Consider the following 57671-nt stretch of genomic DNA (forward strand, 5'->3'; position numbering starts at 1 on the left):
CCCTCCAAGTAATAGTGTAACATCCATGTATGTACATGGTCTTTTTACACTGTCTACTTAAAGGGGATAATATCAACAATCGGTCTTTTTTCTTATATTAATAAAAATTAGAAATAAATAGCATTGTATTTCATACCACAATGCAAATATTATAAGATGGATATACACTGATTATAGATTGAAAATAAGTTTGTTATCAGTTTTTTTAGAAATCTTACAAGCGTGTAAGATAAATGAAAGATGAATCAATATGTGCTATAAGACAATTCATTTACACTTTATAGTGAGCAGTGGAAATGAAGGGAGAATATAAATGGAAATTTTACATGCAAAAAGTATTAGTAAAGTATATAAAGGGAAAATACCTTTTAAAGCATTGGTAGATATTGATTTATCAATTCAAGAAGGTGAATTTGTAGGAATTATGGGACCATCAGGTAGCGGGAAAACAACATTATTAAATATGGTATCTACTATCGATTCTCCATCATCAGGAGAAATGTTAATAAATGGTACAAATCCTTTCCAGTTATCATCAGACAGTTTAGCTTTATTTCGTAGGAAACAATTAGGATTTGTTTTTCAATCATTTAATTTACTTAGCACACTTACAGTAAAGGAAAATATCGTATTGCCGATGACATTAGATGGTGTATCTGTACAAGAAATGAACAAACGAGTGGAAGAAATTGCAGAGAAATTAAATATTGCAGATATATTGAGTAAAAGAACGTTTGAAATATCAGGGGGGCAAGCTCAAAGAACTGCAATCGCTCGTGCAATCGTTCATAAACCACAATTATTACTTGCCGATGAACCAACTGGGAATTTAGACTCTAAATCTTCAAATGATGTAATGGAGATGCTAGATACTCTTAATAAAGAAGAAAAAGCCACGATGATGTTAGTTACACATGATCCTTATGCAGCGAGTTTTTGCAGCAGAGTTATATTTATTAAAGATGGTCAATTATATAACGAAATTTATTGTGGTGAAAGTAGGCAAGCCTTTTATCAAAAGATTATGGATGTCCTTTCTTTGTTAGGAGGAAAAAGGCATGACTTTTCGTCAGTTCGCATTTAATAATATTTTTCGTAATAAGCGTACATACGCTGCCCATTTTTTAAGTTGTGCATTTTCTATTATGATTTTCTTTACGTATGCCCTATTATTATTTCATCCTGATTTACAAGGGGAGTTAAAATCGACAAGTGCAACAATAAGTGCATTTGGTACGTTAGGATTTACCGTTTCGCAAGGATTAATTTTTGTATTTTCATTTTTCTTCATTCTATATTCAGTCAGTTCATTTTTAAAAACGCGTAAGAAAGAATTTGGCATATTAATGATGCAAGGTATGTCAATGCGACAGCTTAAGAAATTATTATTAATTGAAAATATGTTAATTGGATTTGGTTCAATTTGTATAGGGATTCTCATTGGACTCGTATTCTCTAAGCTAGTGTTATTGATAAGCGCAAGTGTATTAATGATTAACAATGGCCTACCTTTTTATATACCAGTGCAGGCGGTATTATTAACAGTCATCACGTTTCTTTTCTTATTTTTAATTGTTTCGCTTGTTACTTTTAAAATGGTAAAAGTAACAGAACTTGTAGAACTCATTCAAGCAGAAGAAAAACCAAAACCTGAACCGAAATCTTCAATTTTATTATCGCTACTTTCTTTAATTAGTATAGGATGTGGGTATTTATCAGTATTTCATTTTATTTCAAATCATAGTTTTATTACGCTCGGAACGGGTGTACTTTTAGTAATTATAGGAACGTACTTTTTATATACGCAATGTAGCGTTTATATATTGTATCTGGCAAAAAGAAGTGAATCTTTCTTTTTAAAGAGAACGAATATATTAACATTCTCAGAATTGATTTATCGTATGAAAGATAATGCAACCATGTTTTTTATAGTATCTATTATTTCAGCAGTTGCATTTACAGCAATTGGTACGACAGCTGCTCTCGGTAATAGGGATTTAGTAAGAATGACAAATCCGTATACATTTCTGTATGTAAGTTTTGAAACAGACAAAGAGGTAGATAAAAATCTCTCTACTATAAAAAAACATCTTGATGATGCTAATATTCCTTATCGAATGGCTTCGTCTTCAAATAAATATACAGAAAGTAACGTATATGTAATAAAGTTAAGTGAATATAACGAACTTGCGAGAGCACTCGGGTATCAACAAGAAACGATTGAAAAAGAAGATGAAATTTTACTAATTCCTGGAATGGTATCCCAAAAACAAGAATTTAGAAATGGTGACTATAAAAAGAATATTGAAGTCATTCAAGGAGATTGGACAAAGACATTTCGTGTGAAAAAAGCTGTAGAAAATTTAGTTTTACCGCATGATACTAGAAGTATTTATATTGCTGTTCAAGATCATGTGTATGATGGAATTCCTGTTTCTCCTGACCAAGATGATATAGGTGATCAAAATCGTACTTACGGATTTGTTGTAGATGATTGGATGAAAACGAAAGAGATTTCAAACCAATTAAATAGTATATTTGAAAAAGATGTTAGCAAAGATAATTTCTACTTTCAAGCTTTAACATTAGATTTGTTAAGTGTTTTAGTCGGAATCGTCTTCTTCACATTCGCTGCTAGTTTTATCTATTTTCGATTATATACTGATTTGGATCGCGATCAACAGCAATATAAAATGATTTCGAAAATGGGATTAAGTAAACGAGAGTTAAAAAAAGTTGTAACGAGACAATTATTATTAATGTTCTTCTTACCGATTGTCGTTGCAGTAATTCATACTGTAGTCGCTTATACGGCATTACAACAATTAGTCGATTTTTCTATTTTAAATAGCTCTATCGTTATTTTAATTTCATTTATATGTATACAAGTTTTATATTTCTTTATAACTCGTTGGCGGTACCTACAAAAGCTGTATAAAACTATGGAACAATAGAGGATATCAACTATTAAGATTACAGGAAATCATGTGAAAAACAAATTGAATTATGAAAGGAACCGTGATGAAAAGAACACTAACTATCTTCATGTTAACTATAATAATTTTAATAAGCTTAAGCGCATGTTCTAAAAATGAAGACTTATTCCCAGCTAACGGTGTACTAATAATTGGAGATGAGAATAATGCTTCACCAATTATTAATCGTTATAAGGAAAATACGAAAGAAAATGAAGTTTATTCAGTGAAAACAGGTGAATTTGGAAAAGGGAAGGTACTAATATTAAATGAATCTACTGCGCAAGCGATGATTAAAGAAAAGATTTTTTGTAAACGGGATAATGTATCCAGTTCTATGCCTATAGACACATTACCGAATTTTCCAAAAGAAGGCTCATTATTATTTACACATGAAGACGAAAAGACTATACAAAGTATTGAAATAGAAGGAAGAGAGATTCCTGTTAAATATGATAGTAATGCTTGGATTGGTAACACTCGTAATTATGGGTTTCAATGGTATGTGATTGTAGCGAAAAATAGTGTATATAAAGAAATAAAAGCAAATGAAACGAAAATGCAACTTCTTCATCTGAAAAAATCTTTAGGTGACGAAAAACCTAAAATGTCGACAGATAATACATTGATTAATGAAAATGTAAAAGTAAGAAAGCTAATTAAAGGTTTAGAAGGAGAAGTATCTTTTCAGTTTGTAACGATTGGAGAAAAATCTTAAAAAAGAGTTCGAGGTTGATAGAAACTTTATCGATCTTGAACTCTTTTTATGTATAGATCATTTAGAGAACATAAACTACATTACTTCATTTAATCGAGTCTCGTTCGTTTCTTCAATCGAATTTGGATTTTGAGCCGAACTATTTTGAGCTTCTTTTTCTTTACGGACTTTTTGTAGCATTTCAAGGATGATCCATAATGGAACACCTTTATCTTTCAACATCTTCCATAAATCTAATTCGTTAAATTTATGCTTAGGCTGTTTCATTTCTTTTTCAGATGAACAAATATCGAACTTGATAGGATCATTCGCTTTCTTACCTTCAAGTTTAGTAGAAGAGATAGTATTATGCTCAAGATTAGATGGAGTTATTTTAGTAGGTTGAGATAATGTATGAATGTTTGATCCGATTTGCATGCTTTTTCCTTCTTTTCAAGCAGCGGAGTTAGTTTTCTTATGATCTTTTAATCCGTTGAACATGAGGAAACTATAGCTAATATTGTAAAAAATAAATATTAACTTGAATTAATATTTATCAACATTTATATATGTTTTCTATATATACAACGTATATAAAATACTTTACATTATGTTTAAGTTAAAAACTGATTGTGTCAATCTTTTTCACAGAAAAATGAAAGTGTTTAATTAGGGGGAGAAAGTATGGGGAAGTTATTTTTAAAAGTATGTTTTTTCACATTAGTAACTGTTTGTTCATTCGCAGCGAAAACAACTTACGCTGAAGAGAGACAACAAAATAATTATCCTATCATTTTAGTGAATGGATTTGCTGGATGGGGTAGGGAAGAAATGTTAGAGGTAAAATATTGGGGTGGTGTTCATGATATACAGGAAGATTTAAAAAGAAATGGTTACACAGTACATACTGCTGCTGTTGGCCCTGTTTCTAGTAATTGGGACCGTGCATGTGAATTATACGCGCAAATTAACGGTGGAACAGTAGATTATGGTGCGGCACACGCTGAGAAACATGGACATAATCGTTTTGGTAGAACATATAGTGGTTTTGCAACGAATTGGAGTGAAACAAATAAAGTTCATTTAGTTGGGCATAGTATGGGAGGACAAACGACGAGAACATTAGTACAGCTATTAAAAGAAGGAAGTTATGAAGAAAAAAATTATGTGAAAAATCATCCGAACACAAAGATATCACCACTATTTGAAGGTGGTAAATCGTATGTTCATAGTGTTACAACTTTAGCAACTCCTCACAACGGGACAACACTTGCGGATGGTAGTCTATTGCTTCCGTTTGTTAAAGATTTACTCATTACAGCTGCGAGTTTAGGAGGAAACAATAATTTATCGTTATATGATTTTAAATTGGATCAATGGGGTATGAAAAAAAATGCTGGAGAGTCCTTCTTCCAATATACTGATCGGATATTAAATAGTGCAATTTGGAAAAATACAAAAGATATTAGTCAATGGGATTTAAGTACTGATGGAGCAAAGGAGTTAAATAGTTGGGTAAAGACACAATCGGATGTATATTACTTATCGTATAGTGGACATGCATCACAAGCAGCACCTATAACGGGTTTACAACTACCTCATATTACAATGAACAAAGTGTTAATGGGGAATGCAGTTTTCTTAGGTTCCTATGCAAGATTTGAAGAAAATCGCCCATTAATTGATACATCTTGGTGGCAAAATGACGGTGTAGTAAATACAAATTCTATGATTGCGCCTTCGTCTAATATTGCTGTATATAATAATGAGTTTTTACAGGCTGGAAAATGGAATCATATTGAAACGAAAGTAAATTGGGATCATCTCGATATGGTAGGATTAAGTGTTTCAGACACGTTAGGTTTTTCTAATATTCAAGAGTTTTATAGAACAATTGCAGAAAAGTTATCACGGCTACCGCAATAGTTAATAATAAAGCGCTCTCGATGGAATTCGGGGGCGCTTTATATTATATTGAAAGAGGGATATGGAAGAAAAATATGGGGGGATATTATGAAAATACAAGTTGTTTTATCAGGATACGGGACTGTAGGAAGAGAGTTTATAAAATTAGTAAACGAAAAATATTTATATATATACGAAACATATGGAATCCATTTAGTTGTAAGTGGCGTATTAGGTAGAAATATTGCAATACATAATGAGGAAGGTTTGTCTATTCATCATTTACTAATGTATGGTGGCGGTACTGCTGCGATTGAAAAATATATAGAACATCATCCAGGCGAACGTGCAACAAGTGGGATAAGTGGTACTGTATTGGTAGAATCAACTGTTACAAATCTTAAAGATGGAAATCCAGGAAAACAATATATAAAACAAGCGATGGAGAAACATATGGATATTGTAGCAATTTCGAAAGGTGCACTTGTTACTCACTGGAGAGAAATGAAGGAAGCAGCAAAAGAAGCGAATGTACGAATTCGATATAGTGGCGCAACTGCCGCAGCACTACCGACATTAGATATTGGACAATTTAGTTTAGCTGGCTGCAATATTGAAAAAATAGAAGGAATATTAAACGGGACAACTAATTATATACTTACAAAAATGTATGAAGAAGATGTTACTTTTGAAGAAGCACTGAAAGAAGCGCAAAATAAAGGAATTGCTGAGACGAACCCAATACTAGATGTAAGTGGTTCAGATAGTGCGTGTAAATTGTTACTTTTGGCAAACAGCTTGATGGGTGTTGAGAATACGCTTACAGATATACATATAAAAGGAATCGAAAATGTTACAAAACAACAAATTCGAAATGCTAAGGAGCAAAACAAATATATTAAATTAATAGCTTCAGCATATAAGGATAAGGATGGTAAAGTGAATCTTAATGTAGAACCGCTTGAAATAGAAAAAGACCATTCACTAGCAAAAGTAAATGGAACTGAAAAAGGAATAACATTCTTTACAGATACAATGGGACAAGTTACTACAATTGGTGGAGCTTCTAATCCACGCGGAGCCGCAGCAGCTGCTTTAAAAGATGTAATTAACTTATATCGTAGAGATTTATAGCAGTAAAACTTATACCTTCAAAATTCGAATGGAGCAAAAAAGTTAGGTGGGATCCTTATTGCCCATATATATCCGATTGATGCGGGCTAATAATCGGTGGGGGATGAACAAAATCCCCACTGATTAAAGTTTCACTTTATTAGACCGTACCGCTATTAATAAAAAATACATATGTAGTGGACCTTTTGAAAATGAAATAAATATGCAAAAATGATTGCAGGGGGTAAGGATTTGTTTAAAGATTTTAAAGTTGTGAAAGATCGTCCTGTTTATATTCAACTGAAAGATTATTTAAAAAAGATGATTATGAAAGGACATTTGTTAGGGAACCAAAAGATCCCATCAACAAGGGAACTGAGTGAATTACTATCTGTGAGCAGAAATACAGTACTCGCTGCTTATGCGGATTTAGAGCAAGAAGGACTCATTTATGCAGTTAAAGGAAAAGGAAATTTTGTTGCGAAGGTTGATATTTCTAACACTTCGTCTGTTGAAATAGATTGGAAAAATAAACTCAATACAGTTACCGCATTAGCGGATGAATTAGATTTAATGAAACATGGTGTTCGCTGGGAAAAAGGAATGATTGTTTTTAATAGTATAGCACCGGATGAAAAGCTATTTGATGTTGAAAATTTCAAAAGAGCTTTTCTTACTCGCATGTCCATTGAAGGGGATATCGTACTGAACTACGGATATGCAAAAGGTTATAGACCGTTAATGAATTATTTACTCCATTACATGGAAATGAAAGGTGTAGATATTTCGAACAAAGATATTTTAATTACAAATGGATTTACAGAAGGATTAGATATTGTATTATCTTCTTTATCGAAAAAATCAGGGCGTGTTATTTGTGAAAACCCAACTCACCATGCTGCATTGAAACTTTTTCGTTTACATGGACTTGAAGTTCATGGGATTAATATGAATGATGATGGTATTGATACGAATGAAGTAGAAAAAAGTTTGCGTGAAAAGGATTTTGATTTCGCGTATTTAATCCCTTCTTATCATAATCCAACTGGTATTGTTACGAGTTCGGAGAAAAGAACGGAATTGATGAGATTATTTTCAAAATATAAGATTCCTATTATAGAGGATGGATTTAATGAGGAATTACGTTATTCAGGTTCACATTTAGCGCCATTATTAACTTTTGCTGGGGCTGGTAATAATGTGATTTATATTAGTAGCTTTTCAAAGGTACTTTTCCCTGGTTTACGTGTAGGTTGGATCATCGCAGATAAAGAACTCATTCATTATTTAGAAAGTGTAAAAAGAGCAAGAACCATTCACACATCAACGTTAGATCAAGCTGTTTTGTTTCAATATTTACATGAAGGATATTTTGAAAAATATTTAAAAAAAGCAAGATCTGTTTATAAGAAAAAATATGAGTTAACTGTTGGGGCGTGTAATCAGTACATTCCGTTTAAAAGAATGACTGGAGATGGTGGACTTCATTTATTTATAGAGTTGGAAGAAAAAATTCAAGCCCGCGCACTTTTACAAAAGTGTTATGAGAAAGGAGTTACGTTTTCTCCTGGAGATGTTTTTTACTCTGATGGAGGAGGAGAGAACACATTACGCTTAGGCTTTTCACGATTGAAGGAAAAAGAAATAGTTAGTGGGATTCAAATAATTGGTGAAACTTTAAAAAATGAAACTTGGAGTTGAGAAAATGAGAATTGGCGTTATTATGGGAGGAGTATCCTCTGAAAAACAAGTATCAATTATGACTGGGAATGAAATGATTGCACATTTAGATAAAAATAAGTATGAAATCGTTCCAATTACGTTAAATGAAAAAATGGATTTAATTGAAAAAGCGAAAGACATTGATTTTGCATTGCTAGCATTACACGGAAAATACGGAGAAGATGGTACAGTTCAAGGAACACTTGAGAGTTTAGGTATTCCATATAGCGGTAGCAATATGTTATCTAGCGGTATATGTATGGACAAAAATATTTCGAAAAAGATTTTGCGTTATGAAGGAGTAGAAACACCAGATTGGATTGAACTTACAAAAATGGAGGATCTAAAGCTTGATGATTTAGATAAGTTAGGATTTCCGTTAGTGGTAAAACCAAACTCTGGCGGCTCGAGTGTTGGCGTAAAGATCGTCAATGATAAAAATGAATTAATCTCAATGCTGGAAACTGTATTCGAATGGGATTCTGAAGTAGTAATTGAGAAGTATATAAAAGGTGACGAGATTACATGTTCAATTTTTGATGGTAAACAGTTACCTATCGTTTCAATTCGACATGCAGCTGAGTTTTTTGACTACAATGCAAAATACGATGATGTTAGTACAATTGAAGAAGTTATAGAACTTCCAGCTGAAGTACAGGAACGTGTAAATAAAGCGTCATTGGCATGTTATAAAGCATTAAAATGTAGTGTTTATGCAAGGGTTGATATGATGGTGAAGGATGGAATTCCATATGTAATGGAGGTTAATACATTACCAGGAATGACACAATCAAGTTTACTACCAAAAAGTGCAGATGCGGCTGGAATTAATTATAGTAAACTATTAGATATGATAATTGAAACTTCATTAAAAGTAAGGAAAGAAGAAGGTTTTTAAGATATTTGTACAATTAAAACTTTTGATAGTTCTACGAAGTATGCTATGATAATTGCAATACGACAACCAAATATTTATCCACTAGGGGGGCCTTTATAGGCTGAGATCAAATGGGAATTTGAGACTCTTAGTACCTGATCTGGTTAATACCAGCGTAGGGAAGTGGGAAGACAATCATAATTAACGAATAAATAAACATTGTCTATTTCACTTTCTTTACGCCTGTAAAGAAAGTTTTTTTATTTTACAGCTATAATAATTGTGGGTAAACACGTATGGTTTATAAATTATTGGAGGGATATAAATGACTTTTTCACAATCATTACGTAAAGAAGTAGATTCAATTTGGGAAGCTAGTTTTAATCATCCTTTTGTAAAAAAACTTGGCGAAGGAACGTTAGATTTAGCTAGTTTTCGCTATTATGTGCTTCAAGATTCATATTATTTAAGTCATTTTGCTAGAGTACAAACTTTAGGAGCGGCAAAGGCACTGGAATTAGAAACGACAGCTCGTATGGCACACCATGCTCAAAATACATACGAGGCAGAATTATCATTACATGAGAATTTTGCTAAGAAATTAGGGATTACAAAAGAAGAAAAAGATAATTTTATCCCTGCGCCAACTGCATATGCATATACATCTCATATGTATCGTGCAGCTTATGAAGGGCATTTAGGAGATATTATTGCAGCTATTTTACCTTGCTACTGGTTATATTATGAAATTGGTGAGCGTTTAAAAGAGTGTCAGCCAGAAGAACCAATTTATAACGAATGGATTTCTGCTTATGGATCTGATTGGTTCCGTACATTAGTTGAAGAGCAAATTACACGGTTAGATACTATCGCTGAACAAGTGACAGAGTCTGACCGCAAGCGTATGAAACAGCATTTCATTATTAGTAGTCAATATGAATATTCATTTTGGGAAATGGCTTATACTTTAGAAAAGTGGCCAGTGGATACAGATGTAAAAGATGTAATAAGATAAAGAAAAGAGGTATTGCTAATACGTATGTATGGACAATACTTTTTTTAGGTTTTTGTAAATCATAAATACAACACAAGCGCTTGGTATGGCGCTCAAGGCAGGCTTGTAGGTGGATGGTATGAAACTGACAAAAGAAGAACGCAAAGAGCTCACATACCAAATTGGCGATATTATCGAACAGAAATGTAGACGTTGTTATTATAACCGTACATCTAACGAATGTTTCAGTATCAATGAATGTAAGGAGTGCCCGACTGGTGAAGAATTACGCCAGTTGGGTAGATACCTTGATACGCAGCCGAGAAATCGTGGTGGAAAACGAAAAGATATACCCATTGGGCTTACTCCGGAGCGTGTACGCGAATTGAATTAACAAGGCATCCCAGATAAAGATATTAGCATTATGTATAATCGTAGCCCCTCTTATGTAGAGAAAATGAAACAACAATGGAAGCAAGCTGGTGTTTGGAAAGGACTAACTATTTATAGTTTAAACAAGCATTAATTAATTATACAAACAAAAAAAGAGCACTTTGTATAGGTGACATGATAGGGCGTGCGTAATGATCGAGATAATTACTTCCCGCATATTTATATGTTTTAAATAAAGGCCCTTTTCGTATAGATTGTTGTTTTTTTGCGATGAAAATAAGACCTTAGATTAAATCCAGGTCTTAAGTATTTATGAAAGCTTTCTTCGTATGGCGATATTAATCTTCAACACGATTTCCAAGTCCAAACAATCACCTAAATAAATGCACAAGGTAGAATCCGAAAATCAGCTTTATAAATATTTACTAAAATTCTATTTTTTGTGCACATTACCATTTAGAATATTCTTGCATTTTCTAATATTTCGTTTGATTTGCTGATTTTCAAAAAAATAAACCTCTGTACCTGCCCAAATAAAAACCCAACACACAATGCTTAATACTCCTGCAACATAGGCATGAGTGCTTGAAAGTTTCAAGAATATTAACCCAACAATAATACCAAGCACAAACAAAACAATAGCCTTTTTGACATTTCTCGAATATGTATATTCCTCTTCGTTCAAGAGGTTAGAAAAAGTGTTAAATGTGGCAGTCTTCAATGACTTTTCGTCAAAATCATTCTGACTTAAAAAAAATATTTCTACTTCTTTTCTTTTGCCACTGTGCAGTTTTGACAAAATAAAATCTTCAAGGTCAGAGCTTAGGTGAACATCATCTGAGCTATAATATCTTGAAAACGGAGTATCAGTTTCATCTAAATAGATATTTATACTTAATTCATCTTTCATGTTAACCCTCCTTTAAATCCAATTTACTAGTTGAAAGTCAACCTTTTATCAGTATGGTCAAGATAGCAACAATTCTTACGAAAACAGCGTAAATAAAAAAATAGAACAGAATCCTTATTTAAACATAAAAGAGCGCTTTCCAATGCGTTCTCTGACCAAAATTTATATTGAAAAAGAATACCACATGTTATCGTATGTATGCTTCTTAGGGGTTTGTGGATTTAATAAAAAATCTTTATTTGAGAAGGAAGAGAACTAAATGGAAAAATTGATCTATGATTTTGAGTTAATGATACAAGAGGGTGATTCTGGTGTTCCCAGTGGGTCCGACGGATAGAAGGGATATATCATCAATAAATACATCTGAACTTCCAAATTCGGGGAACTTAGCGATAACTATTGATGCTGTATTAGCTGTAGCCGGCACTGGAGAAGCAGTCTCATAAACTTCTAACCAATCTTTTTCGTTGTTATCGGGGATACGATTGAAAAGTATAAAAGTAACTCAGCCGTCTTCCAAAAAAGTATTTTCATTATAATATTGAACATTGATAGCTATCAAAGGGCTAGGAAATGGTCCGGTTTTAGTAAGGGACACAAAAAGTTCGAACGTTTCATTTTGGGATACTGGAACTGCTTGAGCAATAATAGCGTTAGTTAAACCTCCAGATAATTTAGCGCTGTAAACACTAGAATGGCTATTCAATAAAATCCACTCTAGTAAATAAAAACGCTATTTTAGTAGAAAGGAGGGTGAAGATGGAAGATAACATAAAGCTTTTGGCTGATGAAGGAATGTTAGGGATGGAGTACAAGGAAAGAAAAATTCGTGTATATAACACGGAAGGTAATGTGATGGAATTACTTTCAACAAAAGAACAGGTTCAAGAGGCTATCGATTATTTAAAAGAATGCCAAAAAGAAATGAAGTAATGTCCTAAAGAGTAATCAGATCGAACGGAGGGGAACCGTACCGTATGAATCAACCTTCTAGGCATGTAATAGAGGTAATGTTAAAAAGGGGAATTGTAATACATGGGTTTATATTGTATAATTTGAATGTAACGTATTAATGGTGTGAGAGGTGTGATGTATGTGCTACGTTTAATAAAATACAGATAATAAGTAAATATTACTTTCATTAGTGTTTCATTTTAATTGTATTATCCAAATTGATAAATGTAATTTAAGGAATTTGTTTAAATTGATTAGATTAAGTAATTGTTTTTCTAGTTTTTGATGATCAAGATAAATGAAGAAAGGAAGTACTCATTTCATGGAAAAATTACGGTTATTAACATTTGAAAATATAGTGGAACCCCTTTTAAACGAAAGTGTATCATTCATATATTTTCCTATTGAATGGCTGGATATTGTAGAGATACATTATAAGACGTTTTTATTAACAAGTAAGTTGAAACGCTTGAATGAAAGATTGTATGATATGTTTTCTGATATATTGTTTATTCAGCATAATCCGTATGTATTAAATGAAAATACACCATGGATTATATCAAAAGAACCGATTAGGCAAGAACAGCTTGATTATATTTTCCAAAGTTGGTATAAGGTTATTCATGATTGGAAACCAAATCAATTACTAGAACCACCCAAATATGAATGGCATAACGAATTAATTTCTAATTTGCCAGTATTACATGATAATGAAACGTATTCTAAGTGGAACCCCGCTTTAATTTCGCATGTTTTTTGTGAACAACCTGTAAAAATGAACGATAAAATTGAAGAAGAAATCTATTTTTCCCCACTACGTTCACAAAATATTTGTGAGTCCATGTCAGAACCAATTAAAGATGAAAAAACACAAGATTTTTTCGCTTATGTATATCGGTTTGAATGCATAACTCGCGCAGGAGGGAATATCCCATTATTAAATGTTTCAGTAGGAATTCGAAGGTTCTATCAAGAATATAACCATCCAGAATATAACCATCCAGATATCCCTTTACTTTTGAGACGAAAACGGGGCATGATATTAATTTCTACCTCAGAGTTTACATTGAATAATAAAAAATTGCGGTTTGTAAAGCTAAAAGTACAGCAAGCGACAAACGGTATAAAATGGATTAAGTTATTTAGAAATTTAAAAGATGATTTTCATATAGGTGGAGAAGTTGAATTAGATCATATTCTTCAATATCCAAAAGACTATATTATGGGGACAAATAAAACAGTGTTACTTCCATATAATGAGAGAATATATAAAGTTCAAGGTACTAAAATAAAATCTGGTATAAAAGTAAAGGATAGAGAGTATTTATTTAAAGAATTTCAGCGGAAATTCTCTTATTTTACATTACTTCCAAAATGCAAAAAGGTAGTAACAAATAATGAAAATGAATTATTTCCTTTAATTGCACCAAAAGGGTTAGAGACTTTAACGTTAGAAGTTTGGTCCGACAATATATTAATGGAAATAGAACAAGCATTAATTGAAAGTGAAATTGTTTTAGCTAAGATTGGTGAGGCATCTTATGTATTAAATGCAGATTCTCCAGTATTGCTAAAGGTAGTGAGATTTAATATAGAAAAAGTGTTGCAAAATCCATATAAAATGCAATATTGCCAGAAATATAAAACAAATCTTGTAGATGATGTAATGAAAGCTGTATATGCCACTGCAGGTGAGCGAAATGATGCAACGTTAGCGTTAATCGCAATGGAAAATTGTGATGGGCGAGAGAAAATTGACCCAAAACAAATCGTCCGAGAAGGATTTGCACGAACAAAACGTATTTCAGCCTTTATTAATTTATTTATAGGCCAAAGTGTATCTCGTGAAACAATTGTGAATAGTATTCTAAGCTTACTAGAACAAAAAGGATTTTTGAAGCGTAGTTGGAATAAGATACATTTACCTTGTACATATGTTAATTTATCAATTGAAAGAATCTCGAAATTTGATTTCCTACCTATTTTTTCGAAAATACAAGGCAGAGAAATTTCATATATATTATATGGGAATACAGAGTGGCAAACGATTGACTGCGTATTATTAAATATAAATGAACATAATGCATTTTTGCCACAACCATCAAAAAGAAATGATATGGGGGCTCTTTTTAAACAATTTGTTTCCGAAACATTAATGGGAATTTTACAACATGCGAAAGAGCGAACTGAACAAGTTTATTTCATTGTAGATGCGGATTTGAGAAAATATTGGATAAAAGAGTTACAAAATGAAAAAATTGATATAGATATTTTACCTGAGATTGTTCCGGCTATGCAAAAGATTCCAAATATAAATGTCATAAGAATAAATTCAGCTTTTGATGTGCCAAGCTACGATGTGATAGAACATGATAATGTTACGGATGGCACAGGTTTATATGCAGATCAAAAAGGTATGTATTACAGCACTGGTGAATACACATTAAATTGTAGTGAAATATTGCAGCGATATATCCTTGAAATTCTACCATTAGGTGTAAAATCTGTAGAAAGGGATTATATCGTTAAAATGATACATTACATGTGCTGTAATTCCAGTATGCTCTTGGAAAAAAATCTCCATATGACGTATTCCATGCATATGGTTAAAGTGATAAAAAGTTACATCACAGATATAGATGCAAGAGAGTTTAAAGAGTTTGAAGATGAATTAGATGTAGATATAATAAAAATGGAAAAGAAAGATTCAGTGATTCTACTTTAAATAAAGTAAACAAATCCTGCTCGTTATAGCGATCAGGATTTGTCATTTTTCTATGTAAATAATGCTATCCTTTGTCATGTATCTTTTCTTTTACGTATTTACTTTATTCACATACAGGATTAAGATGTTTTTTAGAAATACAAAATCTACATCATTTGGAAAAGTGATTTTTATTTAGTGAAAAGAAATTTGAAAGGAATGGGGAATTGTGAAGAAATTAGATGTGCTATTAATGTTACTAAGCGGCCTCTTTCCAATTGCAGGAATTATAAAGCAAATCCCTCTAGAACAATCTTTATATATTGGAGGACTATTATTTTTTACTAGTTTCGGTAGTTATTTTGCGAAAAAAGTATATTCACGTATATGTAGCTGGATAGCGTATGCACCATTTATAACATTACTGTTAGTCATATGGAACCAGGATATATCAACAAGTTCAATAATTACGAACGCAAAAATTGCCGCTTGTGTCGCGTTAATTCCGTGTTTATTCCGTTTTCGTACATATGGACTTACTTTGGGCTTATTCTCGTTATGGGCTGCTTTACTATGGGATATAAAAGAAGTACAGTCGTTAGTCATACTTGAGCGTATGATGAATTTAATGACAAGCCATTATTTATATATTCTTCTTTTAGTTGGAGGACTTATATTAGGTGGATTACTTGCGATGTTATTACACCGTAAAGAGAAAGACACTAATAAAGAAAATACTAATTTATTTAAACAAAAAAAGAAACGTAAAAGGCTATCATTTAATATTCGCCTTCCAAGATTACCGAAACTTAAAATGAAATTATTTAAGTTTCGCGGAAAAGCATCTAAACATAAAGCACCAGAAAGAGTCCATGAGCATAATTACGAAGAACCAGTTGCGAAATATGAAATGACAGAGCAAATAGATCAATACAATGAAGGCACTGTTCAAGGGCAAACAAGGATGGAACGCCGCAGAAGTAGGTATAATGCATAATGAAATTTAGTAACCTCTTAATGATTTATCTTAAAATCGATTAATCATTAAGGGTTTTTTTATGTAATTATATATAGGTTGCTAATGAGGGATTTAAAGCATTTTTTTAAGATAGGGACTTCAATAAAATAATGGGAGAAAAAATACTTGTTATTATATATCTGCTTGTATATTATTCTTAGTTAGCTTTTTACATGTTTATTGGGACTTCGGAGGTAAGTGGAGGACAAGTAGTGTTATTCCAACTAAATCTGGAAAAAAAGCATTTTTGCCTCGTGGAGGAATGACATTATTCATTGTGTTACTATTAAGTATGGCAGCAATAATTTTATTACATCAAGCAAATGTTGTTCATTTTGCAGTTCCTCATATAATAGTTCAAACGGGTTCCTGGATTTGTATGATTGTATTTTTCATTAGAGTAATTGGTGAGTTTCATTATTTGGGTATCTTTAAACGAAAAAAGATACGCACTTTGCTAGAATGGATACTATTTTATATATTCCTCTTTGTCTTTTTTTATCTCTTACGTTTTTATTAGTAATAATCAAGTGAAAATATATGATACACTATAACTTACGTTATTTTAGTAATGAATAGAGGGATTTACATGATAGATAAAATTAAAAATGTTGTCGATGAAATGTATGAGGATGAAGCAAAACATTTACTGCAAAGTCTCCTTATACAATTAGATTTATTAGAAGAGAACTATAGTGAAGATACGATTAAACACTTGATGAGTATACCTAAGCAGCTGACGAATGATATATCCTATAAAAGAAATGTAAAAGAAAGTACACATATTCATATCACTTTCGATGAATCAACAGGTGGTTGTTTAAAACATATGTTAAGTCAAGAAGAACTATTTGAGGAGAGTGTTGTTTCATTCTCTGAATTCTTTTCAATTGGACCGATACACCAATTACATACGAATAAAGGGCAACTAGTAAGACAGCAATGGTTATTAAACAATCTAACTACTTATGATGGTTATTTTGAAGAAGAATATCTAATGAATTTTATGGAAACTTTAGAAGAACTACATTCTATTCCAAATGAAACACCAATTACCATCTGGAAGGCGAATAACGCACATGAACATGTAGGCCTTTGTTTTGTAATGGCTCAATTAAAAGATAAGAAAAATATTCGTATAATTAATACATCTGAAGCGAGCAGAGAAATATTAAAACAAGAGTATGATATACGTGGAACGGGTGAATTGCCGCCCGAAAGTTTAGCTACTTTCATAAGGAATTCTGTAGAGTTATCATATTTAACTAAAGAGACTAGAGAAAAGTTTGAACATGAATGGGATAGTTTATCGAATAGTACAGAGTTATTAAGAATTTGGAAAGACAATGAAGTACATTCGGTGAAAGAAGACTATTTTGATCCTTTTATTATTGAATGCGCAAAAAGAATAGGTGCTGATAAAGACTTCCTTAAAGCTCCGAGAGTAATTGGGGAAGTGCTTGGTCATGTCGAACAACTTGTAGGGGATACCTTTTTAGAATACCGATTGAAAGCATTAATTAATCAAGATTTATTTGAATTTAAAGGTTCACTAGAAGAAATGCGTTTTTATAGTGTGAAGTTGAGTAAATAAAAAATACATTCCGTTTATGAAAAAGCTTGTAGTTTTAAAACTACAAGCTTTATTTTTTTAGTTGAATTTGGGCTATACATAAGCTTCCTACAGTTGGCCTACAACATATGTATGTTAATGGAAATGAATGAAAAGAAGGTGATATGTTAATATGTATAACCAACAAAATTATCCATATGATCAAGGAATGTATTATAATCCGCAAAACTACGGATATGAATCTGTAAATGAAGCGAGAGATATTGAACAAGAAGATTACAGACCAGATGATGCGGAAGATGCTCCAACGTCACCACCACCATCACAAGCTCCATCTTTACCGTCAACATTTGCTTCTCCTGCACAAGCTGGCAATATGAAATCATGGATGTGTAATTGCTTAGGAAGATGGGGATATTTACGTTTACATCGTCCTGGGCCTTTCGGAAGAGACTTATGGTTCTTTCCGACAGAAGTTAGAAGAAACGGAGTCTCAGGATACACTTGGCAAGGTGGCCGACGTCGTAAAGTAAGTTACCGATATCAACAAATTAGTAATTTTATGTGCTTTGCATAAAGAAGAGTGAGAGAGTAGAAAGATTATACTTTCTCACTTTTTTATTTTTCAATATACGAAGTAAGATTTTGATTAAAAATTTACAATTTTCACGTTTTTATTAGAGTATAATGCAAATGTTGGCTGGTTTTCAAAAAAAAATGAGAGTGAGGGAATACAATGTCAATGAAAAATAAAGTTGGACTAAGAATAGAAGATGGTATTAATTTAGCTTCAGCTCATTTTAAAGAAGATGCTTATGAAATTTATAAAGAATCAAGAAAAGTGCAACCTGTCCTATTTGTAAATAAAAATGAATTAGGTGCGGAGTGGCTTATTACAAGATATGAAGATGCTCTGCCACTTTTAAAAGATAATCGCTTAAAAAAAGATCTAGCAAATGTGTTTCCTCAAGATACAAAGAACATGTATCTTTCCGTTGACAATAGTGATCATTTAACTACGCACATGTTAAATTCAGATCCACCTAACCACAGTCGTTTACGATCTTTAGTTCAAAAAGCTTTTACACCGAAGATGATTACACAATTAGACGGAAGAATTCAGAGAATAGCGGATAATTTAATAAGTGAGATAGAGCGAAAAGGTACATTAAATCTTGTGGATGATTATTCATTCCCATTACCGATTATTGTAATAAGCGAGATGCTAGGAATTCCAAAAGAGGATCAAGCGAAATTTAGAATTTGGTCGCATGCTGTCATTGCATCGCCAGAAACACCTGAAGAAATAAAAGATATTGAAAAGAAACTATCTGAATTTATTACATATCTTCAATATTTAGTTGATGTAAAACGACAAAATCCAAAAGAAGATTTGGTCAGTGCTTTAATACTTGCAGAAAGCGAAGGGCATAAACTTAGTGCTCCGGAGCTATATTCAATGATTATGTTACTTATCGTAGCTGGACACGAGACAACTGTGAATTTAATTACAAATACAGTATTAGCACTTCTTGAAAATCCAGAACAATTACAGTTATTAAAAGAAAATCCAAAACTAATTGATTCAGCTATTGAGGAAGGATTACGATATTATTCTCCAGTAGAGATTACGACTGCAAGATGGGCGGCTGAGCCGTTTCAAATTCACGAACAAACAATCCAAAAAGGAGATATGGTTATTATCGCATTAGCTTCAGCAAACCGTGATGAAACAGTATTTGAAAACCCAGAAGTATTTGATATTACACGAGAAAATAACCGTCATATTGCCTTTGGGCATGGTAGTCATTTCTGCCTAGGTGCACCACTTGCTAGGTTGGAAGCAAAGATTGCTATTACTACTTTGTTAAAGCGGATGCCTGAACTACAAATAAAAGGCGATCGTGAAGACATTAAATGGCAAGGCAATTATTTAATGCGTTCTTTAGAGGAATTGCCTTTGACTTTCTAGAATAGTTAAATTGAGACATGCATACATTGAAAATGTTTTACATAGAGTATGTATGTGTTATTTAAATTCGAAACGGAAGGGTGAAAACATCCCAATGATCAACTAATTCTATTTTTAAGAGATCTTCGTTAAAAAACGAAATATTCTTCTGAATAGGATTAGTCTGTACATGTATAGAAAAGGGATGTATTTCGCTCTGCGAATATATAGTCTTTTTATATGATTTGTGCTGCCTCCTGTTCAGAACATGAAATAGGAGGCTTTTTTATGTCGACGACTATAGAACCGAAACAAAATCATGGGGTATCACAAGTTTTAAAAAATCGGTTTGTACAGGGAATTCTTGCATCAGCATTATTTTTACAAATAGGAATATGGGTTCGAAACTTTGCGGTATTATTGTATGTTATGGAAATGACGAAAGGTGATGCTTTCGCTATATCAATGATTTCAGTTGCTGAATTCGCCCCAATTTTTATTTTTTCATTCATTGGTGGAACTTTTGCTGATAGGTGGAGGCCGAAGAGGACAATGATATGGTGTGAAACGTTAAGTGCGATTTCAGTATTCGCTGTATTAATTACTCTTATGTTTGGAACGTGGAAAATCGTGTTTTTTGTGACGCTAATCTCTGCAATCCTTTCGCAGTTTTCTCAACCATCTGGAATGAAGTTGTTTAAACAACATTTATCGACGGAACAAATTCAATTAGCAATGTCTATATATCAAACGATATTTGCAATATTTATGGTATTAGGACCAATTCTCGGAACATTTATTTTTCATAGTTTTGGAATTTATATTTCAATCGTCATAACAGGTATCGCATTTTTACTTGCGGCAGTTGTTTTGTTATTTCTTCCGAAAGATCTCGAGAATGAAAATGAGAAGAAAGAAATCACACTAATGCAGGAAATGCTGGATGGTATTAAATATGTAAAAAAGAAAAAAGCATTAACTTTGCTAGGGTTTTGTTTTATGGCAGCAGGACTAGGTATAGGTTTAATTCAGCCACTAGGCATATTTATTGTGACAGAGCAATTAGGTTTATCAAAAGAAAGCTTACAATGGTTATTAACAGTCAATGGTGCGGGAATGATTGTTGGCGGAGCTTTAGCGATGATGTTTGCGAAAAACGTTGCCCCGCAAAAAATGTTAATTGTAGGTATGCTCGGTCAGGCAATTGGAATTGGTATTATAGGCTACTCTACAAATTTATGGGTGACACTTACAGCACAACTTTTTAGTGGTTTAGCCCTACCGTGTATTCAAATAGGGATAAATACACTTATTATACAAAATAGTGATACAGATTTTATTGGTAGAGTAAATGGCATTTTAAGTCCACTATTCACCGGTTCAATGGTAGTAACGATGAGTATAGCTGGTTCATTAAAGGAGATGTTCTCATTAGGTACGATGTATGAGGGGACGGCTCTACTATTTGTTATTGGATTATTGTTTATCTTACCTATATACAATTTAAAGCCAGTAATAGCAGTAGAAAGTGAAATGAATGGTAAAGGAAGTGCTGTGCAACATGAATCCTAATCCAAATGTTAAATACCCAATTGAAGGAAATCAAAGCGTTCATTTTATAAAAAATACAATAACGAAATCTAATATACTTGTTGGTGACTATTCTTATTATGATGCAAAACATGGGGAAACATTAGAAGATCGAGTGTTATATCATTATGAATTCATCGGGGATCGTCTCGTTATTGGAAAGTTTTGTTGTATTGCATCTGGAGTTACCTTTATTATGAACGGAGCGAATCATCGAATGGATGGATTTTCGGCATATCCTTTTAATATTTTTGGGAATGGCTGGGAGAAATTCACACCGAACTTGTCTGAATTACCGTATAAAGGAGATACAGTTATAGGAAATGACGTTTGGATTGGCATGGATACAACTATTATGCCCGGAATAAAAATAGGGGATGGTGCAATAATTGCAGCTAAATCTGTTGTGACTAGAGACGTCGCACCATATACAATTGTTGGCGGAAACCCTGCAAATAAAATAAAAGAGAGATTTTCAAATGCAATAATAGAAAAATTATTGCAAATACAATGGTGGCATTTTGACATTGAGAAGATAACAGAAAATATCGATGCTATTGTACGAGGAGATATAGAATTATTAAGAAGCTAAAAAGGTAATAAAAAATGCATGGCAAAGAGTATCATACCTCCGAATTTTGTTAATGATAATAGAACAAGGAGGTGTGATACTATGGCACAAGACGTTTTATGTGAAGTAAACAACTGTAAATTTTGGGCTAACGGTAATAAATGTAGTGCAGATGCAATTTATGTAGTAAGTCATAAAGGTAAACATGCATCTACAACGGAAGAAACAGATTGCAAAACTTTCGATCCAGAAATATAAATTTTTGAAGGGTAGCCAACTCGAGGTTGCCCTTTTATTAATTATAGTATTGATAATAAATCTCATTTTCATTCATTATTTTTTACTTTTCTTGTTATTTTTTATATTTTCTTCATAAGAGATATAATCCAATGTAATTCATGTTCAATACGTGATTTAGTAAATTCAACAACTTCTGTAATAAAAGGTGAGACAACGTCAAGGGATTGGATGGCTGTAAGTTGTTCTCGAAGCACGTTTTGGCGCGTAGTCAAAATTTCTTTTCTAGCCTCGTAATCAAGTTTTTCGAAGAGCGCGATACGCACAAGGAATTCAGTATTGTTTGTCGCAATTTTTTCAGGAAACTCTCTTAGTATTTCATAAAAAATTTCTTCCCCTGTTTCAGTTATGTCGTACATATTTCGGTTTGGCTTTCCGACTTGTTTATGTATTTTTTTCGTTATAGCACCCATATTTTCGAAGCGCCGAAGAGCGGGATAAAGTGTGTTATGATTTAATTCGAAATTCTCACCTAACCGATTTTGAATATTTTTCTTTATTTCATAGCCGTATTTTGGTCCTGTCGTTAATTCAGCTAGTAGTAAAATATCAACGTACATAAAAATCCCCCTTATATATTTCTCAAGTTCTCCAATAAAAAATCTTCTTTAACATATGTTAAAATAACATATGTTAGATTATACAACTTTGAACTACCGACCTAACACTTTTATTGTAAAAGAAAAGGGAGGAAAGAACTATGGCTTCGCCTGAAAATGTGATTTTAGTTCATGAAATTTCAAAGCTGAAAACAAAAGAAGAATTGTGGAATCCGTATGAGTGGTATCAATTTATGAGGGAGAATCATCCGGTTCATTATGATGAGGAGCAGGATGTATGGAATGTTTTTTTATACGATGATGTAAATCGAGTTTTATCGGATTATCGCTTGTTTTCAAGTAGAAGGGAGCGAAGACAATTCGCAATCCCTCCTTTAGAAACTAGAATAAATATAAACGCTACTGATCCACCAGAACATCGCAATGTACGTTCTATTGTTTCTAAAGCATTTACTCCAAGAAGTTTAGAGCAATGGAAACCCCGAATACAGGCTATCGCAAATGAACTTGTACAACATATTGGAAAATATAGTGAGGTTAATATCGTTGAAGAGTTTGCTGCACCTTTACCTGTTACCGTCATATCCGATTTATTAGGAGTGCCAACAACTGACCGTAAAAAAATTAAAGCATGGTCTGATATTTTATTTATGCCGTATAGTAAAGATAAATTTAACGATTTGGATGTGGAAAAAGGAATTGCGTTAAATGAATTTAAAGCATACCTTCTTCCGATTGTCCAAGAAAAACGATATCACTTAACGGATGACATTATTTCAGATTTAATACGAGCGGAGTATGAAGAGGAAAGGTTAACTGATGAAGAAATTGTAACTTTTTCATTAGGTTTATTAGCAGCTGGTAATGAAACGACTACAAATTTAATTATTAATAGTTTTTATTGCTTTTTAGTGGATTCACCTGGAATTTATCAAGAATTAAGAGAAGAACCTAAATTAGTTGCAAAAGCGATTGAGGAAGTATTACGCTATCGCTTTCCTGTTACATTAGCTCGGAGGATTACAGAAGATACAAATATATTTGGACCTTTAATGAAAAAGGATCAGATGATTGTTGCGTGGGTTAGTGCAGCAAATTTAGATGAGAAAAAATTCTCACAAGCTTCTAAGTTTAATTTACACCGAATAGGAAATGAAAAGCATTTAACTTTTGGTAAAGGGCCTCACTTTTGTTTAGGGGCACCACTTGCACGTTTAGAAGCTGAGATTGCATTAAGTACCTTTATAAATACTTTTGAAAAAATAGAGTTAGCTCCATCTTTCAATTTAGAAAAATGTATATTGGAAAATGAACAAACCTTAAAACACTTACCTATTCACTTAAAAACTCAATAAATCGTTCAACAAGGTACATTGTATTGTACCTTGTTTTTTATTTCTCAATTGTAAAATTTTAATGTGTTTTATAGTATGGAGGTGTGTGGAAAAAGAGTAGAGGAGGGTGCTTATGTTAACGTGCAATGGGAGTAAAACGTTTCAAACATTTATTAAAGCTGTAACTGATTTAATAGATGGTGATTTATTGGAAGAACAAATCGTGTGTGAAATTGAAAAATTACTAGAAGAACTTTTAGAAAAGAAAACATGGCTTCCGTTAGATAAACAGAATGCGAATTCGACTCAATATGCACGTCACTTACTGTATGAAGATCCGTTCAAACGTTTTGAAGTATTAGCTCTCGTATGGAAAGATGGGCAGGCTACACCTTTACATGATCATGATGGCACATGGGGAGTAGAAGGTGTTTATTCAGGAAGGATAATGGTACAGAATTTTATACAAACGAAGCAACTTGGAAGTTCATTGTTTTATTTAACACATACAGGAAATCTGTATTTGGGAGAAGGAGAAACGGATAAAGTAATACCACCAGCTGATTGTCATATTCTTGAAATTAGCGAAAATGAAAACGTTATCACGATTCATATTTACGGAAAGTGTTTAGAAAAATTTAAAGTATATACTCCAACTGAAGAAAAAAATGTGTACATGTGTGAGACAAAATATACTAGTTATAATTCATAGTTTAAAATCCAAAGCTTTTTTTAAATCCAAAGCTTTGGATTTTATTTATAATTATTTCTTGACCTGAAACGCTTTTCATAAATTATAAATAAGGAGTAGCTCACGAGTACCGTATGAAAACGATACCTTTTATTTAATTAGAACTCGTGTATTTATAGAAAGTGGTGAAGAAATAATGAGGTTAATCGCAATTGATTTAGATGGAACTCTTCTTTCGGGAAATAAAATGATTAGTAAAGAAAATGCAGAAGCAATTCGAAAATGTCAGGAAGCTGGCCATGTTGTAGCAATTTGTACAGGACGTTCTATGGTGGATATTGAACGACTATTGTTAGAAGTTGATTTAGAGTGTCCGATTATTGCGGAAAATGGTGCACTTATATATAAAGATAAAAAAATGATGAAGAGATATCCGATTCAAAATATGCAAGCACTTGAGATTGTAGAATATCTTGAAGAGAATGGCTTGTATTATCAACTTTATACTGATAAAGGTGTGTATGTACCGGATTATGGAGTAGAGAGTGTACGTAATGAAATTGAGTATGTGAAGAATTCAAAAGGAAATTTCGACTTGAAAGAGTTAGAAACAATCGCAGCCTTATACCTTGAGCATACAGCGTTTCATAGTGCGAAAAGTTGTAAACCAATTGTAGAAATGGATATACATGTGCATAAACTTTTACCGTTTTCTTATGACATAGAGAAATTAAAAAAATTAAAAGAAACGTTTCTGCATAATACCGATTTAGCAATTACATCTTCATATTGGCATAATTTAGAGATTAATCATCGAGATGCTCAAAAAGGAAATGGATTATATACTTTAGCAAAACATCTTAATATTCCAGTTGAAAATACTGTAGCAATAGGTGATGGACTTAACGATGTTTCAATGATGGAAAAAGCAAATGTATCAATTGCGATGGGAAACGCAGTAGATGAAATAAAGGCAATTTGTCAGTACGAGACGTTATCAAATGAAGAACATGGTGTTGCACATGCTTTATATAAATTTGTAATGTAATAAAAAGAAAAAAAGAATCCAAGTAGGATTCTTTTTTTCTTTTTATTAGGGGTAAGGTATTCTATGATATTCATAGAAGCCTTATTACACTCCATTATATAGAATATATTGGAATAAATGTTTATAATTTTCATATTAATTGTGAAAATTTTATGAACTTTACTTTTATTGTGTTTTAATACCGCTACTAGTGGCGCGTAAGACTCACATATGAAAACTTGGTGGACGTAAGGAGGTTAAGTGAGATTCGCACTGTTTATATAATCACGATTCGTGTGGCTAATAATGTATGAGGGATAAATAACACTTATTGATTTAAGTTTCACTTCATACGTATATAATTTTCTGTTTTTAATTGAAAAATAGAATTTGTTTGAATAATTATTCTACAGCTATATACCTATGCACACTTTCTTCGTATAATGGAGAAGTATGAATTTTAAATTTGTATAAATTTTACATATAGAGGTGAAAAAGGGATGAATGCGCGGCTAATGGAACTTATTGATGTGAGTACAATAGAAACCATGGCAGAACAATTTTATAATTTAACCAACATATCACATCAACTTCTTGATGCTGAAAACGAATGTATATTTTCATTTGGAATTAATGAAATGAAAGTATGTAAACTTCCCAAAATTGAAATCCCCATTTTCTTATACAATCAATATTTAGGGTCTTTTGCTGTATGGTCCGAAAAAAGCGAAATCTTCCATTGTAAAAAATATTTCGAAATGCTTTCTAACCTCATTATAGACGGGGGAAAAAAAGTATTTCAAACCCAAAATACATCGTTACTTTCTCGAAAAGAGGAAGAATTACATACGATCTTACAAAATATGCCCGTTATGGTTGATGCGCTTGACTACAATGGAGATTTTGTTTTGTGGAATCGAGAATGTGAGATTGTAACAGGCTATACTTCTGAAGAAATAATTGGGAATCCAGACGCACTTCGATTACTGTATCCTGACCATAATTATCGCAATCAAATACAAAATAAATTTTTGACTTGCGGAAAAAATTTTAGAGATTGGGAAATGCGTTTAACATGTAAAAATGGAGAAATCAAAACGATAATGTGGTCCAATATATCAGAGCAGTTTCCTGTAAAAGGATTTAGTTACTGGGCTGTTGGTGTAGATATTACACATTTAAAAGCGATAGAAGAGCAATTAATACAACAAACTTCTGAATTAGAATTAATTTTTAAAGCTTTACCAGATTTATGTTTTTTAACAGAAGATGATGGGACAATTATAGATTATAAAGCAGGATCTCCTACAAAATTTTACGTACCCGCAGAAGCTTTTATGGGAAAGAAGTTTTACGAAATATTACCATCTGCAGTAGCGCAGCAATTTCAAGAAGCAATTCGCCAATTGAAAGAAGAAGGAAAGAATGTAATTGTAGAATATCCTCTAACACTTAATGGAAGTATCGATTTCTTTGAAGCTAGATGTTTACCATTATTACAAGATAAAATTATGATTATTGTACGTGATATTACAGAGCGGAAAAAGGCAGAAGAATTGCTAAATAAATCAGATACACTTGCGGCAATTGGTCAATTAGCAGCCGGTGTAGCTCATGAAGTGAGAAACCCATTAACTGTAATTAAAGGATTTATACAGTTATTCCAAATTAATAAAGAAGATCAAGAAAAATATTTTGACCTTATGCTTTCCGAAATAGAAAGAATAGAAGCAATCCTCCAAGAGTTTTTGTCGATTGCTAAAACTGATGAAATAAATACAGAAAAGAAAAATATTTATCAAATTTTTAAAAATGTCGTATCACTAATTAATACAAAAGCAATCATGACAAATATTCAAGTTGAACTATTTACAGATTCCAAAGAGATAATCATTGAATGCTCAGAAAATCAATTGAAACAAGTATTTATTAATATTTTGCAAAATTCAATTGAAGCAATGCTAGATGGTGGGGAAATTTCAATCCATATAAAAGAAATACATAAAAATGGTGTAATTATTAGTGTAATAGATGAAGGAATAGGAATACCTGAAGAAAGAATTAAAAGATTAGGTGAACCTTTTTATAGTACGAAAGAAAAGGGTACCGGTATTGGATTGATGTTAAGTTATAAAATTATTGAAAGTCATCAAGGAACAATAAGTATAATGAGTGAGGTTGGCGTCGGGACAACTGTAACTATTTACTTGCCGAAAATTCAGAGTAAACAATCTCTATCAAATTGTGATGATAGATGTATTTCAATACGTTCTAATATTAACTCCTAAAATACTTAATACCCAAGAACAAAGCTAAGCTTTTGTTCTTGGGTATTTTTATATTTAATTTAGTAAACTTTACTTTTTCTTTATATTTGTTTTAATTTCTATTAAGTTTTAAACGTTATATTAATATACGTACAAAGTAATGTGTGGAAATTGTACATTACTTTTAATATAGAGAGCTAAAAAATATTAAAAATGTTGTAAGGAGGAGATTATGACAGGGTGAAAAAGAAAGAGAAAAAGAGTGGTAGAGCACTACCTATACGGTTAAATATTTTATTCTTTTGCGTATTTTTATTATTTTCTGGAATTATAATCCAGTTAGGTAAAGTACAAATTTTCGATGGAGAAACATACAAGAATGAAGTAGAAAAAAGAGAGAATGCAACTGTTAGTCTTACAGTACCACGCGGCAAAATTTATGACCGTGAAGGGAATTCAGTGGTGGACAATAAGTCTTTACGTACGATTACATATACAAAGGTGAAAGGTGTAAAATCGGAAGAAATGCTAAAAACTGCAAGACAACTTGCAGAAATAATTGAAATGCCGCAAGAAGATATAGATAAGTTAACCGAGACGGATAAGAAAGATTTTTGGATGCAGTTAAATCCAAAACTTACTCAAGATTTAGTATCTAAAAAAGAAATAGATAAGTTTAGAGTAAAGGATATTAACGGAAAAGAGTTAGACAAAAAAATAGAAGAGTTAAAAAGAAAGCGAGTTACAGAAAAAAATCTTCAAGAATTAACAGCAAAAGACATAGAAGTGTTAGCTATTAAAAGTAAAATGACTTCAGGTTATCAAATGGTACCTCAAATTATAAAAAAAGATGTTAGTGAAAAGGAATATGCTGTGGTTAGCGAAAATTTAGCAAATCTCCCTGGGGTTGACGCATCAGTTGATTGGGAACGGCTCTATGTAAATGATGGCTTATTCCGTTCAGTCCTTGGAAATGTTTCGAATGCTGATGAGGGATTACCACGTGAACGATTAGATTATTATTTAGTGCGGGAGTATAGCCGGAATGACCGGGTCGGGAAAAGTTACATCGAACAGCAATACGAAGATGTACTTCATGGCACGAAAGAAAAAGTAAGAAGTATTGCTGATAAACAAGGTAATACAATTAGAACGGAGACAGTTTCTGAAGGGAAAAGCGGCAAGAATTTAACGTTAACAATTGATATGGAATTACAGAAAAAAGTAGAAGAGAGTATAGAAAAAATATTAAAGGCATATAAAGGTTCAGAATCAATGTTAGACCGTGCTTTCGTTGTAATGATGAATCCGAAAAACGGCCAAGTATTATCGATGGCTGGGAAAAGACTTGTAGAAAAAGATGGGAAAATGGAAGTAGAAGATTACGCTTTAGGTACGCTGACAAGTTCATACGAGCTTGGATCAACTGTTAAAGGTGCTACAGTATTAACCGGATTTGAAACAAAAGCTATAACACCGGGAACACATTTTTATGATGCACCTATGAAGTTTAAAGGAACTAAGGAGAAAAAGTCATGGAAAGATTTTGGAGATATAGATGACCTAAGAGCTTTACAAGTTTCCTCTAACGTTTATATGTTTAACACAGCATTAAAAATTGCTGGTGTGGATTATGTAAAGAACAGTTCACTAGATATTAAACAAGAATACTTTGATAAGATGAGATATTATTTCAGACAATTTGGTTTAGGTGTTCCAACAGGTATTGATTTACCGAATGAAACAGCGGGGCAAATTGGGAGAAAAGATAATCAGCCAGGTTTCTTATTAGACTTTTCTATTGGTCAGTATGATACGTATACACCACTTCAGCTTGCACAATATATTTCAACTATTGCAAATGGCGGGTATCGTATGAAACCACAAATTCTTCAAGAAATTAGGGAACAAACCGTTCAAAAAGATGAGGTCGGTAAAGTAGTACAATCAATAGAACCCGTTGTTTTAAATAGAATTGATATGAAAGAAGAATATATCAATCAAGTAAAAGAAGGCTTTAGGAAAGTATTCCAAGAAGGGGATGGAACGGGAGTAAGGGCGTTCCAAAAAGCACCCTATAAACCAGCTGGAAAAACAGGAACTGCACAGACTGTATACGGTGGAGAAAGTGATATTGGGAGAAATGAGAAAGGCAATCGTAGAGAATGCTATAATTTAACATTAGCAGGATATGCGCCATATGATGATCCAGAAGTAGCATTTTCCGTTGTAGTACCATGGGTTATAAATGATAAGTCTGGTATTAACTCTGATATTGGAAAAGAAGTTTTAGATGCTTATTTTGATTTAAAAAATAAGCGATTAACTGGCGAAGTACCAAAAATAGATGACTCTAAGGAGAATTAAAATATACGAAACGTCTCTGGCATTTATATGAACTAGAGACGTTTTTACATACGAATAGATTAGAAATGAGGTATATATGAAGCAATTGATTCTAAAAGATTGGAGAAAAATATGTAGGTATATTTTAATTATAATAGGAATTATTATTATTAATAAGTCATTTTTATTTTGTGTGGTAGAAGGAATTTCGATGCAACCTACTTTGAATGAAAATAATCGCATACTAGTTAATAAGGCTAGTGCTTATTTTTCTTCTTTTCATCATGGTGATGTTGTAATAATAAAAAAAGAAGACGAGCCTACATACTACGTGAAACGAATTATTGGATTACCAGGGGATAACATACAATTAAGAAACGATGTGGTATATATTAACGGTAAAAAGCGAGATGAGTTGTATATACAGTTAGATATGTCACAAGTATCAAATCATTTTTCAAACTTTAGAGAAATGAAAGTTCCCTCGCATAAATTATTTGTATTAGGTGATAATCGAAATCATAGTAAAGATAGTAGGAATACACTTGGACTTATCGATGAGTCACATGTAATAGGTAAAGTGAAAATGGTATATTATCCATTTGATCAAATAAAATGGTTAAAATAATTCTATTAACTATTCACGTTTTATAAAATAATTCATATATTGATAGCATAGGACAAGCAGAAAAGCTTATCCTAACCTCAGAGAACACTCCTTATCACAGTTAGGCATCTACTTATGTAGATGCCTTTTCCGATGACTGATAATTATTTATCAACCTAAAGTAGTAAGCATATTGGGACTATTAGAGGAAGATTGCTTGTAATAATAACAGTACGATTAATAAGAACATTGAATTGTAAGGAGTGAGAAATACGTGTTGAATATTTTAATAATTAATTTTCCTGCAGAGGGACATGTAAATCCTACATTAAGTTTAGTAAAGGCCTTTACTGAAAGAGGAGATAACGTACACTATATTACAACGGAAAACTTTAAGGAAAGGCTTGAAGTTTTGGGGGCTATTGTACATACTCATCCGGATTTATTAAAGGAGATTTCTATTGATAATGAAACTTCATATGGATTAAAATCTTTCTTTCATGTACATGTTCAAACTTCTTTATATATATTAGAAATTACGAAAGAATTATGTAAAAGCATAAATTTTGATTTCGTAGTTTATGATATATTTGGTGCCGGAGAGTTAGTAAAGGAATATTTACAAGTTCCAGGCATAGTTTCCTCTCCTATATTTTTAATTCCACCAGAATTATTGGAAACCTTGCCTTTTCATCCAAATGCAGAAATACAATTCCAACCCGATGAACTCTCTGAAAAGTTACTGTATCAAATGGAACATGAATTTGGAGTAAAGCCCAAAAATAATCTTCAATTTATGCATAATAAGGGAGATATTAGTCTCGTGTATACAAGTCGTTATTTTCAGCCTAATAGCGATTCGTTCGGAGAAAACAATGTTTTTATTGGACCGAGTATTATAAAGCGCAAAACAAATGCAAAGTTTCCACTTGAATTGCTTTCAAAAAAGAAAGTTATTTATATTTCAATGGGAACACTTCTTGAAGGGCTCGAACCATTTTTTAATACTTGTATTGATGCTTTTTCAAATTTCGAAGGGATTGTAGTAATGGCGATCGGTGATAGAAATGATATTTCAAAAATTAAGCAAGCGCCAGACAACTTTATTATAGCCCCTTACGTACCTCAATCAGAAATATTAAGTGAAGCAGATGTTTTTATTACACATGGTGGAATGAATAGTGTGCACGATGCAATTTATTACAATGTCCCATTTGTGATAATACCGCATGATAAAGATCAACCTATGATAGCGCAAAGATTAACTGAGCTTGAGGCAGCACATAGATTATTGAAAGAGCATGTTAATGTGCAAACTTTAAAAGAGGCGGTAACAGACGTTCTTTCAAATAAAAAGTATAGACATGGCATTCGAAAACTGAATGAAAGTTTTTTAGAGTGTGGTGGTTCCAAAAGAGCCATTGCAGTTATTGATGCTCTTTTAAATAAATAGTTCGGACAATATAAAAGCATAGAGGATCCACCTTTATGCTTTTATATTATTATCCAGCAAATTGTACAGCAGTATTTGCATGTAAAAAAGCAGTATCAAAAACAGGAACAGTAAGGTCATTTTGGGAAATAAGCAATGGTATTTCAGTACAGCCTAGTAATATACCTTCCGCACCGTTTTGAATTAATGAATTGGTAATTTGTATTAGTTTCTCTCTTGAAGTTTCTGAAATAATGCCTCTACTTAATTCGTTTAATATGACGTGATGGATAAAAGTTCTTTCTTCGTCATTTGGGATAATTGTCTCAATGTTATATTTTGCTAGTCGTGATGTATAGAAATCTTGTTCCATCGTTTGTTTTGTTCCTAATAGTCCGATACGTTTTATATTCTGTTCTACCATTTCTTTAGCACTTACATCACCGATATGAAGAAGTGGGATTGATATTGCTTGTTCTACTTCCTCAGCAAATAAATGGACCGTATTTGAACACATTAGTAAACATTCCGCCCCGGACTTTTCAACCTTTTTAGCAACTGTGACTAATTCGTTTTTCACTTCTTCATATTGATGGTTTTGTAATAAAGTAGTTACTTCTCCAAAATCCATACTATATAAAACTAGCTTCGCATTTTGATCGTATTGAGAGATTGTTAGAGTATTAATATGTTTATAGTATAGTGATGTAGATTCCCAGCTTAACCCACCAATTAAACCAATTACTTTCATCATACATTCCCCCCTGTAACAATTTTGAATTTATTATTTCATAATTCCGATAAGAATACAATGATTTAAATGCACTATTTAATAAAAAATAAAAATAATTAGAAAAGTGTTGAAATTTATCTTTCTTAGTGCCATAATACGAATTATAAATTAATACTTATCCAGAGAGGTAGAGGGAACGGCCCTATGAAGCCTCAGCAACCCCTATGTAATTACATAGGAAGGTGCTAATTCCGCAGAGGACATTATGTGTCTTTTGAAAGATAAGGGGATTCTTGTACGTGAAAGAAAATGACCTCTTATTTAAGAGGTCATTTTTTGTTGTATAGAAAGGAAGTGTCGATGCATAATTTATTTTCAAAAGAAATATAGAGTATTAAAAGTTGAATAATACGAGAGGGGAATTGTAATGAACAAATTAACGACAAAGCTAGTAGTAGCTATTGGAATTGGAGCAGCTTTATACGGGGTATTAGGGCTTTGGGGATTTTCTATCGCACCGAATACATTTATTAAACCCGCATTGGCTATTTTAACAGTTTTTGGAGCGTTATTTGGCCCGGTAGCAGGACTTTTAATAGGACTCATCGGTCATACCGTTACAGATACGATCGCTGGTTGGGGTATTTGGTGGGGATGGGTTATTAGTTCAGGTATTATTGGTTTTGCAATGGGACTCATACAAAAAAGAGTTGGTTTTAGTGTAAAACATGGAACGTATAATAACCGTGATATTTCTTATTTTGCAATTGCAGGGTTAATTGGTATTGTCATTGCTATTATATTTGCTGGGGCATTCGATATTATTGTGATGGGAGAACCGTTTGACAAAATAGTTATACAAGTACTAGGCGCAACAATTGCAGACGTTATCGTATTTTTAGTTCTTGGCTTACCAATCACGATCGGCTTAGCGAAATCAAATAAGAAACATACACATTTAAAAATTGAAAAGTAGGGATGAATACATGCAACCAATTATTTCTTTTGAACAATTTACCTTTCAATATAGGCATGCCACGCAGCCTACTTTAAAAAATATTACATTTCAAATATATCCTGGGGAAAAGGTACTTATCGCTGGACGAAGTGGTTCAGGTAAGTCAACATTAGCGCATTGTATAAATGGGCTAATCCCATTTTCTTACGAAGGGATAAGTACCGGTAACATTTTAATAGCTGGAAAGGACCCGAGAAAAGGTAGTGTTTTTGAGCAGAGTAAACACGTAGGGACAATATTACAAGATCAAGATTCACAATTTATAGGTCTTACTGTCGAAGAGGATGTAGCATTTGCATTAGAAAACGATTGTGTAAATCAAATAGAAATGAGAAAGATTGTTACGGATTCTTTAAACAAGGTAAGCATGCAGGACTTTCATACACAAAGTCCACATGAATTATCAGGAGGTCAAAAACAGACAGTCTCTCTTGCAGGTCTGCTAACGACAAATGCAGATATATTATTATTTGATGAACCGTTAGCTAATTTGGATCCTGCATGTAGTTTGAATACAATAGAACTCATTAAAAATATACATGAGAAATATAATAAAACAATTGTAATTATTGAACATCGAATAGAAGAAATTTTAAACCTTGATTTAGATAAAATTATTTTAATAGACGAGGGGGAAGTTATTGCCATTGGTTCACCGGATAGTATTTTAAATTCTAATATATTACCAAATATCGGACTAAGAGAACCTATTTATATAGAGGCGCTAAAGAAATTAAATTTTGACAGTAATAATGTTAGGGTATTTCCAATTGAAAATCTTCGTAATGCAGGCGTTCATAGCCTATTAAAGAACTGGATGCAGAAGCAAGTTTCATCAAAAAACAAATATATTAAAAAAGCTTTATGCAAGATAGAAAATTTATCATTTACGTACAATAACAAACATACAGCCTTAGAAGATATCAACCTTTCAATAGGAGAGGGAGAAATAGTAGCGTTATTGGGTCATAATGGAGCAGGGAAATCGACATTAGCTCATACTCTTATAGGAATAAATAAAACAAAGAATGGGAGAATAACATTCGATGGAGAAAATATAAATTCTTGGTCTATTCGTAAACGCGGGGAAGTTATTTCTTACGTTATGCAAAATCCAAATCAAATGATTACACAGCCTACTGTTTTAGAAGAGGTTTCATATTCATTAAAATTAAAAAAGGTTTCTAAAGATGAGATTGAGACAAGAGTCGAAAAAGCTTTAAGAATTTGTGGATTATATCCATTTCGTAACTGGCCAATTCAGGCATTAAGCTATGGACAAAAAAAGAGGGTTACTATTGCATCTGTACTTATAACAAACCCAAAAATTATTGTATTAGATGAGCCGACAGCTGGACAAGATTATTACCATTACAAACAGTTTATGTCGTTTATTAGAAAATTGGCTGGAAGGGGCATATCCTTTATTATTATCACACACGATATGAATCTTGCTTTAGAATATGCAGATCGAGCGGTAGTTCTGCATGAAGGGAAAATTATTGCGGACAATACTGTATCTGCTGTTTTAGGGGATCAAGGAATGTTACAAAGAGCTAATCTACGAGAGATTTCATTAATAAAACTAGCTAAATTAAGCGGAATTCCAACTCCAGAAACATTTGTGAAACTCTATATTGAGGCTAATAGGAGGGAGGAATATGCATAATACGTATTTTTATCGTATGGATGGTGCAATTAAATTATCTATATTTATATTTTGTATGACACTTACTTTTTTATTTTTTGATTTTCGTATATTGCTAATTTTATTTATTGTTGGATGTATCGGCCTCTTAATTGCAAAAATTCAATTGCGTAAAATAATAGTTATTTTCAGCGTTATATTTACATTTAGTTTATTAAATTCCGTTATGATTCTTTTTATTACGCCCACCCATGGATCGGAATTAACGGGATCGTATACCTCTTTTTTTTATATAGGTTATGCAACAATTACATATGAAACTTTATTTTATGCAGCTACACTTTCATTGAAATATTTTACGTTATTACCATTTACACTTCTCTTTATTTATACAACTCATCCAAGTGAATTTGTAAGCAGCTTAAATAAATTTGCTGTTCCTTATAAAATTACATATGCAATAAATATTGCACTGCGTTATATACCAAGCATTCAATCTGAATATATAATCATTAGACACGCACAGGAAGCAAGAGGCGTACCTTTTGAAAAAGGAGAAGCGAGCTTGTGGATTCGTATGAAAAACCGTGTTTTAATTTTTTGGCCACTTATTATTCATTCATTAGAAAGGATTGATACTGTTTCAAATGCAATGGATTTAAGAGGTTTTGGAAAAAAGGATAAACGAACGTGGTACTATGCAAAGGACGCACAAAAGGAGGATTACATCACACTTTTTGTTGGTATTATCATTTTGGTTATTGCAGTTTACTTAAAGCTGAATGTATTCCAAAGTTTCTGGTACCCATTTTAAAGCACTCTCAATAGAGTGCTTTTACTAATTTTTATGAAGACATGCTCAAAAATGGGAGATACACATACTGTATAATACGAACCAGTTAAAAAAATCAACTCCCTATTAGTTTTCAAACCAAAAGGAGGAAAAAACATGAGTTTCGGTGGTTCTTGTGGTTTTGGTGGAGGTTTCGCTTTATTAGTTGTGTTGTTTATTTTATTAATAATTGTTGGATGCAGCTGTTGGGGCTGAGGATACTAATTTCTAATTAGTCTCTACAAAATGTAAACTTAAAAAACATAGTAGGTACTTTTTGTATCGTAATAAATGAAAAAGGAGCTTAATAGCTCCTTTTTCATTTATTATACGAAATCTCCTCATTACTGCATTTAGGTAATGTGATTGTTAAAGTAGTTCCTTTATTTATAACACTTCGGATTTTCAATGTGCCTCGCATCGTTTCGATAATTTTTACAGCAACCATTGTTCCTAAACCAGTACCTTTCGTTTTTGTGCTAAAATATGGTTCGCCAAATCGATTAATTTGCTCTTGCGACATTCCGATTCCACTATCTTGAATCCGTATTATGATCTTATTATTATTAACAGTTGTAGATATAATTAGATTACCGCCACTTGGCATTGCTTCTATACTGTTTTTTATTAAATTTAAAAAACATTGATGGAAGTGCTGTGTATTACCAATAATTATTCCCTCAGAGAACTCTTGTGTAATATTAATATTATTCATATTACATAAAGGCAATATCATTTTAATAACTCGATGTAACTCGTGCTCAACTGAAATACGATCTAGTTTTTCTGAAGCAGGTTTGGCAAAAGTTAAGTAATCATCAATAATTGCCTGTGCACGATTTAATTCTTCAAGTATATGTTCAATATATTCATCTCTGGATTGTTGAGTTATATTGGGTGTTTTTAAAAGTTGTGTAAATCCTTTTACAACCGTCAAAGGGTTCCGTACTTCATGTGAAATACTTGCAGCGAGTTGACTGACAATCTCCATTTTTTCAACTTTTATTAATTTTGATCGCATGCATATTGCATCTTTTAAAACTTCATTAAAATAGACCATAAATAATATTAAAATAGTTGGTAATAAAATGAAATAAATAATGTACAAATTATTCACTTCAAAATCCGATAGAGTTAAAACAATTACTGTTGTAAACAATGCAAGGAAAAAAGTTAAAAATATAGATGAAGCTACTTTCATTTTTCTATTGTATGTATTAAATTTTGATGATGCGAATACTGTAATTATTAACATCATTCCATACACAATGATTGTTAACAGGCTAAAACCATAAAACATAAAACGTGTTATTAATAAAATCATGAGTAATGCAATACCGACAGGAAATCCACCATAAAGTGTACCAATTAAAAAGGGGATTTGTCTTAAATCGTGAATACAATTTTCATCCATATAGATGGGGTACCGCATACATAAAATTAGTGGGATGCTCGTACAAAGAATAATAAGCAATTTCTTATATTTCTTCCTAAAGTATCCACTATCATAAATAAAATAAAAAACAAATATACTACTTAAAATATATAGAAGATTATTTAAAACATTTTGATTAATGTAAACAAAGTTCATAATACATGCCTCGTTATTCTGAATTTCAATCCCATATGTATTATACATTATAAAAGTACAAGTTTTATATACACATTTTATAATGTATGTAGTTTTTAAAACTTTTCAGCGTTATAGACTTTTAACCATACATTATTAAACTCTTCCATTGACGCATAGCGCTCACTACGATTTTCATTTACAGCACGGTATGCTACTTCATATAGGCCTTCACTAGCTTCCCATTTCATAAAGGAACGATCTTGCCCGCCACCTAATAGCGCGAAAGCCATAGCCCCCATATTAAATACATTAGTTTTCCCGTCTATTACAGCATTAAGTTGAAACTCTTCAGGTGACATAAAACGAGATGATCCCCACATTCGCCCCATCTTATTTACATACGGTTTGTTACTGTATAAATCAATATCACAAATTTTTGTTTCATTCGTTTTAAAGTTGTACAAAATACTACCGTCATAAAAATCAATAGCTACATAGTTTTTGTGTTCTACGTAAGTGTGGAAAGAAAAAATAGAATTCAATGATATGATGCGTTCCTTAATAGATAAATGCTTAAATTTATAAAATGGTGAGCTAGGATCAATATATTTCGCTGGAGGTGGGAAACTCCAGTGCGGGTGAAGACATTCACCATCAAACCAATCAAAAATTAAAACATATCCATGTTGTACAGGGTAGTGATCAATTAAACTTATAAGAGAAACGTGTTTTAATTCATTGTATATAGTAACTGAGCTTTTTAATCTTTTTATAGCTTCATTTGTAGAAGCATTATATGCGAGTGTTTGTGCCCCTGCATATTTAATAAAGTTCTTTTTCCCATTCTTTTCAACACCAAAACTTATATTACCGGAATCTTGTTGGTCAAAAACCGCAAATACTGTACCTAGTTTTGTAAGCCAATCAAAATTATGATGTTTTTTTAGTTGGAATGTTATAGTATCTAACTGAATTTTAACTGGAATATCTTTCATTATTCACCTCATATTTAATATAATTAAGTTGACTATTACAGTATTCGACATATTTTGTGAAATCCCTATGTTAATAAACTTAAATTTTATAAATATAATAATGTACAGTTATAAGGAGGAAAGAAAATGGATGGAAAAATCATAATTAAACCGTACCAACAATATTGGCATACAGAGTTTTTAAATGAAAAAAATAAAATTGTGCCGTTACTCCATGAAGAAATTATTGCTATTGAACATATAGGAAGTACAGCCGTTGAAGGATTAGGGGCTAAACCTCTTATTGATATGATGATTGGTGTAACTAATTTACAAATCACCGAAAATTGGAGGGAAGCCCTAGAAGAAATTGGCTATGAATATGTTCCTAAAAAAACACCTAATTGGCGTTTTTTTAGAAAAGGTAAATGGAGAGCTGGTACCCACCATTTACATGTTTATATTTATAATAGTGAAGAATGGAAGAACAACCTTTTATTCCGAGACTTTCTAAAAAATCATGAGTGGGCACGTGAAGAATATAGAGAATTAAAAGAGAAACTTGCTGCTACATATCCTTTTGATCGTGTTTCATATACAAATGCAAAAGTACCGTTTATTTGCAACATATTAGAATTGGCCAAAAAGGATATAAATAAAATATAAGTAGTTTGCAGATTCTCATTTTATTTTAATCTTTCTCTCATGTTATTCTCTCTTTCACTTGATACACTGCTGATTATAGAGTTTTTGAGTCAAAAGGGGATTATATAAAATGGAGAAAATACTTAGAAATAAATATTTCCATATGTATGTTAAAATAATAGGCATTACTATTATTATTTGCAGTGTTGAATTGCTATTTATTAATGTTTTGTATGGGAATGTATTAAATGTACAATGGCTAAATAAGAAATTAGGTTCTTTAGGTGAATACGGGGCAATTATAGCTGCATCATTATGGTTCTTACGTCAAATATGGTTATTTTTAAGGAAAAAAAATATGCACGGATTTAAAATGATTAAAGAACTATACCTTTTCATAAAACAGTTTCACGTATTAATTGGATACGCTGTAATAGCTGTTACGACTACTCACGGCATTTACTTTTTAATAAAAGGAAGTCGTCATATAATACTAATATATAGTGGTATATTTTCTCTTTTAGCCTTAATAGCATTAGGGGTTGCAGGCTTTACTTTACAGAAATCTAATCAGAAAACAAAATTGATGATGTATCGAAAAGTACATCAAATCATCGCAATTATATTCGGAATAGGATTGCTTATTCATTTAATCGCATAGGAGGAAGTACCGTTGCAACATATATTAATTATTGAAGATGAGGAAAGCTTGGCAGATTTTTTAGAACTAGAATTAAAGTATGAAGGATATAAAGTAGATATACAACTTGATGGAAGAAAGGGATTAGAAGCTGCACTTGAAAAAAGTTATGATCTCATTTTACTTGATTTAATGTTACCAGGATTAAATGGACTGGAAGTATGTCGTCGACTAAGGGCAACTAAAAATACACCTATTATTATGTTGACTGCTCGTGATAGTATTATGGACCGTGTGACAGGCTTAGATAGTGGAGCTGATGATTATCTTCCAAAACCGTTTGCGATTGAAGAACTTTTAGCACGTATGAGAGTTATATTTAGAAGAGAAGAAAATATAGAACATAAAAACACATCTTTTCTTACGTTTAAAGATTTACAGCTTCAGATTGAATCTCGAACTATAACTAAAGGAAACGAAGAAATTGAACTTACAAATAAAGAATTCGAGCTATTGCTTATGTTTATGAAAAATATAAATCGAGTTCTTACCCGTGATATTTTACTTGATCAAGTATGGGGATACGATGCAATGGTTGAGACAAATATAGTCGATGTATATGTTCGTTATTTACGTAATAAGTTACATAGTGTAGATAAGGAGGAGTATATCCAAACAGTCCGCGGTGCTGGATATATAATGAAATGATAAAAAACATTATGTACCGAATTAGAAATTTACCTATAAAGTGGAAATTAACACTTTGGTCCACTACACTAGTTTTTATTTTGTTTATTTTGTATAGCGCATTACAATTCATTGTAATTAATAAGTGGACTATAGATTATGAACAGAAACAAATAAACAGACAAGTGACAGAAATAGCGGCATATTTTCAAGATAAAAATGATACGCTCTCGAGCAAAACATTTGAAAATAGTAAAGAATTTCTAAACAACATGATCGATAAGCATCAAATGATTCGTATTATAGGAAGAGATGGAAAACCTATTGTTACTGTTTCACGAGACTTTAATGAAGCATGGATAGAGCCCAAAATGGTTACGCAAGATGAATCATTTATAAAAAGACATATAGAGGATCGAATATTAGTTGAGCGTATACCCATTCAAACAAAGAAATTTACTGGAACTATTGAGCTTGCGAAAAACTTAGAGACATTTGATCATTTATTAAAAATAATTTTAGTGGTAATGGTTGTTGCGGGAATATGCGGATTAGTGTTTAGTTTTTTAGGTGGAATACTTATAACGAAAAAGCTTTTATCGAGTGTTCAAAATATAACAGATACGATGAAGCGTATTAAGAAAAACGGACTGAACGAAAGGGTTCCAGTAAGAGAAAATAATGATGAACTCGCAAAATTATCGATTCTTTTTAACGAAATGATGGATGAAGTAGAAACCTCATTTACACAGCAAAAACAGTTTGTAGAAGACGCATCACATGAATTAAGAACACCATTAACAATTATTCAAGGGCACTTATCAATGCTAAATCGATGGGGGAAAAATGATCCAGCAGTATTGGATAAATCCCTTCAATCCAGTTTAAAAGAAGTAGATCGATTAAATAAATTAGTTTCAGAACTGCTAGAGCTATCAAGGGCTGAATCAGAACAGATGCATCCAGTAGCAGCCGAACGAGTCCATGTTAATAGCGTATTGAAACAAGTTACACAAAACTTTGCAGTACTGCAAACTGACTTTCAATTTGATCTGAAATTGGATACAGATGAAGCTTATGTTTCAATCCCATCATCTTACTTAGAACAAATTATTATTATTGTAATGGATAATGCGGTCAAGTATACGAAAGAAGCTAATAAGTATATTTGCATCGAATCAAGTATACAATCGGGCAAAATTAAAATTAGTATAATAGATCACGGAGCGGGCATACCTGAAGCAGATTTACCTTTTGTTCTTAACCGCTTTTATCGAGTTGATAAAGCGAGAAGTCGTAAACAAGGCGGCAATGGACTAGGATTATCAATTGCAAAACGGCTTGTAGAAAAATATAACGGAACTATTCAATTAGAGAGTAAAGAAAATGAAGGAACAATTGTTACGATTACATTTCCTTATACTACTCATTAATAGCTAAAGTTTATAAAATTCTTTTTGAAAAAACTCTTTAAAAGGAGGAATACATTTGTATTTCCTCCTTTTTTGATGCTTAGAAATCAAAAAAATTTATTTATTTCGATATTTCTAGTACATTGAAAGTATTAAGGGGGAATAATTAATGAAAGCTATTGTACATCAACATAAAACAGGATTAGAGGGTTTAGAATATAAATTATCAGCTGAGATAACACCTAATGTTGGGGAAGTTAAAGTGAAATTAAAAACAGCAGGTTTAAATCATCGTGATTTATTTATTATGAATAATAGAAAAGAAATGGAATTACCTTTAATTTTAGGATCAGATGGTGCAGGTATTGTTACGGAATTAGGAGAAGGTGTTTCAAATATCACACTATATACAGAGGTTATTATAAATCCTAGTATTGGATGGAATAATACTCACGAAATACCAGCGTTACCTGAAGTGTTAGGTGGACCAGCAGATGGAACGTTTGCCGAATATGTTATTGTGCCAGCTGAAAATGTAGTGAAAAAGCCATCATATCTTACGTGGGAAGAATCTGGTGTGTTATCTTTATCGGCATTAACTGCATATAGAGCACTTTTTACAAAAGGGAAATTGAAATCTGGAGAACATGTTCTAATTCCAGGAATCGGCGGTGGTGTAGCAACTTTTGTTATGTTATTTGCTAAAGCAATTGGAGCAAAGGTGAGTGTTACTTCAAGGATAGAGAGCAAAAGAAAGACTGCAGAAAAATATGGAGCAGACTTTTCTTTTAATAGTTCTGGTAATTGGGAAGAGTGCTTACATGGAGAAAAAATAGATTTAATTATAGATAGTATAGGTCCGGCGACTTTCTTGAAATATTTTGATATATTAAAACCTAATGGAAGAATCGTTAATTTTGGTGCAAGTTCAGGAGATAAAATTGAATTGCCGTTACGAGCATTATTTTATAATCAAATCGATATAATGGGAACATCAATGGGCAGCAGTGAAGAATTTAATGAGATGATTCATTTTATAGAGGAACATAATATTAAACCAATCATTGATAAAGTATATCCATTAGAAGAAGCAATTCAAGCTTTAAATCGAATGCAGCAAGGAGAACAATTTGGTAATATTGCCCTTCGTATGGAATAAAAATATGATTTCAGAGAAATTATATTTAAATGAACATGTTAAATATTATATTCATGCATAAAGTGTTTACCATACTATTTAAAATGTTTTACAACCTTTATACATACTTAGCTCTTGTAAATAGTTACACGATTGTCAAATGAATAGTAATAACATGAGAATTAGATGAGAAAAGTTTAAGCCCATTTTCATATTGATGTTGTATACTGTGTAAATCAAGAACTTGTATCTTTATTTAAAGTACAATGAGAAATAATAAGGAGAGAGTAATATGAATTACACAGTATTTCAATGGATTAATAACTTTGCTGGATCATCCAAGCTATTAGATACGCTAATGATCGCTATTACAAATAGTGTTCCATATGTAGCTATTCTATTCATGCTTATCCTATGGTTCAATAATGGAAAGAAAGAGAATGCAATTAGAAAACAATATACAGTGTTATATACGACACTTTCAGTTAGTATTGCATTATTAGTAAATGTTCTTATACATGCGGTATATTACCATCCGCGTCCTTTTATAACACATCATGTAAATCAATTAGTACCGCATGCAGCAGATTCATCATTTGTAAGTGATCATTCTGTGCTTGTATTTTCGATTGCTTTCGTATTTATTCTTAGAGGAGAAAAACTTAAATATATCGCGTTAATATGGGCAATATTAGTCGGTGTATCACGCATGTACGTAGGCGTTCATTATCCTCTAGATATACTTGGTGCTGCGTTCTTAACATTTACTACAAGCGGCTTAGTAATGCAAAGTACACGTATATTTGAGCCGTTAGCAAAACTTATTTTCAAAATGTATGCACTAGTAGCAAAACGAGTTCCTTTTTTAGCGAAATATAACCATATAGCTTAATCGTAAGAACCTACAAAAAGTAGGTTCTTTTTATTTGAAAATTCTTAAATTTCACTTACCGTATTTTTATTTTAAAAATATAAATTAATAAAAAACAAAAAGTAACATAGCTAGTTTTCTTATAGTTATAGAGGAATTACTAAAAAAACTTCGAAAAATATAGTATCTAATATAATAAAGAACATAGTTAGTAACACATCTTTGCATTAATACATTGGAAAAGAAAGGAGATAAATATGCATAAACTTCAAACGAATAAAGGCGCTCGATATATGATGATTGCTTTTATTGTTTTGTTTCTTACTATGCTTTTACGCATATTTTATATTCAAGCGGTAGGAGTCGTGCATAATGTTAATGTAAAGGATCTTGCGAAGGAACAACAAAACCAAAATGGAGTTTTAGAGGCAAATCGCGGGACAATTTATGATCAAAACGGCAAAGTATTAGTCCAAGACTCAACGACATATCGCATCGTTGTAAACTTAAAAGGAAAAGATAAATTAAAAGATAAAGAAGATACTGCAAAACGTTTAGCAGATGCGCTTGAAGTTGATAAAGAGGAAATCATGAAAAACTTTCATGAAGGACGTACACAAGTTGAAATTGGGAAAATTGGACGTAACTTATCTAGAGAAGTGAAGGAAGAAATTAAAAATTTGAAAATACCAGGTGTATCTTTCACAACAGAAAAAGCCAGAGTATACCCAAATGAAGATTTCGCCTCGTATATACTTGGTTTTGCAAGACCAGACGATAAAGGTAATGCGGTGGGGAAGTTTGGGCTTGAAGAAAGTTTGGATAAATATTTGCGCTCTACAAATGGTAATGTTTCATATGTAGGTTCACGAAAAGGAATCCCACTTACAAATGATATAGGAAAAGTAGAACCTGCTAAAAATGGGAACAACGTATACCTTACATTAGATAAACAAATTGATAGCTTTTTAGAAGAAGCGATGAATAAAGCGCAGCAACACTATGAACCTTCTATGTTAGTAGGTATTATAGCAGATCCAAAAACCGGGCAAATTTTAGCAATGTCTAGTAAGCCTAGTTATAACCCTAACAAAGGAGACATTGAATATTTTTTAAATGATCCAATTGCGAACGCATATGAACCAGGGTCTACAATGAAAATATTTACATTAGCTGCCGCAATAAATGAAGGTGTATATAATGGAAAAGAATATTTCCAATCAGGAAAATACGCAGTTGGTTCAGCAGAAATCAAAGATCATAATGGCGGATATGGATGGGGCTCAATTACATTTGATGAAGGGTTTGAAAGGTCATCAAACGTCGCCTTTTCTATTTTAGAAGATCAATTATTGAAACCAAATAAATTTAAGCAATATATGAATAAATTTGGTTTCAATCAAAAAACAGGCATAGATTTGCCTGGAGAAAGTAAAAATACATTATTGTTAAATACTCAAATTCAACAAGTTACTACTTCTTTCGGCCAAGGATCTACTGTAACTCCTATTCAAATAATACAAGCAGCCACAGCTATAGCAAATGACGGGAAAATGATGCAGCCTTATATTGTTGATAAGGTTGTAAATCCCACAAATAAACAAGTTATTATGGAAAATCAACCTAAAGAAATTGGGAATCCGATAAAAAAAGAAACATCAGAAAAGGTAAGAGGCTTAATGGAGCGAGTAATAACTTCATCAAAAGGAACGGGAACGATGTATAAAATTGATGGTTATTCAATTGGCGGTAAAACAGGAACAGCGCAAATCCCCAATCCTGAAAATGGACGATATATGGAAGGAAAAGGAAATTATATTTTTTCTTTCTTAGGAATGGCTCCAATTGATGATCCGCAGCTAGTCGTATATTTAGCTATTAAACAACCGAAATTAAAGGGCGATGAGTACGGTGCCCAGCCTCTTGCTGAAATTTTCAAACCAGTTATGAAAAATAGTCTAGAATATTTAAAAGTGAAACCATATACAGAAAAACAAATGGCAGATGCAACTAAACAATCTGAAATAAAAATACAAAATTATGTGAACCAATCGATAGATACAATAAAGAATATTATAGAAAAAGAGAAACTTCAGCCAGTATTATTAGGAGAAGGAAAGATAGTAAAACAATATCCACAGTCTGCCGAAATAATGAGTGAAGGAGATCGTATATTTTTATTAGGAAACAACGTGAAGATGCCAAACTTAAAAGGTTGGTCAATGCGTGATGTTATGTATTTATCAAAATTATTTAAATTAGATTTAAAAACGACCGGTACCGGCTATGTAACGAGTCAAAGTATTGAAAAAGGACAAGACTTACAAGAAGGAGATACTTTAGAATTAGAATTAGAACCGCCACTACAACCGTTAGCAGAGGCAAATACGAATTAATTCGGACATTTTGAAGAGCCTATATACAATAGGCTTTTTTTAGAGTTTTAAGTAATTTCACGCACCATAATTTTCAGAAAAAATAATAAATAAGACCATTAACGATAGCACGACTGTAAATATCTGATTATTCTTTATTTACGGTTAAATAAATATGTGATAATATGGAAAAATCAAATGCAGTGACGAGAAGAGTAAATAAAATGTATTTTTCACAGAGAGCTCCATTTAGCTGAAAAGGAGCAAAAATTCTTTATTGAACCAAGCCTCTGAGCAGCACATCGGAACCTTTTACATGGGGGTGGTGTGACGGGAGCTCCCGTTATAGAGCTAAGGTATAAGCATGAATGCAATGCAGTACCTGATAAGGTTAATATGGTGACATATTAACAAACTAGGGTGGCACCGCGATGATAAATCTCGTCCCTAAGACTAAAAAGTCTTGGGGGTGGGATTTTTTATTGTTTTAAAACAATTTAGAAAGCGGGTGCCTAAAGTGAAAAAAATACTTGAAGATTGGAAATATCCTTTATTACTACTGTCTGGAGTTGGTATTGCAAATTTAGGTGCATGGATTTACCTAATAGCACTTAATGTACTTGTCTATAATATGGGCGGCTCAGCCTTAGCTGTTGCTACTTTATATGTGATAAAGCCATTAGCCACGTTATTTACAAACGCTTGGTCAGGAAGTATGATTGATCGTTTAAATAAACGAAAGTTAATGATTTACCTCGATATATATCGTGCAGTATTTATTGCTATTTTACCCTTAGTTCCATCCCTTTGGATTGTCTACCTCTTAGTATTTTTTATAAGTATGTCCAGTGCGATTTATGAACCAACTGCTATGACATATATGACGAAATTAATTCCAGTAGAGCAAAGACAACGTTTCAACTCACTACGTAGTTTAATAGGGTCTGGTGCATCTTTAATTGGTCCAGCGGTAGCGGGAATATTGTTAATAGCGAGTACACCAAATTTTGCAATATATATGAATGCTATAGCATTTCTGTTATCAGGGTTCATTACATTACTTTTACCTAATCTTGATAAAGAATACGATTCTAATACATCAAGTGATAAATTGTCTCTAGCTTTACTAAAAAAAGATTGGAACATAGTTTTAAGTTTTAGCAAAAAATCTGTGTATATAGTATGTGTTTACTTCTTATTCCAAGGGATGATGGTATTAGCTACCGCAAATGATTCACTTGAACTATCATTTGCGAAAGAAATTTTATTGTTAACAGATAGTGAGTATGGCTTTTTAGTTAGTATCGCTGGAGCGGGTTTTATTTTAGGAGCCATAACAAATACAATTTTATCAAAAAAATTAGCACCTTCATTTCTAATTGGAATCGGATCATTATTCATTGCAATCGGATATTTGATTTATGCCTTTTCAAATGAGTTTTTAATGGCTGCTATCGGATTCTTTATTTTATCTTTCTCTATGGCATATGCAAATACAGGATTTTATACATTTTATCAAAATAATGTTCCTGTTCATATGATGGGACGGATCGGAAGTATATATGGGCTTGTTATTGCGGCAATAACCATTTTTATAACGATTCTGTTCGGCGTTGCAACTCAATTCATTTCTATACAACTTGTAGTCATTGTAGGAGTATTGGTAATGCTACTTATTACTATTATATTGTGTGCGTTTACCTTATTATCTTCAAGGTCCAAGGTATATTCAACTGAATCAATAGATTCGAAATAATTTTTCTTTTTTTTTACAATTGATGGCACGTAATAAGAGGGTTCTTCCATCTATATATTGAAAAATAATTAGGGGGAAGAACATTATTGGATGATAAGGGTGGTTGTCATGATCAATACAAATGATGTGGTTGCGAAAATTGTCAAAGAATTACACCAAGAATTAGAGTTTTCCGGGGCAATCTTAATAAAAAGAGAAAATGACATTATCTACGAAAATTCGTTTGGATACGCTAACCGAAGTGAAGGTATAACCAATACACTACAAACAAGATTTGGAATCGCTTCAGGATGTAAAATATTTACTGCAATCGGCATATGTCAACTCGTTGAGAAAGGTTTACTTTCTTTTCATACAAAGTTAACAGATTGTTTAAGTATTGAATTTCCAAACTTCGATAAAGACATTACAATACATCAACTTTTAACGCATAGCTCTGGTATTCCGGATTATTTTGATGAAAGTGTTATGGATAATTTCGAGGATCTTTGGGAAAAAACGCCTATGTATCTATTAAAAGGTTTAAGAGACTTTTTACCATTATTCCAAAACAGTAATATGATGTTTGCCCCAGGAAGTAAGTTTCACTACAACAATGCAGGTTTTATCATACTTGGATTAATTATAGAACAACAGTCAGGACTTGAATTTACGGAATATATAGAAAAGAATATATTTGTTCCAGTTGTCATGAATGATTCGGGTTATTTTTCTTTAGATAATTTACCTAAAGATACAGCCCTTGGGTATATAAAAGATGGGAATAATCAAAAATGGAGAACAAATGCATACTCTATACCTATTAAGGGAGGTGCTGATGGCGGTGCCTACGTTACCGCACCAGACATGTTGAAATTTTGGAAGGCTCTATTTAACAATGAAATATTAAGCCACCAATTTACAAATTTACTTTTAACTCCTCATATTTCAGTGAATAATAGCCAGTCTTACGGTTATGGAATATGGATTGAGAAAAAACAGAATACCATTTTTAAATATCATGTAATGGGATATGATCCAGGCGTTAGTTTTCGCTCGGCCATATATCCAGACTTAGGAATTACATTAGTTATTCCATCAAATAAAGGAGTAGGACCCGAAAAATTAATGACAGAAATAGAAGGAGCTTTTTAATTACATGAATATAAAAATTAGAGCATATAAAAAAGAAGACGAAATAGGTTGGGTACGTTGCCGTGCGTTATCGTTTTTAGATACAGCATATTATGATAACGTATTTAGAGAGAAAGAAAAATATGAAAATCCTGCTATTGAATTAGTAGCTGTACACGAAAATCAAATAGTGGGTTTGATAGATATTGAATACGAATTAGAAGAACGTACTGTTTGTTCAAGAGGAACTGGTCTTGGCGGTATGATTTGGCATATTGCAGTTCATCCTGATTTCCGTAGAATGAAAATTGGTGATCAACTATTACATGAAGCAGAAAAGATAGCTAAAGAACTTAAGCTAAATCGACTGGAAGCATGGACTAGGGACGATCTATGGGTACATGGATGGTATGAAAAGAACGAATTTGTAAGCGTAGATTCATATTTACATGTTTATTCCGATCATACAGACGAAATAAAAGGTTTAATAAATAGTAATATAAAACAGTTATATCCGGTTCAAACATTTGCTCATTACACAGGTGAAAATAAAGAAGAGATAAGGCAAAAGTTTAAACGGGTTCATGATTGTATCTGCTTTGAAAAATATTTTAGTTAATGCGTGATAAGCAATAAATTAAAAACCTTCGTTTAATTTACAAAATGAAGGTTTTCTTTAATGGGCTGTAATTCTATACAGATAAAAATCAAATTATACGCACGTAAATTTTTCAGTTGAATATTTAAGTTGTAATTTGTATGGTTATATATAAAAATAATGATATATAGTTTTGATATTGATCTGAAGGGATGTGTTAGCAGTTTGCATATGATCAGCGGTAGTGTGTTTATTGTTTTGGGAGTTATCTGTTATTTGATTGTACGAAGTATTTTAATTGGGATGAAAAATAAAAAGCATGTAAATTGGTGGAAAGAATTAATTAGTTTTCTATTTGTAGTATACATTTGTATGGTTGTTGCAGTAACTTTATTCCCTTTACCAATTGGCTTTCCTTCTAGTATTGAAAATCTTAGTCGTTCAGTCAATATTATCCCCTTTGCATCAATTATTAAAGATATTGGTCAAATAGGGAGTGCTTATGATGGTGATGTCCTATTTATGACTAGTTTAATCGTAAGAAATGTAGGCGGAAATATTTTATTATTAATGCCTTTAGGATTTTTGGCGCCAATAATATGGGATACATGTAAAAAGAGCAAAAATATAATTTTATTAGGTTTTGTTATATCAGTTTGTATTGAATTATTACAATTAATTGAGTCGTTATTTAGTGGATGGGGTCGCATTACTGATATTGATGATGTAACCTGTAATGTTCTAGGTTCTATTCTTGGATTTATTATTTATAAAATGGCTTTAAAAATAGCTGCTAAATTTAACATTCAAGTATTAGATAAGGCTAATTCTAAAGGTGTAGAATCTATTGATAACTAAAAGTTTAAAAGAGTTCATGGATATACTTGTTTTGAATAAAGGTATTAAAAGGCGTACGAGTAAAAAGTACGTCTTTTGATTTTTATAAATAATGCTTAAGACTGATGGAAGATTACATTCCATATTTTACAATTAAAAGTGGCTATTGCATTTCAAGTATGGAATAAAGAAAGGAGAATATAATTTTTAAAGGGAAACGTGTAAATAGGGGGAATTTAATTGGATATTATCGTTGTTATTCTTATTATCGTTTTAATGCAAGGTAAAGAACGTAAAGTGAAAATTAATCGTATTTGGCTCGTTCCAGCTTTATTGTGCTATGTAACAGTTCAGTCCATTGTTCACATGGAACAAGTAACTTTATTGCAAGGACTTCTCTTCGTTGCAATGCTTGGAATTGGATTGGCCCTGGGGATTATTAGGGGGAAAACTTTAACATTTCGGTTAGATAGTGAAACAGGTCATGTATTACGAAAAGGAAATTGGTTAAGTACTATTATTCTCCTTGTTATTTTAGGTGCAAAAATCGTGATTAAGCAAAGTATGTTTTCTGGCAGTACGCATTCTACATTAATGGTTGTAACGAATGCTTTTTTATGTATTACATTAGGTACCGTGATTAGTAGACGTTATTATATTTGGAAAAAATATAATGAATTAACACAAAAAGTATAAAAATATTCATCCCTTGTTTATCAATACTGTGAACGGCAATACTAAATAACATTGAACTTTTACAACAAGGGATGATAATATGATATTTATTTACACAGATTTCGGCGGAACACATACAACATCACTAGCTGCAGCGTATCATTTGAATAAATTACCAACTGATCGTAAGTTAACGAAAGAAGAAATTTTGAATGTAGATTACTTCAATAAATTAAAAACAGAAGATATGGGGAAAATTATTTTTCATGGAATAGACGAAAATGGTAATCCTGTTTATACGATTGGATGCGGCGCATCAAAAGTTGTTGTACCTGCGATGAAACATTTAGGAGAGATTCTGCAAAAACATTATCAAAGTCATGAAAAGATTATTTTTTCTAATACATCACCAACAGTGCCTTTACCAATGACTTTCGGTGGTCTGTTTTCTAGAAGGTTCCACATTGACTTTATCGGAGTACCGTTACTTGTATGGGGAGCAAAAATTTGCTGTGATAACATACAAAGGCTTGTTAATTATACGAAAGAAGCTGGCCGATTGACGAATGATTATGTTGTAATTTTAGATAATCAAACTTTTAAATAATGTATTATTAGGGGGAAATCGGGGAAATATCCTGATTTTCTTTTTTTATTTGTGAATTAGACAAACAATATTCACATTTATCATATATCTACTATAGCCAAAATATTAAAGTCCTGTTACTATTACAGGGGATATTCTCTTTTCATAAGATAAATATATAGAAAAGTCAGAAAAGAGGAATTGAATAAGGGAGGAACAACATGAAGCGTGTTGCTTGGATTACTGATAGTACAACTGCGAGTTTTACAACAGAAGGAGATAACTTTGTTATCCCAATTGAAGTTATTATCGATGGAGTGTCGTATAAAGATTGTGAAGAAGGAATTCATGAACGTCTTTATGAAACGTTAAATGATGGAAGAACGGTTACTACTTCACAACCTAACATAGGGGAAATGGTAGAGTTATTTACGAAATGCAAAGAAGAATATGAAGAAGGCTTTGCAGTTGCTATTAGCGGAAAAGTAAGTGGGACCTATCAAAATATGAAGCTAGCTGCTGATATGGCAGGTTTCCCTTTAACTATATTAGATAGTGAAACGACAAGTTATCCAATGGATGAACTTATGAGAAAAGCTAAAACGTTATACAATGATGGTATGACTTTACAAGATATACACAAAACATTAGTAGATGAAAAAAGAAGACCTTTTTATGTATTTCCAAAGAGCTTAAAAGGTTTATATGCAAGTGGTCGTGTAAAGGGAGTTCAATTCTTACTTGGAAGTTTATTAAGTGTCAACTTAATCTTAGAAGTAAAAGGCGGAGAACTTTTACTTGAAAAGAAAGTGCGTAAAATTCAAAAATGTAGAGAATACATTAAAAATGAGCTTGAAAAAGAATTACCAAAAGTACTTCATATGTTCTATGCTAACGATAAAGATGGGGCTGAAGAATGGATTTCAGATATTAAACAAGCATTTCCTGAAATGGATTTCAAACTGTATCCATTACCAATTTCATTTGCTGTTCATGCCGGTGAAGGTACAATAGCAATTAGTTATTAAAAGGAAAACCCGTGAATGATTCACGGGTTTTTTTTATTATATAAAATCTTAATTACATCAACCTCATATCATAAATAATAATGTATAGATAAAAGGATTTTTTCCTTTTAAAAAAGAAGTATGTATAAACAAAAATTATAATGGTAGTGATATTATGAAAATCGGAAAGTTTGGAGAAATAAATAATATAAGTATAGATACAATTAGACATTATATGGATCTCGGACTAATTATTCCTGAAAAAAAGGGTGGCCACTATTTTTTTGATGAATATTGTCAAAAAGATGTAGAGCTTATATTAGAGTACAAATGGCTAGGTTTTAGTTTGAATGAAATTAAAAAACTTTTTCTTTATCAAAATTTAGCGAAATCTATGAATTACGAACAAGATACTCTTTACCAATCTTTATTTAAATCAAAATATGAAATGTTTGAACAAGAAATACAAGTTTTAGAGGAGAGAAGGGATAAATTAAAAGAAGTGTTAAATGATTTATCGCTAACAAATGAAACTCCGAATTCTATTATTGGGATAGATTTAAGCGTACTTCATTTACTTACATGTTCTAAGTGCAGCAAAAACTTAATTCTTCAAAATGGAATTATTAATTGCAATCAAATTACAGAGGGAAAGTTAATTTGTAACTGTGGGGAAGAATACATTATTACTTCAGGTATTCTAACAGCCGGCAATTTATTTAAAGCATATGAGCGATCTTCACTTGAAAGTTCTATTTCAGATTATATTCATGAAACTGATAATGCATATTTGGAAAATATGCATAGAGAAGGAGAATGGGCGAAAAAGAAACTAATGCAATTAGATTTAAATAACAAAATACTACTTGATATAGGATCGGGTCTTGGGTTCTTTTTGCGAAATATTTATGAAGAACTACCCGAGGATTGCTTATTTATTGCAGTTGATCGAGATTTGAATAAACTACTATTTTTAAAAGATGTATTAGAAAGAAGAAATCCGAAAAGAAACATTCTCTTTATCTGTGCTGATTTTTTAAGTATACCTATTCAGAATCAGTCTGTTGATATTGTAATTGATCAGTCTGGTACTAGTAATTATAGTTTTGAGCATGAGAATTTTTTACTTCACAAATTAAATTCTCTTTTAAAAGCTGATTGTTATTTATTAAGTTTATTTATTTTATTTAAAAATTTTAGCATAAACAGCCAAATTGAAACTAAGTTTCGAGAAAATTTTACACTTTCAAAAGTAACGAAAGAAATCCAAAATCTACAGTTTCAATTCATTGATGAAAGAACTTCAAATTATTTGGATCGAGGCGGAAAGTACGAGGATTTCTTTGTTCAAGGAGAAGAAATTTATACATATTCATTTTTCGGAAAAAGATGGAGTTAACCCCATCTTTTTTTATTTCTTTGTAGTAATTTTTAAACACAACATATTGATATTGGGTTGACCCGAGAACTTACACTGTACGTAATACAAAGTTCAGTGGGAGGGAAATGTTATGGGAAGTTTACAATTACATATGGAAAATAAAAAAAGCAACCAAGAACTAAGAAATATTTGTCTCTATTCAATTGCGAAAACAGTATCAATATCCGGTAGTTCTATTTATAGTTTCGCATTAGGATTATATGTTTTACAAATAACTGGATCTGCGTTAAATTTTGCGATTACGCTCATTTTAGGAACGATTCCAATGATTGTTATGAATCCATTTGCCGGTGTAGTTGCTGATAAGGTTGATAAAAAGAAACTGGTTGTTTGTATGGATTTACTAAGTGGATGCTTATTAATAACGGTTTATATATTAAGCAGCTATTATGGATTAAACTTATTCATCATTTATACTACTACCTTTCTTATGACGGTATTTACAACATTCTTTGGAATAGGGTTAGAAGCCGCAAAACCAAATATTGTCTCTAAAGAGAGGCTAATGAGTATTAACTCTATAAGTAAAATTATCGATTCTGTATCTTTAATTCTCGGTCCTATGTTAGGTGGCATCGTTTTTGCAGTCTTTGATATTAAAATTTTTATAATTATTAACGGTATTTCATATATTCTTTCGGGTATATCCATATTATTTATTCATTTTAAACTGTTCGAGTTCAACATAAATGAGGAATGCTCAAAACGGAGAATTAATTTTATTACAGATATAAAAGAGGGGTTTTCTTACTTAATTGAAAAGGAAAGTTTAAAGAATACGTTTAGTATTTTAATTTCACTTAATTTCTTCTTAGGATTTGCTGTAACCGTTCCATTACCATACATTATTAACACAGTTCTCAATCTTAGTTCTAATCAATTTGGTATCATTCAAGGAATTTTTCCAGTAGGGATGATAATTGGTGCAATTTTAGTAAAAAAGATAACTGATCGTTTTTCTTACTCTTATCTTTTGAAAAAGCTAAGTTCTATGCTGGCAGTTTTTATGATTATTTCAGGAATTCCAGTTTTATTCAAAAATATCGAAGTAAATGATTTTGTATACGTTATTACGTATTGTGTTGTTATGTTCTTTTTAGGGCTTATTATAGCGCTAATTGATATTCCTTTAATTTATTTCATGCAAAAAGAGATTCCCGATAAATATAGGGGAAGAGTGCTTAGTATTGGATTAAGTTTAGGGAAAATGATGCAGCCAATAGCACTCGCAATATCAGGTATATTATTAAACTATATTCCAGCCTATACTATTCCAATTGTAGGAGGAATCTTATATTTAATATTGAATCAGGTTTCTTCAAATCGTTTAACATTAGAACTTCATTCGAAAGATTATAGCGCTTAGTAGTTTCTTAGTTTATTTATAGAATGGATACTGCCATATCACCACTTAGCTAAAAAAACAACTACCCCGAAACGAAAAAATGAACTAAATTCCTATGGACAATTATGAAAAGATTACATTTCAGTTTTGGGGATACTTCAAAATTGTAGGTTGCTGAGTATGAATGCTATTTCTAAATATAATAAGAAAATTTAACTTTATTGATTGACCTTCCCCTTACAGGAACCAGTATATTTAAAGTAACTAATAACAGGAGGTGATTGTTATGCTTTCCATTGGTGAGTTTTCAAAAATATCACATCTCACAATGAAGACGCTGCGCTACTATGATGAAATTGGACTTTTAAAGCCTGATTTCATAGACGCTAATAATGGCTATCGCTACTATAATATTTCTCAATTAGAAACAGCTTTATTGATTACACGATTAAAAACCTATTTATTTTCACTGGAAGAGATTAAAGATCTTTTAACAAATTGGGAGAATACTGAGTTTCTTAACTCTAAAATGAAAGTCAAACAAGAAAATCTAACACAACAAATAACATTTTATTCTTCTTTATTAAAAAAGTTAACGCTTGATATTCAACAATTAGATGAAGAGGAAAGTATCATGGGTTACTTAAATCATATTGAGATTAATCTTGTAAATCACTTAACCTATAATATATTATCTCAGCGAAAACAAATGAATACCGCTGATTTTTTAACGCATTTTAATGAGTTGTTTAGTAAAATTTCATTTGAAAATTTATTACCTATTGCAAAACCACTTGCTATTTTCCATAGTTCAGAATATGTACCTGAAAGTTATGATGTAGAAATTGCGATTCCACTTGCAGAGGCCTCAAATAAAACAAAAGTATTTAATCCCGGCCTTTGCGCAATGGCTACGCTTATTGGTTCTTACGAAGAATTACCTTCTATTCATACAAAGCTACATGTTTGGATTGAAGAAAATAACTATAAACTGAATGGCGCTCCGTTTGAAGTTTATAAAACGAATCCTTATAGCACACCGGAGGAGAAAAATATCATAGAAGTATATTTTCCCATAAAATGAATAAATAAAGGGGCGTATCACAATGTATGGTATAAACCGGCCAACAATAAAAGAAAAAATCTTGATTTTAGTTGCTGAGATTATCTATTTAATCATCGCGTATTATTTACTTTTCATTACTCATGCCAAATCAGGCGTTTCACTAGGACTTTTTATTGCTTTAATTATTACAGCT

General features: G+C 32.0%; 54 protein-coding genes, 2 pseudogenes, 2 riboswitches and 1 other annotated feature (1 of these 59 running past the window's edge). Of the genes and pseudogenes, 49 read left to right on the forward strand and 7 right to left on the reverse strand.

Annotated features, from left to right (window positions below):
* The first annotated feature begins 313 nt into the window (after nucleotides 1–313).
* The 3 genes from JDS80_RS23085 to JDS80_RS23095 are packed head-to-tail and all read left to right on the forward strand — an operon-like array spanning nucleotide 314 to nucleotide 3693.
* The gene (locus JDS80_RS23085) at nucleotides 314–1084 is read left to right on the forward strand and encodes an ABC transporter ATP-binding protein (protein WP_098890237.1); all 771 of its coding nucleotides are present in this window, start codon (nucleotides 314–316) and stop codon (nucleotides 1082–1084) included.
* Nucleotides 1059–2954 (forward strand): ABC transporter permease, encoded by a 1896-nt coding sequence (locus JDS80_RS23090; protein ID WP_199640071.1) that lies wholly within the window; start codon nucleotides 1059–1061, stop codon nucleotides 2952–2954. Before JDS80_RS23085 ends, JDS80_RS23090 begins: the two co-directional genes overlap by 26 nt.
* A gap of 52 nt (nucleotides 2955–3006) precedes the next feature.
* The gene (locus tag JDS80_RS23095; RefSeq protein WP_083596208.1) at nucleotides 3007–3693 is read left to right on the forward strand and encodes a lipoprotein BA_5634 family protein; all 687 of its coding nucleotides are present in this window, start codon (nucleotides 3007–3009) and stop codon (nucleotides 3691–3693) included.
* 75 nt (nucleotides 3694–3768) lie between these two features.
* Here the strand turns inward: JDS80_RS23095 and JDS80_RS23100 are convergent, their stop codons facing one another.
* Nucleotides 3769–4110: a DUF3914 domain-containing protein gene (locus JDS80_RS23100; protein ID WP_071746104.1), complete on the reverse strand. Its 342-nt coding sequence runs from the start codon at nucleotides 4108–4110 to the stop codon at nucleotides 3769–3771.
* Nucleotides 4111–4356: 246 nt separating this feature from the next.
* Between JDS80_RS23100 and JDS80_RS23105 the strand changes: the two genes are divergently transcribed.
* The 6 genes and pseudogenes from JDS80_RS23105 to JDS80_RS23130 all read left to right on the forward strand — a co-directional run bounded on the left by JDS80_RS23105 (nucleotide 4357) and on the right by JDS80_RS23130 (nucleotide 10809).
* Nucleotides 4357–5598, forward strand: a complete 1242-nt coding sequence (locus JDS80_RS23105; protein ID WP_071746103.1) for an esterase/lipase family protein — start codon at nucleotides 4357–4359, stop codon at nucleotides 5596–5598.
* A gap of 87 nt (nucleotides 5599–5685) precedes the next feature.
* Nucleotides 5686–6711, forward strand: coding sequence for a homoserine dehydrogenase (locus tag JDS80_RS23110; RefSeq protein WP_071772703.1), 1026 nt, complete (start codon nucleotides 5686–5688; stop codon nucleotides 6709–6711).
* A gap of 231 nt (nucleotides 6712–6942) precedes the next feature.
* A complete protein-coding gene (gene pdxR, locus JDS80_RS23115; RefSeq protein WP_199640072.1) occupies nucleotides 6943–8391 on the forward strand; it encodes a MocR-like pyridoxine biosynthesis transcription factor PdxR in 1449 nt (482 codons plus the stop codon).
* Nucleotides 8392–8395: 4 nt separating this feature from the next.
* Nucleotides 8396–9310: a D-alanine--D-alanine ligase gene (gene ddlB / locus JDS80_RS23120; protein ID WP_071746276.1), complete on the forward strand. Its 915-nt coding sequence runs from the start codon at nucleotides 8396–8398 to the stop codon at nucleotides 9308–9310.
* A gap of 73 nt (nucleotides 9311–9383) precedes the next feature.
* A riboswitch (TPP riboswitch) is annotated at nucleotides 9384–9488 on the forward strand.
* A gap of 126 nt (nucleotides 9489–9614) precedes the next feature.
* On the forward strand, nucleotides 9615–10304 hold the full coding sequence (gene tenA, locus JDS80_RS23125) for a thiaminase II (RefSeq protein ID WP_071746101.1): 690 nt from the start codon (nucleotides 9615–9617) through the stop codon (nucleotides 10302–10304).
* Between the two features lie 118 nt (nucleotides 10305–10422).
* Nucleotides 10423–10809: pseudogene (locus JDS80_RS23130) on the forward strand (hypothetical protein).
* A 300-nt stretch (nucleotides 10810–11109) separates the two neighbouring features.
* Here JDS80_RS23130 and JDS80_RS23135 read toward each other — a convergent pair.
* Nucleotides 11110–11586, reverse strand: coding sequence for a hypothetical protein (locus JDS80_RS23135; protein WP_071746100.1), 477 nt, complete (start codon nucleotides 11584–11586; stop codon nucleotides 11110–11112).
* 311 nt (nucleotides 11587–11897) lie between these two features.
* Between JDS80_RS23135 and JDS80_RS31960 the strand changes: the two genes are divergently transcribed.
* The gene (locus JDS80_RS31960) at nucleotides 11898–12032 is read left to right on the forward strand and encodes a hypothetical protein (protein WP_257208431.1); all 135 of its coding nucleotides are present in this window, start codon (nucleotides 11898–11900) and stop codon (nucleotides 12030–12032) included.
* A 59-nt stretch (nucleotides 12033–12091) separates the two neighbouring features.
* Here the strand turns inward: JDS80_RS31960 and JDS80_RS32260 are convergent, their stop codons facing one another.
* Nucleotides 12092–12292 (reverse strand): NTTRR-F1 domain, encoded by a 201-nt coding sequence (locus tag JDS80_RS32260; RefSeq protein ID WP_071746099.1) that lies wholly within the window; start codon nucleotides 12290–12292, stop codon nucleotides 12092–12094.
* Nucleotides 12293–12345: 53 nt separating this feature from the next.
* Between JDS80_RS32260 and JDS80_RS23145 the strand changes: the two genes are divergently transcribed.
* From JDS80_RS23145 to JDS80_RS23190, 10 genes and pseudogenes are all read left to right on the forward strand, one after another.
* Entirely contained in the window at nucleotides 12346–12519 is a 174-nt protein-coding gene (locus JDS80_RS23145; protein WP_165616051.1) for a hypothetical protein, read from the forward strand.
* 343 nt (nucleotides 12520–12862) lie between these two features.
* On the forward strand, nucleotides 12863–15265 hold the full coding sequence (locus tag JDS80_RS23150) for an RNaseH domain-containing protein (protein WP_199640073.1): 2403 nt from the start codon (nucleotides 12863–12865) through the stop codon (nucleotides 15263–15265).
* Nucleotides 15266–15473: 208 nt separating this feature from the next.
* Nucleotides 15474–16241, forward strand: a complete 768-nt coding sequence (locus JDS80_RS23155; RefSeq protein WP_071746097.1) for a DUF3959 family protein — start codon at nucleotides 15474–15476, stop codon at nucleotides 16239–16241.
* Between the two features lie 157 nt (nucleotides 16242–16398).
* Nucleotides 16399–16796 (forward strand): annotated as a pseudogene (locus JDS80_RS23160) (DUF3995 domain-containing protein).
* A 55-nt stretch (nucleotides 16797–16851) separates the two neighbouring features.
* Nucleotides 16852–17856: a DUF1835 domain-containing protein gene (locus tag JDS80_RS23165; RefSeq protein ID WP_071746096.1), complete on the forward strand. Its 1005-nt coding sequence runs from the start codon at nucleotides 16852–16854 to the stop codon at nucleotides 17854–17856.
* Between the two features lie 151 nt (nucleotides 17857–18007).
* A complete protein-coding gene (locus JDS80_RS23170; protein ID WP_071746095.1) occupies nucleotides 18008–18412 on the forward strand; it encodes a hypothetical protein in 405 nt (134 codons plus the stop codon).
* 159 nt (nucleotides 18413–18571) lie between these two features.
* Nucleotides 18572–19807, forward strand: coding sequence for a cytochrome P450 family protein (locus JDS80_RS23175; protein ID WP_071746094.1), 1236 nt, complete (start codon nucleotides 18572–18574; stop codon nucleotides 19805–19807).
* Nucleotides 19808–20074: 267 nt separating this feature from the next.
* Nucleotides 20075–21358 carry an MFS transporter gene (locus tag JDS80_RS23180; RefSeq protein WP_071746093.1) on the forward strand — a complete coding sequence of 428 codons (1284 nt, stop codon included), beginning with the start codon at nucleotides 20075–20077 and terminating at the stop codon, nucleotides 21356–21358.
* Nucleotides 21348–21968 (forward strand): Vat family streptogramin A O-acetyltransferase, encoded by a 621-nt coding sequence (locus tag JDS80_RS23185; protein WP_071746092.1) that lies wholly within the window; start codon nucleotides 21348–21350, stop codon nucleotides 21966–21968. Before JDS80_RS23180 ends, JDS80_RS23185 begins: the two co-directional genes overlap by 11 nt.
* An 81-nt stretch (nucleotides 21969–22049) precedes the next feature.
* Nucleotides 22050–22205 carry a DUF1540 domain-containing protein gene (locus JDS80_RS23190; RefSeq protein WP_071746091.1) on the forward strand — a complete coding sequence of 52 codons (156 nt, stop codon included), beginning with the start codon at nucleotides 22050–22052 and terminating at the stop codon, nucleotides 22203–22205.
* A 101-nt stretch (nucleotides 22206–22306) separates the two neighbouring features.
* Here JDS80_RS23190 and JDS80_RS23195 read toward each other — a convergent pair whose 3' ends face one another.
* Nucleotides 22307–22804 carry a PadR family transcriptional regulator gene (locus tag JDS80_RS23195; RefSeq protein ID WP_071746090.1) on the reverse strand — a complete coding sequence of 166 codons (498 nt, stop codon included), beginning with the start codon at nucleotides 22802–22804 and terminating at the stop codon, nucleotides 22307–22309.
* 140 nt (nucleotides 22805–22944) lie between these two features.
* On the opposite strand from JDS80_RS23195, the gene JDS80_RS23200 reads away from it, so the two are divergent.
* The 7 genes from JDS80_RS23200 to JDS80_RS23230 all read left to right on the forward strand — a co-directional run bounded on the left by JDS80_RS23200 (nucleotide 22945) and on the right by JDS80_RS23230 (nucleotide 32529).
* On the forward strand, nucleotides 22945–24159 hold the full coding sequence (locus tag JDS80_RS23200) for a cytochrome P450 (RefSeq protein ID WP_071746089.1): 1215 nt from the start codon (nucleotides 22945–22947) through the stop codon (nucleotides 24157–24159).
* Between the two features lie 112 nt (nucleotides 24160–24271).
* Complete coding sequence (locus JDS80_RS23205; RefSeq protein WP_071746088.1) at nucleotides 24272–24850, forward strand: cysteine dioxygenase family protein; 579 nt, start codon at nucleotides 24272–24274, stop codon at nucleotides 24848–24850.
* 175 nt (nucleotides 24851–25025) lie between these two features.
* Nucleotides 25026–25877 (forward strand): Cof-type HAD-IIB family hydrolase, encoded by an 852-nt coding sequence (locus JDS80_RS23210; protein ID WP_071746087.1) that lies wholly within the window; start codon nucleotides 25026–25028, stop codon nucleotides 25875–25877.
* A 479-nt stretch (nucleotides 25878–26356) separates the two neighbouring features.
* Nucleotides 26357–28144 carry a PAS domain-containing sensor histidine kinase gene (locus JDS80_RS23215; protein WP_199640074.1) on the forward strand — a complete coding sequence of 596 codons (1788 nt, stop codon included), beginning with the start codon at nucleotides 26357–26359 and terminating at the stop codon, nucleotides 28142–28144.
* Between the two features lie 219 nt (nucleotides 28145–28363).
* A complete protein-coding gene (locus JDS80_RS23220; protein ID WP_071746085.1) occupies nucleotides 28364–30490 on the forward strand; it encodes a peptidoglycan D,D-transpeptidase FtsI family protein in 2127 nt (708 codons plus the stop codon).
* A 76-nt stretch (nucleotides 30491–30566) separates the two neighbouring features.
* Nucleotides 30567–31097: a signal peptidase I gene (gene lepB, locus JDS80_RS23225; protein ID WP_199640075.1), complete on the forward strand. Its 531-nt coding sequence runs from the start codon at nucleotides 30567–30569 to the stop codon at nucleotides 31095–31097.
* A 253-nt stretch (nucleotides 31098–31350) separates the two neighbouring features.
* Nucleotides 31351–32529: a macrolide family glycosyltransferase gene (locus JDS80_RS23230; RefSeq protein WP_071746084.1), complete on the forward strand. Its 1179-nt coding sequence runs from the start codon at nucleotides 31351–31353 to the stop codon at nucleotides 32527–32529.
* A gap of 49 nt (nucleotides 32530–32578) precedes the next feature.
* Here the strand turns inward: JDS80_RS23230 and JDS80_RS23235 are convergent, their stop codons facing one another.
* Nucleotides 32579–33262, reverse strand: coding sequence for an aspartate/glutamate racemase family protein (locus JDS80_RS23235; protein WP_116733463.1), 684 nt, complete (start codon nucleotides 33260–33262; stop codon nucleotides 32579–32581).
* Nucleotides 33263–33413: 151 nt separating this feature from the next.
* Nucleotides 33414–33529: riboswitch (SAM riboswitch) on the forward strand.
* A gap of 139 nt (nucleotides 33530–33668) precedes the next feature.
* Here JDS80_RS23235 and JDS80_RS23240 point away from each other — a divergent pair.
* From JDS80_RS23240 to JDS80_RS23255, 4 genes are all read left to right on the forward strand, one after another.
* Nucleotides 33669–34217: an ECF-type riboflavin transporter substrate-binding protein gene (locus tag JDS80_RS23240; protein WP_002013166.1), complete on the forward strand. Its 549-nt coding sequence runs from the start codon at nucleotides 33669–33671 to the stop codon at nucleotides 34215–34217.
* Between the two features lie 10 nt (nucleotides 34218–34227).
* Nucleotides 34228–35928, forward strand: coding sequence for an ABC transporter ATP-binding protein (locus JDS80_RS23245; RefSeq protein WP_071746083.1), 1701 nt, complete (start codon nucleotides 34228–34230; stop codon nucleotides 35926–35928).
* Nucleotides 35921–36721 carry an energy-coupling factor transporter transmembrane component T family protein gene (locus JDS80_RS23250; protein ID WP_071746082.1) on the forward strand — a complete coding sequence of 267 codons (801 nt, stop codon included), beginning with the start codon at nucleotides 35921–35923 and terminating at the stop codon, nucleotides 36719–36721. Before JDS80_RS23245 ends, JDS80_RS23250 begins: the two co-directional genes overlap by 8 nt.
* Nucleotides 36722–36856: 135 nt before the next feature.
* Entirely contained in the window at nucleotides 36857–36955 is a 99-nt protein-coding gene (locus JDS80_RS23255; RefSeq protein WP_016115012.1) for a YjcZ family sporulation protein, read from the forward strand.
* A gap of 103 nt (nucleotides 36956–37058) precedes the next feature.
* Here JDS80_RS23255 and JDS80_RS23260 read toward each other — a convergent pair whose 3' ends face one another.
* A complete protein-coding gene (locus tag JDS80_RS23260; RefSeq protein WP_071746081.1) occupies nucleotides 37059–38378 on the reverse strand; it encodes a sensor histidine kinase in 1320 nt (439 codons plus the stop codon).
* Nucleotides 38379–38425: 47 nt separating this feature from the next.
* Nucleotides 38426–39307, reverse strand: a complete 882-nt coding sequence (locus JDS80_RS23265; protein WP_199640076.1) for a protein kinase family protein — start codon at nucleotides 39305–39307, stop codon at nucleotides 38426–38428.
* A gap of 126 nt (nucleotides 39308–39433) precedes the next feature.
* Here JDS80_RS23265 and JDS80_RS23270 point away from each other — a divergent pair, with 126 nt between their 5' ends.
* The 18 genes from JDS80_RS23270 to JDS80_RS23355 form a co-directional block, all read left to right on the forward strand.
* Entirely contained in the window at nucleotides 39434–39952 is a 519-nt protein-coding gene (locus JDS80_RS23270; RefSeq protein ID WP_071746079.1) for a GrpB family protein, read from the forward strand.
* Nucleotides 39953–40061: 109 nt separating this feature from the next.
* Nucleotides 40062–40592, forward strand: coding sequence for a hypothetical protein (locus tag JDS80_RS23275; protein ID WP_071746078.1), 531 nt, complete (start codon nucleotides 40062–40064; stop codon nucleotides 40590–40592).
* Nucleotides 40593–40604: 12 nt separating this feature from the next.
* Entirely contained in the window at nucleotides 40605–41279 is a 675-nt protein-coding gene (locus JDS80_RS23280) for a response regulator transcription factor (protein WP_071772638.1), read from the forward strand.
* Complete coding sequence (locus tag JDS80_RS23285) at nucleotides 41276–42691, forward strand: sensor histidine kinase (protein ID WP_071746076.1); 1416 nt, start codon at nucleotides 41276–41278, stop codon at nucleotides 42689–42691. The genes JDS80_RS23280 and JDS80_RS23285 overlap by 4 nt, the downstream gene beginning before the upstream one ends.
* A gap of 148 nt (nucleotides 42692–42839) precedes the next feature.
* Complete coding sequence (locus tag JDS80_RS23290; RefSeq protein WP_071746075.1) at nucleotides 42840–43829, forward strand: zinc-binding dehydrogenase; 990 nt, start codon at nucleotides 42840–42842, stop codon at nucleotides 43827–43829.
* A 271-nt stretch (nucleotides 43830–44100) separates the two neighbouring features.
* Nucleotides 44101–44700 carry an undecaprenyl-diphosphatase gene (locus tag JDS80_RS23295; RefSeq protein ID WP_199640077.1) on the forward strand — a complete coding sequence of 200 codons (600 nt, stop codon included), beginning with the start codon at nucleotides 44101–44103 and terminating at the stop codon, nucleotides 44698–44700.
* 236 nt (nucleotides 44701–44936) lie between these two features.
* A complete protein-coding gene (locus tag JDS80_RS23300) occupies nucleotides 44937–47075 on the forward strand; it encodes a penicillin-binding protein (protein WP_199640078.1) in 2139 nt (712 codons plus the stop codon).
* A gap of 173 nt (nucleotides 47076–47248) precedes the next feature.
* Nucleotides 47249–47506 (forward strand) — a binding site (T-box leader).
* A 65-nt stretch (nucleotides 47507–47571) separates the two neighbouring features.
* A complete protein-coding gene (locus JDS80_RS23305) occupies nucleotides 47572–48810 on the forward strand; it encodes an MFS transporter (RefSeq protein WP_199640079.1) in 1239 nt (412 codons plus the stop codon).
* 108 nt (nucleotides 48811–48918) lie between these two features.
* On the forward strand, nucleotides 48919–49944 hold the full coding sequence (locus JDS80_RS23310; protein ID WP_071772633.1) for a serine hydrolase domain-containing protein: 1026 nt from the start codon (nucleotides 48919–48921) through the stop codon (nucleotides 49942–49944).
* Nucleotides 49945–49948: 4 nt separating this feature from the next.
* Complete coding sequence (locus tag JDS80_RS23315; protein ID WP_199640080.1) at nucleotides 49949–50542, forward strand: GNAT family N-acetyltransferase; 594 nt, start codon at nucleotides 49949–49951, stop codon at nucleotides 50540–50542.
* Nucleotides 50543–50752: 210 nt separating this feature from the next.
* Nucleotides 50753–51379, forward strand: a complete 627-nt coding sequence (locus JDS80_RS23320) for a VanZ family protein (RefSeq protein WP_083596203.1) — start codon at nucleotides 50753–50755, stop codon at nucleotides 51377–51379.
* A gap of 219 nt (nucleotides 51380–51598) precedes the next feature.
* Nucleotides 51599–52054, forward strand: coding sequence for a CcdC protein domain-containing protein (locus JDS80_RS23325; protein WP_071746068.1), 456 nt, complete (start codon nucleotides 51599–51601; stop codon nucleotides 52052–52054).
* A 79-nt stretch (nucleotides 52055–52133) separates the two neighbouring features.
* The gene (locus tag JDS80_RS23330) at nucleotides 52134–52640 is read left to right on the forward strand and encodes a DUF3189 family protein (RefSeq protein ID WP_071746067.1); all 507 of its coding nucleotides are present in this window, start codon (nucleotides 52134–52136) and stop codon (nucleotides 52638–52640) included.
* A gap of 200 nt (nucleotides 52641–52840) precedes the next feature.
* Nucleotides 52841–53647, forward strand: coding sequence for a DegV family protein (locus tag JDS80_RS23335; protein ID WP_199640081.1), 807 nt, complete (start codon nucleotides 52841–52843; stop codon nucleotides 53645–53647).
* Nucleotides 53648–53801: 154 nt separating this feature from the next.
* Nucleotides 53802–55025 (forward strand): methyltransferase domain-containing protein, encoded by a 1224-nt coding sequence (locus JDS80_RS23340; RefSeq protein ID WP_071746065.1) that lies wholly within the window; start codon nucleotides 53802–53804, stop codon nucleotides 55023–55025.
* Nucleotides 55026–55137: 112 nt separating this feature from the next.
* Nucleotides 55138–56433: an MFS transporter gene (locus JDS80_RS23345; RefSeq protein ID WP_199640082.1), complete on the forward strand. Its 1296-nt coding sequence runs from the start codon at nucleotides 55138–55140 to the stop codon at nucleotides 56431–56433.
* A 265-nt stretch (nucleotides 56434–56698) separates the two neighbouring features.
* Nucleotides 56699–57496 carry a MerR family transcriptional regulator gene (locus JDS80_RS23350; protein WP_199640083.1) on the forward strand — a complete coding sequence of 266 codons (798 nt, stop codon included), beginning with the start codon at nucleotides 56699–56701 and terminating at the stop codon, nucleotides 57494–57496.
* A gap of 22 nt (nucleotides 57497–57518) precedes the next feature.
* Nucleotides 57519–57671 carry the 5' end (the start) of a methyltransferase family protein gene (locus JDS80_RS23355; protein WP_199640084.1) on the forward strand. Its footprint extends 492 nt past the window's final position, so only the first 153 of its 645 coding nucleotides appear in the window; it begins with the start codon at nucleotides 57519–57521; its stop codon lies beyond the right edge, outside the window.

This window comes from Bacillus cereus group sp. N8 (assembly GCF_016483685.1).
GTDB lineage: Bacteria > Bacillota > Bacilli > Bacillales > Bacillaceae_G > Bacillus_A > Bacillus_A proteolyticus.

What these genes read in the sequence shown, in the direction of transcription:
- JDS80_RS23335 (WP_199640081.1), top strand. Translation starts at nt 52,841, where the DNA reads ATGAAGCGTGTTGCTTGGATTACTGATAGTACAACTGCGAGTTTTACA.
- JDS80_RS23165 (WP_071746096.1), top strand. Translation starts at nt 16,852, where the DNA reads ATGATAGATAAAATTAAAAATGTTGTCGATGAAATGTATGAGGATGAA.
- ddlB (WP_071746276.1), top strand. Translation starts at nt 8,396, where the DNA reads ATGAGAATTGGCGTTATTATGGGAGGAGTATCCTCTGAAAAACAAGTA.
- JDS80_RS23260 (WP_071746081.1), bottom strand. Translation starts at nt 38,378, where the DNA reads ATGTATAATACATATGGGATTGAAATTCAGAATAACGAGGCATGTATT.
- JDS80_RS23255 (WP_016115012.1), top strand. Translation starts at nt 36,857, where the DNA reads ATGAGTTTCGGTGGTTCTTGTGGTTTTGGTGGAGGTTTCGCTTTATTA.
- tenA (WP_071746101.1), top strand. Translation starts at nt 9,615, where the DNA reads ATGACTTTTTCACAATCATTACGTAAAGAAGTAGATTCAATTTGGGAA.
- JDS80_RS23090 (WP_199640071.1), top strand. Translation starts at nt 1,059, where the DNA reads ATGACTTTTCGTCAGTTCGCATTTAATAATATTTTTCGTAATAAGCGT.
- JDS80_RS23185 (WP_071746092.1), top strand. Translation starts at nt 21,348, where the DNA reads ATGAATCCTAATCCAAATGTTAAATACCCAATTGAAGGAAATCAAAGC.
- JDS80_RS23315 (WP_199640080.1), top strand. Translation starts at nt 49,949, where the DNA reads ATGAATATAAAAATTAGAGCATATAAAAAAGAAGACGAAATAGGTTGG.
- JDS80_RS23270 (WP_071746079.1), top strand. Translation starts at nt 39,434, where the DNA reads ATGGATGGAAAAATCATAATTAAACCGTACCAACAATATTGGCATACA.
- JDS80_RS23195 (WP_071746090.1), bottom strand. Translation starts at nt 22,804, where the DNA reads ATGTACGTTGATATTTTACTACTAGCTGAATTAACGACAGGACCAAAA.
- JDS80_RS23320 (WP_083596203.1), top strand. Translation starts at nt 50,753, where the DNA reads ATGATCAGCGGTAGTGTGTTTATTGTTTTGGGAGTTATCTGTTATTTG.
- lepB (WP_199640075.1), top strand. Translation starts at nt 30,567, where the DNA reads ATGAAGCAATTGATTCTAAAAGATTGGAGAAAAATATGTAGGTATATT.
- JDS80_RS23215 (WP_199640074.1), top strand. Translation starts at nt 26,357, where the DNA reads ATGAATGCGCGGCTAATGGAACTTATTGATGTGAGTACAATAGAAACC.
- JDS80_RS23145 (WP_165616051.1), top strand. Translation starts at nt 12,346, where the DNA reads ATGGAAGATAACATAAAGCTTTTGGCTGATGAAGGAATGTTAGGGATG.
- JDS80_RS23100 (WP_071746104.1), bottom strand. Translation starts at nt 4,110, where the DNA reads ATGCAAATCGGATCAAACATTCATACATTATCTCAACCTACTAAAATA.
- JDS80_RS23180 (WP_071746093.1), top strand. Translation starts at nt 20,075, where the DNA reads ATGTCGACGACTATAGAACCGAAACAAAATCATGGGGTATCACAAGTT.
- JDS80_RS23340 (WP_071746065.1), top strand. Translation starts at nt 53,802, where the DNA reads ATGAAAATCGGAAAGTTTGGAGAAATAAATAATATAAGTATAGATACA.
- JDS80_RS23095 (WP_083596208.1), top strand. Translation starts at nt 3,007, where the DNA reads ATGAAAGGAACCGTGATGAAAAGAACACTAACTATCTTCATGTTAACT.
- JDS80_RS23300 (WP_199640078.1), top strand. Translation starts at nt 44,937, where the DNA reads ATGCATAAACTTCAAACGAATAAAGGCGCTCGATATATGATGATTGCT.
- JDS80_RS23210 (WP_071746087.1), top strand. Translation starts at nt 25,026, where the DNA reads ATGAGGTTAATCGCAATTGATTTAGATGGAACTCTTCTTTCGGGAAAT.
- JDS80_RS23330 (WP_071746067.1), top strand. Translation starts at nt 52,134, where the DNA reads ATGATATTTATTTACACAGATTTCGGCGGAACACATACAACATCACTA.
- JDS80_RS23310 (WP_071772633.1), top strand. Translation starts at nt 48,919, where the DNA reads ATGATCAATACAAATGATGTGGTTGCGAAAATTGTCAAAGAATTACAC.
- JDS80_RS23290 (WP_071746075.1), top strand. Translation starts at nt 42,840, where the DNA reads ATGAAAGCTATTGTACATCAACATAAAACAGGATTAGAGGGTTTAGAA.
- JDS80_RS23085 (WP_098890237.1), top strand. Translation starts at nt 314, where the DNA reads ATGGAAATTTTACATGCAAAAAGTATTAGTAAAGTATATAAAGGGAAA.
- JDS80_RS23170 (WP_071746095.1), top strand. Translation starts at nt 18,008, where the DNA reads ATGTATAACCAACAAAATTATCCATATGATCAAGGAATGTATTATAAT.
- JDS80_RS23250 (WP_071746082.1), top strand. Translation starts at nt 35,921, where the DNA reads ATGCATAATACGTATTTTTATCGTATGGATGGTGCAATTAAATTATCT.
- JDS80_RS23150 (WP_199640073.1), top strand. Translation starts at nt 12,863, where the DNA reads ATGGAAAAATTACGGTTATTAACATTTGAAAATATAGTGGAACCCCTT.
- JDS80_RS23105 (WP_071746103.1), top strand. Translation starts at nt 4,357, where the DNA reads ATGGGGAAGTTATTTTTAAAAGTATGTTTTTTCACATTAGTAACTGTT.
- JDS80_RS23350 (WP_199640083.1), top strand. Translation starts at nt 56,699, where the DNA reads ATGCTTTCCATTGGTGAGTTTTCAAAAATATCACATCTCACAATGAAG.
- JDS80_RS23205 (WP_071746088.1), top strand. Translation starts at nt 24,272, where the DNA reads ATGTTAACGTGCAATGGGAGTAAAACGTTTCAAACATTTATTAAAGCT.
- JDS80_RS23200 (WP_071746089.1), top strand. Translation starts at nt 22,945, where the DNA reads ATGGCTTCGCCTGAAAATGTGATTTTAGTTCATGAAATTTCAAAGCTG.
- JDS80_RS23240 (WP_002013166.1), top strand. Translation starts at nt 33,669, where the DNA reads ATGAACAAATTAACGACAAAGCTAGTAGTAGCTATTGGAATTGGAGCA.
- JDS80_RS23275 (WP_071746078.1), top strand. Translation starts at nt 40,062, where the DNA reads ATGGAGAAAATACTTAGAAATAAATATTTCCATATGTATGTTAAAATA.
- JDS80_RS23110 (WP_071772703.1), top strand. Translation starts at nt 5,686, where the DNA reads ATGAAAATACAAGTTGTTTTATCAGGATACGGGACTGTAGGAAGAGAG.
- JDS80_RS23245 (WP_071746083.1), top strand. Translation starts at nt 34,228, where the DNA reads ATGCAACCAATTATTTCTTTTGAACAATTTACCTTTCAATATAGGCAT.
- JDS80_RS23295 (WP_199640077.1), top strand. Translation starts at nt 44,101, where the DNA reads ATGAATTACACAGTATTTCAATGGATTAATAACTTTGCTGGATCATCC.
- JDS80_RS23135 (WP_071746100.1), bottom strand. Translation starts at nt 11,586, where the DNA reads ATGAAAGATGAATTAAGTATAAATATCTATTTAGATGAAACTGATACT.
- JDS80_RS23285 (WP_071746076.1), top strand. Translation starts at nt 41,276, where the DNA reads ATGATAAAAAACATTATGTACCGAATTAGAAATTTACCTATAAAGTGG.
- JDS80_RS23265 (WP_199640076.1), bottom strand. Translation starts at nt 39,307, where the DNA reads ATGAAAGATATTCCAGTTAAAATTCAGTTAGATACTATAACATTCCAA.
- JDS80_RS23190 (WP_071746091.1), top strand. Translation starts at nt 22,050, where the DNA reads ATGGCACAAGACGTTTTATGTGAAGTAAACAACTGTAAATTTTGGGCT.
- JDS80_RS23235 (WP_116733463.1), bottom strand. Translation starts at nt 33,262, where the DNA reads ATGATGAAAGTAATTGGTTTAATTGGTGGGTTAAGCTGGGAATCTACA.
- JDS80_RS23345 (WP_199640082.1), top strand. Translation starts at nt 55,138, where the DNA reads ATGGGAAGTTTACAATTACATATGGAAAATAAAAAAAGCAACCAAGAA.
- JDS80_RS23175 (WP_071746094.1), top strand. Translation starts at nt 18,572, where the DNA reads ATGTCAATGAAAAATAAAGTTGGACTAAGAATAGAAGATGGTATTAAT.